Below are 45,922 nucleotides of genomic sequence, written 5' to 3'. Positions count from 1 at the left end.
GCCGTGGGCGGTGGCCGTCGCGGCCCAGCTGTGCGCGGTGCTCTCCGCGGTGCACGCGGTGCCGATCGTCCACCGCGACCTCAAACCGCGCAACGGGTTGGCCGCTATGCGGACATGTCCAGATTCGTAGTGCAGTGTTCAACGGCGTGGATCTTGTCGACACCGCGTCATCAGCGGGCCCGCTGTGAAACTTTCCTCTGGAATATGCCAACACGCCGAAGATCTTGCGGGGTTGACGCCCCGCATACGGCTGCCCGCACGCGGTGAACGTGACCGGATACGGCCATCGGCATTCGGCCAGTGGCCAGAACGCCCCGCGCCTACCAGCCGCCGCCGATGCGTTCGCGATGTGTGCCGGAGTAGGCGGGGCCCGTGTAGCGGTACAGGGTTCTCGTCGCGGCCTCGGTGGCGAGCAGGTCGGTGGTGCCGGCGCCCGGCACAGCGACGAGGTTGGTCATGGTGTGCCAGCCGGATCCGACCCTGCGCCGCTCGGACCCGTAGTAGTGGGGGCCCCGGTAGTGGAAGAGAGTGCCCGACGCGTCGACGGCGAGCAGGTCCGGGCTGCCACTGCCGCGGACGTCACCGATGCCGACGAGAGCGGTCATGACGTTCCAGCCGGTGCCGATCCGGCGGCGCCGTGAGCCGTAGTAGCCGGGCGCGCGGTAGTGGAACAGCCCACCCGCGCCGTCGACGGCGAAGAGATCGCCGGTGCCGTCACCCGTACCGGTGACCAGCGAGATGGTGTGCCAGCCGGTGCCGACCCGGGTGCGTCCGGGGCCGTGGTAGTCCGGGCCGTGGTAGCGGTACAGGTTTCCCGGCCCGTCGACCGCGAGGATGTCACCGTCCGCGTTCCCGGTGGCGACGAGCCGGGTCATACCGCCCCAGCCGCTCCCGGCGCGGACGGTGCGTGATCCGCGGGAGCCGGGTGCGGTGTACCGCCACAGCGTGCCCGACCGGTCCACCGCCAGGACGCTCCCGTCGCCCACGGCCACCACGTTCGCCATCGGTGCCCGCGGCACCTCGTGGTAGCGCGGCCCGGCGTGTTCGGCCAGTACGTCCCCGAGCTGGCCGGCCGTCAGCTGCTGGGGCCGGTCGAGCCCGGCGGCGGTGCGGTACAGGCGGTGAGCGCGGCCCTGCTCATTGTCGAGCCGCTCGATCCGCTGCAGACGCAGGTGCCGGACGGCCCGGTCGTCGGCGGGCCACACGACGAGGTCCCGCCTTCGGCCCGGAGCCTCGACGAGGCCGATCAGCGCCAGATCGTCCCAGCGCACGCGCAGGGAGCGACCCCCGTCGTGCTCGACGACGGTGATCGCCTCGCCGTCCAAGACGACCCGGTCGGAGGTGAGGGACATCCCGTACAGAAATCTCAGCGTGCCGGTGACCAAGGTGCCCGACACCGCGGCGACGAGGGCGCCGCCCGCCAAGTGCAGTGCCATACCTGGATAGTTGGCCTGCTGGAGGTGGTGGTCGAGGGCGAGTCCGGCGGGTGCCCCGGCCGCCGCGAGCACCAGCCCCGAGAGCCGGGCGCCCCGACCCGCTCTGCGCCACATCAGGGCCTGCCGGGTGTGACGGATCTCCACTGGGCGCGCGGGCCGCCGCGAGGGGGAGTCGCCCGGGGGTGGCAGCCGCAGGGTCGGGCCCGGTGTGCGCGGAGCGCCCGCACGGTCGAGGATGTCCGACAGGGCGTCCTTCCCCTCGGCCGCGGAAGGGCGCGCTGCGGGGTCCTTCGCGAGCAACGCCTGTACGAGGGCGTCGAGTTCGGCGGGGACGCCGTCGAGGTGCGGCGGCGCCGCGTCGAAGTGCTGGCACATCCACGACGCGAACGACGGCCCCGGAAAGGGCGGTTGACCCGCGAGCAACGCGTACAGGGTCGCGCCGAAGGAGTACATGTCCGCGGCGGGAGTGACCTGTTCGCCCCGCCACTGCTCGGGCGGCATGTAGGGGGCGGAGCCCAGCACGACGCCGGTCGAGGTCAGACGGGTCGCCTCGGCACAACTGGCGATCCCGAAGTCGAGTATCTTCGCGCCGCCCGAGGCGAGGCGCATCAGGTTGGCGGGTTTGATGTCGCGGTGCACCACGCCCTGGGCGTGCGCATGGTCGAGGGCGTCGGCGACCAGGGCCATCAGGTGCGCCGCGAGCTCCAGGGGCAGCCCCGCGGGGTGCTTCGCGGTCAGGTCCGCGAAGGTCTCACCGGCCAGGCGCTCCATCACCACATAGGGATGGCCGTCGTCCTCACCGATGTCGTGCACCACGGTGATACCGGGGTGCTGGAGCGGCGCGGCCGCCAGGGCCTCCCGGCGCAGCCGCGCGATGGACTCGCCGTCGCCGCCGCGGGCGCCGAGCAGGATCTTCACCGCCACGCCCCGGCGCAGCCGTTCGTCGTGCGCCGCCCAGACCTCGCCCATCCCGCCTGCGCCGAGTCGTTCCTCCAGCAGGTACCGCTGCCCCAGTACCGTTCCCGCGTCCACCCCGCGCCACTCCCGCCCGTGCCACTCCCGCCCGTGCCGGTCGTGCCCGGCACGGCGAAGAGTCAATCACGCGACGAGGTCGTACGCGGGGGAAAACGGGGCCCGGGCTGTGGGCCGGGGAAGCGGGTGCTCACCGGCGCGTGTGGCGCCGGTGAGCTGGTGCGGCCCGCGGGTCAGCTCACCCCGCGCGGCAGCGCGAGCGACTGGACCTGGGGGAGGGCGGTCCAGTCGTTGGAGGCGACGCTGGCGTGGGCGGCGGCGAGCCGGGCCACGCGCGCCTGGGCGTCCGCCGGTGACGGGTTCTTGTCGTCGAGCGCCGGCGCCACGTTCTGGGCGTCGGTCATGACGACGAAGTAGTGGTGGGTGTCGTACCAGGCGGTGTCGATGCTCCCGTTCAGGTACGTCGCCGCGTCACCGTCGAAGACGACGAACCACGGACGGATCGAGGTGTCCGCGTAGCGTGAACGGGGGTCGCCCGCCTGCGCGTTGTGGACCGCGGGAAAGACCTGGGCCTGCGCGACGCGACCGGCCGACGCCAGGTCGCGCAGATAGCCCGCGTACTCGACGTCCGTCCACAGGCTGTCGGTGGGGTTGCCCTCCTCGACGGTGCCGGGGATCACCTCCAGCATGACCTTGCCCGCGAGCTGTTGGCGACTCGGCCAATTGCCCGCGGCCGCTGCCTCGTCGAGGGTGGCGTACTGGCCACCGCCCGGCTTGGCGAGCAGGTCCGCGGGCCGGAAGACGGCCGAGCCGAGGTGGGCGCTGATCGTCTGGTCGAGCTGGGCCGGCCCCAGCCCGAAGGTGGACTGGAACCCCGCCTTCATCTCCAGCTTGATGACGAGCGGGGGGTGCCCGGGGTGGGCGCCCAGCCAGACCCGTACGTCGTCGAGGCAGCTCTCCAGGTCCTTGTTGGCGCCGCCCGAATAGAGCTGGCCGGGGGTGGCGGCGTTGACGCAGTTGTTGCTGTTGCCCAGGGGGTTGGAGTGGCTGACCTTCCACTCCTTGGTGATGAAGTCGTCCCACACATCGAGTTCGATCATCGACGTGCCGGTGTCCAGGGCCTGGGCGAGATAGGGGAAGGCGGCCGGGTCGTAGGTGTTGTGCAGGCCGGAGACGGTGGCCCCGGACAGCGGCAGGCTCTCGGGCCCCGCGGCCTGTGCGCTGCCGCCGGCGCCCGCCGTGGCGAGAGCGAGGCAGGCGCCGAGGGCGCCGAACAGGGCTGTCCGCAGCCGGGGCGTGAAGCGTCTGGGCCGGGGATCCGACACGGTTCCTCCAAGTGGGGGATGGCATTCCTTCGGGACGGTGTCATCGCCGAGTGAAGCGGCGAAGACATGTCAAGTAACACGAGGAGGAATGCAGTTGTCACCCCCTGCGGCCACCCCTATCACCCCTGCGCCCCCCGCCGCCCCCTGCCGCCCTGTGCGGTCAGCCCTGTGCGGTCAGCCCCGAGCGGTCAGCCCTGTGCGGTCAGCCCTGTGCGGGGCACCCCGGCCCGTGGCCGGTGTCCCGGCGGTGGGTCAGAAGTTGAAGACGGCCTCCGAACCGGCGTCCTTCATGCAGGAGTTGCCGTAGGTCTGGACGTGGCTGACGTGCTTGCCGTCCCACACGCCGTCGGCCCGCACGGTGACCGGGTTCCAGAGCTTGGTACACAGCCGCGGCGCGCCGGGTGCGACGAGCGCGGCGAAGTCGCCCTGAGCGCGCCGGAGTTCGGCGCAGGCAGCGGCGGCTGCCGGGTGTGTGCCGGAGGGCTTGGGGGCGCAGTTGAGGGTCACCGCGCGCTGGACGGCGTTCTGCTGGTCGCCGGTGCCCGGCTCGATCGTGAGCACGAGGGCGGACGGCGCGTACAGGCTCATCGGCTGCATGGTGCCGGCCGGAGCCGCGGCCGCGGAGCCGAGGCCGGTGCCGGCCAGTCCATTGGCCAGCAGAGCGACGGCGACGGCACTGACTGCTGTGATCTTCCGCATTGCGAACACTCCTGAGGGTCGGTTTCCGAAGAACGAACAGGAGTCTGTCCCCCCACGGTGAGCTCCGCGCAACACGACGGACACATTCGGTCACGGGAAGTCACCTCGCGAAGCTGCGTTCCCGCAGGGCGCCGCACGCGTGCCCAGGTCGCCGCGTCGGTCAAGGTCGGCCAAAAGAAAGGTGTGTTCCCGGGGGTTGTGTCGATTTCAAGGCAGTCAACGGCTCAATTCTGGGAATCTTAGGCTGAATTGAGGGATGGTCAGGACGCGTCCGGGCGCGACTTCTGCCCGGACCGGGTGGCGTCGATCTTCGCGAGGCCGCGATCCGTATGCGTCGGGCTCACTGCCGGGGCGTGCTGGTCTTCGCGAGGCTGCGATGCATGCGCGTCGGGCTCACTGCGGGGGGCGTCCCGCGCGAGCGCGGGTGGTGCGGCGGCGTACCAGGAGCAGCACCGTCGTACCGGCGGCCAGAGCCGCCGCCGCGGACCCGGCGACCGACCAGGACGACTCCTCCTCGGCCGCCGCATCGGCGGGCTTGACCGCAGCCACCCGCGCGGCACGCACCTGCGTGTGCTGCGCCGTTCTGGTGGGCCGCACGGGTTCCAGGGAGCCGACCGCGTCCACGTGACCCCAGGCCCCGAAGCCCCAGTCGAGCAGGGCGCGGGCCTCCTCGTACACCTCGAATCCGCCGCCGGACTGCGGGTTCATGACGGTCACCAGCAGGGTGCGGTCCCCCTGTTTCGCCGCCGCGATCAGGGTGTTGCCCGCGTTGCTGGTGTAGCCGTTCTTGACGCCGATGATCCCGGGGTAGCGGGCGACCCCGTCGGCGCCGGAGAGGAGACGGTTGGTGTTCATGATCCCGTACGAGCCGCCCCCGCCGGGGAACTGCGCCGACGAGGTCGAGCAGTACTCGGCGAAGTCCGGACGGGCGAGCCCCGCGCGGCCGAACACCGCGAGGTCGAACGCCGACGAGACCTGTCCCGGGGTGTCGTAGCCGTCGGGCGAGACGACCTCGGTGTCCAGGGCGCCGAGCCGCCGGGCCTCGGCCTGCATCTGGGCCGCGGTCTGCTCCCAGCCGCCGTTGAGCGACGCCAGGACGTGCACGGCGTCGTTGCCGGAGCTGAGGAAGACCCCGCGCCACAGGTCGGACACCTGATAGGTGTGACCGGCCTCCACACCCACCAGGCTGCTGCCGGCGCCGATGCCGGCCAGGTCCTGCTCGGAGACGGTGTGCCGGTCCTCGGCGCGCAGATGGGGGAGCGCGGTGACCGCGAACAGCGTCTTGAGCGTGCTGGCCGGCGGCAGCTTGCGATGGGCGTCGCGCGCGGCGAGGACCTTGCCTGTGCGGGCGTCGGCGACCACGAACGAGAGGGCCGACACCTCACCCGGAAGGGCGGGGGCGCCGGGCCGCAGACGGACCTGCTGACCGGCCCCCGGCCCCGGCAGGGGGGTGGAGGCGGAGCTGTCGGGCGTCGGGGTGAGGCAGCACAGACCGATGGCGGCAGTGGCGGTGAGCACCGCCATGGAACGGAATCCGGACCTGATGACCATTCGGCCACCGTAGGAACAGAACGGACATCGCGCAGGTCGGTTTGTGCCGTCCGGCCTACAGGAACGCATCCTGCGGCGGCGAGTCCGGGGCCGGACGGCGGGCATGGCCGGGTGGGGGGCGGGGGCGGGGCGGACCGCGCCGGGCCGGTTCCGTTCGTTCAAGGAATCGCAATGGTCTAGTCCAAGTCGTTGACGTGTTCAGGCCACCGGCCAATTCTGGGAGCCCCTCCCACCCCCAGGAGACCCCGACATGAAGCCACTTCGTGCTCTCCTCTGCGGCGCCGCGAGCGCCGCTCTGGCCGCCACCGGGCTCACCGCCTTCGTGGCCGGCCAGGCTTCCGGCGCGACCGCGGACGCGGCCGGGCTCGGCAGCCGCTGGTACGCGGCCGCCCCGTACCTGATGCCTCTCGACAACGACCCGCCCAACGCCCCCGCCATCATGGACGCCACCGGCCTCAAGGCCTTCCAGCTCGCCTTCGTCCTTGCCCCGAACGGCGGCGGATGCAGCCCCACCTGGGGCGGTACGGCACCCGTCTCCTCCGACACCGCTGTCGCCGGGATCATCTCCTCGATCCGCGCCAAGGGCGGAGACGTCTCGGTCTCCGTCGGCGGCTACGGCGGCACCAAACTCGGCCAGAACTGCTCGGACGCCGCCGCCACCGCCTCCGCGTACCAACAGGTCATCACCAAGTACGGGCTCAAGGCGATCGACTTCGACCTCGAAGAGCCGGAGTACGAGAACACCGCCGCCATCTCCCACGAGATCGGCGCCGCCAAGATCCTCCAGCAGAACAACCCCGGCCTGTACGTGTCGGTGACCACGGCCGGGACCGCCGATGGCACCGGCTGGTTCGGCAAGCAGATGCTGAACGAGGCCAAGACGCAGGGCTTTGTGCCCGACAACTTCTCGATCATGCCGTTCGACGGCGGGTTCAGCGGAGCCGCCGCACAGACCGCCGCGCTGACCAACTTCAACTCCGTACTCCAGTCGACGTTCGGCTGGAACGCCGCGACCGCCTACGCCCACGAGGGCTTCTCCGGGATGAACGGGCGCAGCGACTCCGGCGAGTTCTTCGCCCAGGCGGATTTCCAGACGGTGCTCGACTACGCGACGAGCCACAACATGGCCCGGTTCACCTTCTGGTCTCTCAACCGGGACCGGCAATGCACCCCGCCCGACAACAACGGCAGGACGTCCGGAACGTGCAGCAGCGTTCCGCAGGCCGCCTGGGACTTCGCCAAGTACTCGGTGAAGTTCGCCGGTGCCACCCCGCCCGACTCGCCGCCGCCCTCCTCCCCGCCGCCCTCCTCACCCGGTGGCGGCGGCACCTGCGCGGCAGCCGGCTGGACCTCCGGCGCGGTCTACACCCAGGGCAACGAGGTCTCCCACAACGGCCACACGTGGAAGGCCAAGTGGTGGACGCAGAACGAGGAGCCCGGGACCACGGGGGAGTGGGGGGTCTGGCAGGACGAGGGCGCCTGCTGATCCCGCGCACGGCGGCAGGGCGGGGCGGACCCGGTGCCGGGTGACGCGGGGCGGACGCGGTGCCGGGTTCCGCGGGGCGGACGCGGTGCCGGGTTCCGCGGTGCGGTGCCGGGTGACGCGGGCGGGACGCGGTGGGGCGGGCGTTGAAAGATTTCTTCGGGATGTCGGCAACTCCCGTGCCCGCCGCACGTCGTCAGGGGTGAAGGCGCGATTCCGCGCCGCCCCGCCGACCGTGGAGAAGCACAACGTGACCGTCGCCCAGCACACTCCCGCCACGACCGCGCCCCGCGGCCCGCGCCGCCGCACCGGCGCCGCGGCCGCGGCCGCCCTGCTCCTGGCGCTCGCCGTCCCCGCCCTCGCCGGCACCGCGTACGCCGACGGCCCGAACAGCGCCGCGGCCCCGGCCGCGATGGGCCAGTCGCGTGCCGCCGCCCTCACCTCGCCGGTCAAGCGGGCGGGCGAGAGCAGGCCGGCGGCCGCGCAGCCGGCGACCAAGCCGCCGTCGCAGCCGGGGCCCGCGCGGCCCGCGGCGACCGAACCGCCTTCCGAGCCGGCTCCCGCGCCCGCGGCGACCGAGCCCCCGTCCGCGAGCGGCGGGGCCGAGCCGAGCGCGGCTCCCGCCTCGCCGGGGGCCGCCCCCGCCCCGGCCGGGCCGAAGGAACTCGCCCATACTGGGTCCTCGTCCACGGCCACCGCGGTGATGGGCGTCGGAGCCGGCGCGCTGATCCTCGCGGGCGTCGGCGCCGTGTACGCCGTCCGCCGGCGGCGCCAGAGCTGAGGCACGAGAACCGAGGCACGCCACGGCCCCGTCCCGCAGAACCGAGGCACGCCACCGCCCCGTCCCGCCACGCGCGGGGCGGGGCACTGCCCGCGCACCCGAGGAATCGATGGAGTACACCGCCATACCGCACCCGGCCCCCCTGTTCCCGCGCGTCCGCATGCCCGGGTGGCGCGGGCTGCTGCGCCGGAGCCGTATCGCGCGGGGTGAGACACGCCCAGAGTCGTTCACCCCGGGAGCCGCGAGAACCGGCAGGGGGGTGTCCGGCGCGTCCGGCGTGGTCCGCGATCCCGGGGCCGCACCGCCGACGGTCAGCGAGCTCTATCACGCGCACCGGCTCAAGATGGTGCATCTCGCCGTGATGCTGGTGGACGACCGGGCGAGCGCGGAGGACGTCGTTCAGGACGCCTTCACCGCGCTCTACCGACGCCACGGCGAGCGCATCGAGGAGATCGACAACGCCCTCGCCTATCTGCGCACCGCCGTCGTCAACGCCTCGCGCTCCGTGCTGCGCCGACGCCGCACCGCACGCGGCTACACCCCTCCCCACGTACCGGACGCCCCGTCCGCCGAGGAACGCGTGGTCCTCGCCGAGGAACACCGAGAAGTGCTCGCCGCGCTCGGGCAGTTGACGGCGCGCCGGCGCGAAGTGCTCGTCCTGCGGTACTGGAGCGATCTTACGGAGGCGGAGATCGCGACGACGCTCGGCATCAGCCGGGGCTCGGTGAAGTCCATCGCGAGCCGGGCGCTCGACGCGCTGGAGAAGATACTGGAGGCCCGGGCATGAGCGACCGGTGGAGCGAGCCCGAGACCCCCGGGCGCCCCGTTGAGCGGCGACTGCGCGCGGCGCTCGCCGCCCGCGCGGACACCGTCACCGTCACCGACCTGCGTCCCGCCGAGCCGCCGGGACCCCACCTGCGCCGCACCCCGCTGGCGCGGCTGCGGCTGCGCCGGTTCGCCCTGCCGCTGGCCGGGCTCGCCACGGCCGCCGCCGTGGCCATCGGCTACCTCACCATCACCTCGGGCCCCGACGAGCAGCGCCCGCTGCCCGCGAACTCTCCCGGCCCGGTGCAACCGCCGCCGACGCCCGCGCCGTCCAGAACCCCCGACCCCGAGCCCTCGCCGCCGCCCAGTGCCGCGCCATCGGTCACCCCTTCGACACGCCCCGGCGAGACGCCGCCCGCAGCGCCTGCGATGAAGCCTTCGAAGACCCCGCCGCCGCGGACGTCGGAGCCCTCGCGCGGCGCCGTACCTCAGCGGGCCGGATCACCGTCCCGGCCCGCGGCACGCTGACGGCGCCACAGCACGACGGGCGACGCGCCCGTCAGGGCGAGCGCGCCCGGGGCGACGGCGGCCGCGGTGGCGCCGATGCCGGCCTGTCCGAAGGTGTCCGGCACCGGCAGGGTCGCCCAGCGGGTGACGGGCCAGGCGATCACGAAGGCGCGGCCCACGGCCTCGTCGACCGGGACGAGGCCGTGGTTCTTGTCGGCCTGGTGGTAGCGGGAGTCCTCCGAGTCCTGCCGGTGGTCACCCATCACCCACATCTTCCCCTTGGGCACGGTCACCCTGAACTGGCCGCCGTCCTGGTCGTTGGTGCACGGCGTGTTGCCGGGATAGACGTACGGTTCGACGAGGGCCTTCCCGTTGACCGTCAGGGGACCGGTGCCCTTGCACTCCACGGTGTCGCCCGCCACCCCGATCACCCGTTTGATCAGGTCGTGTTCGTTGGCCGACGGCAGCAGGCCGATGAACGACAGGGCCTTCTGCACGACATTGGGGTTCGAAGTCGGCTCGTTCCGCAGCCAGTTGTCGGGGTCGTGGAAGACGACGACTTCGCCGCGCCCCGGCTCGGAGCCGAACCAGGGCGTCAGCTTGTCGACGAGGACCCGGTCGCCGGGCTGCAACGTGTTCTGCATCGACTCGGACGGAATGGAGAACGCCTGCAGCAGAAACGTCTTGATGAGCAGCGCCAGTACCAGCGCGACGCCGATGAGGATCGGCAGTTCCCTCCAGAACGAGCGGTGGTGCCCGCCACGGCCGGGACCGCTGGGACCGCGGGCGGGGTCGCCGGGACCGCGGGCGGGGTCGCCGGGACCGCGGGCGGGGTCGCCGGGACCGCGGGCGGGGTCGACCGGACCGTTCGGCTCCGCGCCGTCGGACCCCGTGCCGCCGCCCGCGCCGACCGCTGAATCTCCCACGCCTGCTCCTTCGTTCCCCTGCGGTCCGCACTCCGGACGTCCTGGATCCGCGCTCTGCCCGACGAACCGTAGTTCCCGGCCACCCCGATCCCCGGGGGCACCGAGGAGTGTTCGGCCGCATTCCTGCATCCGAAGGACGCGGGCCGGGGCCGGGCGCCGAACCGGTGGCGCTCAGGAGGCGGGGACGGGACCCTGCATGTGCTGGCTGATCCACTGGATCAGCCCCCCGGCGGCCATGTTCGGCACATACGTCTTGGCGTTGTGACCGCCGCCCTGTATGACACTGAGCTTGGTCTTCACCGGGCCCTTGGTGTACTTGGCCACGAACTGCTCGATCTTCGGCTTGGCCTCCGCGTCGGAGCCCACGGTGCCGACCTGGAAGGCCAGATAGACGTCCGGGCTCTTCGCGGCGATCAGCTTCTGCGCGAGGACGTTCGGGTTGTTCTCCGCCTTCTCCTTGTCGTGCCCGGCCCACAGCCGGGAGTCGGGGACGATGTCGGGACCGGAGGCGATGACGGCCTTGAACTGGCCGGGCTTTTGCAGCACGCTCTTGAGCCCCGCGAAGCCGCCCGTGGAAGAGCCCATGAAGGCCCAGCCGTCACGGGAGTTGACGGTACGGAAGTTGGCCTTGACGAGGTCGGGCACGTCCTCCGTCAGCCAGGTGCCCATCTTCGGCTGACCGGGGATGTCACTGGCGTCCCAGTACAGGCCGCCCGTGTCCGGATGCGGGTTGAGGACCGGCATCGCGAGAATGAACGGGAGGCTCTTGCCCTCCTTGGACCACTGGGAGAGGCTCGCCTCCAGCTTGAGGTCCGTGCCCATCCAGTAGTTGGTCGGGTAGCCGGCGCCGCCGGGCAGCGCCACCATCACGGGAAAGCCGCTCTTGGCGTACTTCGGGTCCTTGTACTCCGGCGGTACCCACACCCAGACCTTGCCCTTGAAGCCCGACTTCTTGCCCGTCAGGGTCGTCACGGCGACCTTCGTGCCGTTCTCGGGGACCGTACCGGCCACCGTGAACTTGGCCTCGGGGCCGGTCGGCATCAGGACCTTGGAGTCCGGCTTCCCCGCGTCGCCGCCGCCCGGCTTGTCGCCCCCGGCCCCGCCCGGACCAAAACTGATCGCGTCGCCCTTGTCGGAGAAGACGTCGAAGTAGTTCAGGACGGGCCACGCGATCAGACCGAGCGCGGTGACGGCGACGACGCCGAGTATCCAGTGTTTGGCGCGCTTGGCCCGGCGGTGGCCCCGAGACTGGTAGGCCCCGTTGCGGGGGTGGGTCATTGCGATCGCTCCGGGTGGTTCTGTGGCCCAAGGGCATGGGTGTTCGTTCCACCAGGGCTGATGGGTACCGAGGGGCAAAGGGTTCCGGATTTGTCTTACAAATCTTGGGCAAGTGAGCGATCCGACGCCAACGGCCCCGCGCCGCAGGCCGGTGTCTCGATGACCGGAGTCACCGGCCGGGCGGCCTCTTCACGTTGGTCGTCGCCAGGCCCTGGGAGCCGTCCTTCACCGTCATCTCCATCGGCTTGCTGCGCACGGCGGTCGGCCCGCTGCTCGCCCTGTACTTCGACGCCCGCAGGCGCCTGGTGTGCGCCCTGACCGAGCGCGCCGAACGGGCTGAGCGGGAGCGCCATCTGCTCGCCGAGCAGGCGTGCGCCGAGGAACGCGCGCGCCTCGCCGGCGAGATGCACGACGTGGTGACCCACCGCGTGAGTCTCATGGTGCTTCAGGCCGGCGCGCTGCGCGTGACCGCGTCCGACGACGCGACCCGGCGGGCGGCGGAGGAGCTGCGGGCGGCCGGCTGCCAGGCCCTTGAGGAGCTGCGCGACCTCGTCGGCATTCTGCGCACCGCGCCCGAGGAGGACCGCACCCCGCCACCGGGAGGCCTGGCCGCGCTCGTCGCCGAGTCGACCGCGGCGGGCGTGCCGACGGAGCTGATCGAGCGGGGCGACCGCGCGCTCGCCTCACCGGTGGTGGGCCGCACCGCGTACCGCATCGTGCGCGAGGCGCTGACCAATGTGCACAAGCACGCCTCGGGGGCCCGCGTCACCGTACGGGTGGAGTACGAGGAGAGCCGGGTGCGCGTCGTCGTCCGCAACACCCGGCCGAGCGGGCGGCCCGACAGCGAGCTGGCGCGCACCGGTTCCGGCCTCGGCATAGCCGGGCTGCGCCGGCGCGTCGCACTCGTGCACGGCAGCCTGCGGGCCGAGCCCGAGCCCGACGGCGGCTTCTGCGTGGCGGCCGACCTGCCCGCCTATGTACCGACAGCGGAATCGGTGGTGTGAGGGCAGTGGTGCGTGTGGTGGTGGTGGACGACGAGGCGATGGTGTGCGGGTTCCTGCGGACGATCCTCGGCTCGGCCGACGACATCGAGGTGGTCGCCGAGGCACACGACGGCGCGGCGGGCGTGGCCGCTGTCCGCCAGCACCGGCCCGATGTCGTCCTCATGGATCTGCGGATGCCGGGCATGGACGGGATCACCGCCATCGAACGGCTGGCCCGCGGCGGTGACATGCCGCCGGTCGTGGTGCTCACGACGTTCGACGCCGACCAGTACGTCCTGCGCGCGCTGCGCGCCGGCGCCTCGGGGTTCCTGGTGAAATCGACACCGCCCCAGGACCTCATCGGCCTGGTGCGGGTGGCCGCAGAGGGGCACACCGTCCTTTCACCCGCCGCGGCCCGCCGGCTCGTCGCGGCCTCCACCGACGCCCTGGCGGCCCGTGACCGGGCCCGCGAGCGGGTCGCACGGCTGACCGAGCGGGAGGCCGAGGTTCTCACAGGGCTGGGGGAGGGGCTCTCCAACGCGCGGATCGCGGCCCGGCTGCATCTGTCGGAGGCCACCGTCAAGGGATACGTGTCGCGCATGCTCGACAAACTGGAATGCGCCAATCGCACACAGGCCGGACTGCTCGCCCACGACGCAGGAATCGTGGCCCCGTAGTGATCCGCCCCAACTCGCCATCCCACGGCGCAAGTTGAGGCCAGGGGCCCTCCGGCCTGCGTACGCGTGCGCGGCGCGGTGCGCCGACGAAGGGGCGGCCGGCCGCGGACACGCCGTGGCAATGCGGGGCCCGGCGCCGGGCGCGGCGGATGCTTGCTTCTGCTCGCTCGATAGGAGCCATTGACAACAACGAGCAGCAGTACTGCACTGGCGGGTGCCCTCCGGCAGGCTCGTGCCGGCGGGATCGGCACCTTCCCCTGCCCTCCTACGCATGGCGCCCGGGCCCCGCCGGCCGGGCCAGGAAGGAATCTGTCGTGCCGTCACTTTCCCCCCACCGGACGAGAGCCGCCGCCCTGCTGGCCGCGCTCCTGGCCGTCCCGCTGACCGCGACCGGGGTCTTCGCCTCGCCCGCCTTCGCTTCCGCCTCCGCCCCCTCGTCCGCCCACGTACGGTCCACGGCCGCACGGAGCGCACCGCCGGCCGCCACCCCGCCCATGGGGTGGAACAACTGGGCCCACTACATGTGCGACATCAGCGAACAGACCGTCGTGCACAACGCCGACGCCCTGGTCTCGTCCGGTCTCGCCGCCAAGGGCTACTCCACCGTCACCGTGGACGACTGCTGGATGGCCAAGAGCCGGGACGGCGCGGGCAACCTCGCCGCCGACCCGGTGCGGTTCCCGCACGGCATGGCCTGGCTCGGTTCCTATCTGCACGCCCGCGGTCTGAGGTTCGGCATCTACGAGGACGCGGGCTCGGCCACCTGCGAGGGCTACCCGGGCAGCGGCCGCCCCCAGGGCGGCGGCGAGGACCACTTCGCCCAGGACACCGCCACGTTCGCCTCCTGGGGAGTGGACTACCTCAAGCTCGACGGCTGCAACATGTACGTGGCTCCCGGCCAGACCAAGGAAGAGGCCTACCGCCAGGCGTACGACAGCGAGGCCGCGGCCCTGCGGGAGGCCGGCCGCCCCATCGTCTTCTCCGAGTCCGCCCCCGCCTACTTCCAGCCGAGCACCGAATGGGGCAGCGCCGGCTGGTTCTCCGTGCTCTCGTGGGTCGGCAAGGACGGTCAGCTCTGGCGCGAAGGCACCGACATCGCCGTCTACAACCCGCAGAAGCCGAGCGCGAGCCGCTGGGCGAGCGTGATGTGGAACTACGGGTACAACCGCTGGCTGGGCCGTTACGCGGGGCCCGGCAACTGGAACGACCCCGACTTCCTGCTCGCCGGGGACCCCGGCCTGACCGCCGACGAGGCGCGCAGCCAAGTGGCGCTCTGGTCGATGATGGCCGCCCCGCTGATCCTCTCCTCCGACGTCGCGGCCCTCACCCCGGCCGGGCGCTCCGCCCTCGGCAACGCCGGCCTCATCGCCGTCGACCAGGACCGGCTCGGACGCCAGGCCGCTGTGGTCGCCTCCGACGGCACCACCGAGGTGCTGGCCCGCCCGCTCGCCGGTGGCGACCGCGCCGTGGCCGTGCTGAACCGCTCCGCCTCGGCGCGCACCGTGTCCACGAGCCTCGCCTCGGTCGGCCTGCCCGGCTGCCGGGTGAGCGCCAAGAACCTGTGGAGCGGGGCGAGTTCGACCACGTCGTCGGCGCTCACGTCGACCGTTCCCGCCCACGGCACCGCGATCTGGCGGCTCACCCCGGGCGGCGGCTGCGCCCCGGCCGTGCCCACCGGTCAGCTCACCGGCAACGGCGCCAACTGCGCGGACGTGTCCGGCGGCGGCTCCGGGAACGGCACACCGGTGACCCTCCATCCCTGCACCGGCAACGCTAACCAGCGCTGGACCCTGGCCGACGACGCCACCGTACGCACCCTCGGCAAGTGCCTGACCGCGAGCGGCTCGGTCGGCGGCGCGGCCGTCCTGGCCTCCTGCACGGGTGCCGACGCCCAGCGGTGGACGCCCGACGCGGACGGCGCGCTGGTCAACGCCGGCTCGGGGCTCTGCCTCGATGTGTACGGCGGCGGCACCGCACCCGGCACCAAGCTCGACACCTGGACCTGCGGCGCCCGCCAGGCCAACCAGACCTGGGCGCTGCCCGTGTGAGGCGGGTCAGCCCGTCGGGGCGAGCTCCTGGCGCACGCTGATGGCATCGACGCGCAGGGTGACCGCTGCGGTGTCCTCGGCGCCGAGCGACAGGAGTGCCGCCCGGTCCGCGCCCACGGTCACCTCGACGCGGAAGGCGACCAGATAGAGGTGGCCTGCGGTCTCCTCGTCCTGGAGCGCGAAGAGCAGGTTGTAGAAGTAGCGGGTGCCGTCGGCGCCGTCCCGGAAGGTGAGGTGGGCCGCGCCCTCCTGGTCGCCGAGACCGAGAAAGACCCCGGCGAGCGCGGCGTCCGTACGCTCCCAGAACGCGCTGTTCGCGAACGGCTCGACCAGCGCCTGACGCACGGCTTGCTTCAGGGTGAGCACCATGACCTGGATCGGAGCGGTCTCCTGGAGACCGAAGCCAGGGATGATCTTGACGAGGGTGCTGGCCGGCAGGGCGCGCGCGGCTGTGCGCACGGCTCCGAAGTCGAAGTCCCCGGTCGCCGGGGCGATCGCCTCCTGGAGCGCGGCCTCGGCGGCGCGCACCTGGTCGTGGGCGTCCTGGCCGACTTCGACGACCGTCTTGAACGCGGCCCTTGTGGTGGTGGCCCGGTCAACCATGGCTGCTCCCGAGGAGGTTGGAAGTGATCACTTGCCGACGCGCCAGTATGCCCAAGCGGTCGAGAAGCGGCGGAGTGGTCTCACATTCCGTACGCACTGTGCCGCGCGTGTTCCGTCGCGCTCGCGATGTGGCGGAGTGTGACCGAAAAGGGCCCCTCTGACCTGCATGGACCACGGAAAGTGACACCCGTCACTTCGGGTGATTATTTCGGCATGGTCCCCGCGCGGCCGGGCAGGGGCGCAGGTGGCCCTGGACCAGAACCCATCGGAGGACCCGAACCATGCCCGAGCTTTTCATCGACGGTCAGTGGAGCGCAGCCGTCGACGGGCGGACCCGTGAGATCCGGTGTCCCGCCGACAGCACCCTCGTCGCCACCGTCGACGAGGCGGGACCCAAGGACACCGAGCGCGCCATCGCCGCGGCCCGAGCCGCCTTCGACCACGGACCGTGGCCGAGGACGGCCCCGGCCGAGCGCGGCGCGCTGCTCCTTCGCGTCGCCGACCTGCTCGTACGCGACAAGGAACTCCTCGCGCGCGCCGAGTCCTTGGACACCGGCAAGCGGATCGTCGAGTCCCGCTACGACATGGACGACATCGCGAACTGCTTCCGCTACTTCGCCACGCTCGTCGCCGCCGAGGGCGCGGGCCGGGTCGTCGACACCGGCAACCCGGTCGTCGACAGCCGCGTCGTCCACGAGCCGGTCGGTGTCTGCGGCCTGATCACGCCGTGGAACTACCCGCTGCTGCAGACCGCCTGGAAGGTCGCCCCGGCCATCGGCGCGGGCAACACCTTCGTGCTCAAGCCGAGCGAGCTGACCCCGCACACCGCCATCCACCTCATGAAGCTCCTGACGGAGGCGGGTCTGCCGGCGGGCGTCGCCAACCTGGTGCTCGGCGCCGGCGCCGAAGCGGGCGCACCGCTCGCCGAGCACCCCGACGTCGACCTGGTCTCCTTCACCGGCGGGCTCGTCACCGGGCGGCGCATCATGGCGGCCGCCGCGCCCACCGTGAAGAAGACGGCACTCGAACTGGGCGGCAAGAACCCCAACGTCGTCTTCGCCGACGTCGCGGCCACCGAGGAGAGCTTCGACGCAGCCGTCGACAACGCGCTCACCGCCGTGTTTCTGCACTCCGGGCAGGTCTGCTCGGCCGGCACCCGGCTCCTGGTCGAGGACGCGCTGCACGACCGGTTCGTCGACGAACTGGTGCGCCGCGCCGGGCTGATCCGGCTCGGCGGCCCCTTCGACGAGCGCGCCGAGACCGGCCCGCTGATCTCCGCCGCCCACCGCGACAAGGTGGAGGCGTACGTGGCCGCAGGAATCGCCGAGGGCGCCGTGCTGCGCTGCGGCGGCGAGCGCCCCAACTCCGGTGATCTGGAAGGCGGTTACTACTACCCGCCGACCATCCTGGACGCGTGCCGGGCGGACATGAGCGTAGTGCGGGACGAGTCCTTCGGGCCGGTCCTGACCGTCGAACGCTTCACCGGCGAGGACCAGGCCGTGCGCCTGGCCAACGACACCGTCTACGGCCTGGCCGGCGCGGTGTGGACCACCGACGAGGCCAGGGCCCGTCGCGTGGCGGCCGGGCTCCGGCTCGGCACCGTATGGATCAACGACTTCCACCCGTACGTCCCGCAGGCCGAATGGGGCGGCTACAAGCAGTCCGGGACCGGGCGCGAGCTCGGGCCGGCGGGTCTGGCCGAGTACCAGGAGACCAAGCACATCTGGCGCAACACCGCCCCCGCACCCCAGGGGTGGTTCGAGAGCTGACCCGCTGAACCCCGGCCGGCCGCACCCCCGCGGCCGGCCACCACACCGTGCCCCCCTCCTCCATCCCTGCCTACTTGGAGTCTGGTCATGAGCATGACGAAGGATGACGACGATCTCCGCGAGTTCGGTTACAGACCCGAACTCAAGCGCACCCTCGGCAACTTCCACACCTTCGCCGCGGGCATCAGCTACATCTCGATCCTCACCGGCACCTTCCAGCTGTTCTACTTCGGTTTCGGCTTCGGCGGCCCCGCCTACTGGTGGTCCTGGCCCCTGGTCTTCGTCGGCCAGCTGATGGTCGCCCTCTGCTTCGCCGAACTCGCCGCCAAGTACCCGGTCGCGGGCTCGGTCTACAACTGGGCCAAGAAGCTCGGCGGCCCGCACGTCGGCTGGCTGGCCGGCTGGATGATGCTCATAGCGTCCATCGTGTCGATCGCCGCCGTCGCGCTCGCCTACCAGGCGACCCTGCCGCAGATCTCCAAGGTGTTCCAGTTGGTCGGCGACGGCACCGGCACCTACGACGTCGCCACCAACGCCGTCATCCTCGCCGCGGTCCTGATCCTCTTCACCACTCTGGTCAACGCGTTCGGCGTCAAGCTGATGGCGCGCATCAACACGGCCGGCGTCTTCCTCGAACTCGTCGCCACCGTCGTCCTGATCGTCCTGTTCGCCGTCCACGTGGTACGCGGCCCGAGCGTCGTGCTCGACACCCACGGCCACGGCGGCCACGGCAGCTTCGGTTACATGGGCGCCTTCCTCACCGCCGCCCTCGCCTCCGCCTACGTCATGTACGGCTTCGACACCGCGGCCTCGCTCGGCGAGGAGTCCGTCGACCCGTCCCGCAACGCGCCCCGCGCGATCCTGCGCGCGCTGCTCGCCTCGTTCGTGCTCGGCGGCCTGATCCTCATCCTCGCCCTGATGAGCGTCTCCAGCCTCGACGGCAAGGGCATCACCAGCGACGGTTTGCAGTACGTGGTGCTCGACGTGCTCGGCGACACCGGCGGCAAGTTGATGCTCTGGTGCGTCCTGATCGCGGTCACCGTGTGCGCGCTCGCCGTGCACACCGCGGCCATCCGGCTCGCGTTCGCGATGTCCCGGGACACCAACCTGCCCGCCGCGTCCCTGATGGCGAAGGTCAGCCCGCGTTTCCAGACCCCGGTACTGCCCGCCGTCGTCATCGGCGTACTGGCCCTCGCGATCCTCCTGGTGAACATCCGCCAGCCGCAGATCTTCTCGGTGGTCACCAGCATCGGCATCATCATGATCTACGTCGCCTACCTCCTGGTCACCCTGCCCATGCTGATCGCCCGGCTGCGCGGCAAGTGGACGCCGGCAGGCGACGGCAAGTTCACCCTCGGCCGCTGGGGCCTGCCGGTGAACATCGTCGGTGTGCTGTGGGGTGCCGCGATGACCATCAACCTGGCCTGGCCGCGCGCCGAGGTCTACAACGCCACCGCGCCGTACCACTGGTACCTGCGCTGGGGTGCCTTCCTCTTCGTAGGAGCCGTCCTGCTCGGCGGCTTCGCCTACTACTGGTTCGTCCAGCGCCACAAGACCGGCGTCCTGGCGAGCCACGCCGCATCCGACAACGAAAGCGAGACGCAGCCCGATGCCCACGCAGCCCACACAGCCCTCTGAATCACCTGTCCCCGCCGAGGAGTTCGACTACGTCGTGGTCGGCGGCGGCACGGCGGGCAACGTGGTCGCGGCCCGGCTCAGCGAGGACCCCTCGGTCACCGTGTGCGTCCTGGAGGCCGGACCCTCCGACGTCGGCGACGACAACGTCCTCAAGCTCGACCGCTGGATGGGCCTGCTCGAATCCGGCTATGACTGGGACTACCCGGTCGAGCCGCAGTCCCACGGCAACAGCTTCATGCGCCACGCCCGCGCGAAGGTGCTCGGCGGCTGCTCCTCGCACAACTCGTGCATCGCGTTCTGGGCACCGGCCGAGGACCTCGATGCCTGGGAAGCGGCGGGCTGTTCGGGTTGGGGAGCGGCCGACATCTTCCCGCTGTACCAGCGCCTTGAGACCAACGACGCACCCGGCGACCACCATGGCCGCAGCGGCCCGGTGAAGATCCGCAACGTCAAGTCGGCCGACCCGTGCGGCGCGGCCCTCCTGGAGGCCTGTGCCCAACAGGGCATCCCCACCACGCAGTTCAACGACAACAAGACCGTGGTCCGGGGCGCCAACTGGTTCCAGATCAACTCCGACGAGAACAACACCCGCCAGTCGTCGTCGGTGGCCTACCTCCACCCCGTCATGGACAAGCGCCCCAACCTCGTGGTGCGCACCGGGGTCCGCGCCAAGAAGCTCGTCATCGACGGCAACCGCCGCTGCACCGGCGCCGAATACCTCGACCCGGACCTCATCCACACCCGTACGGTCACCGCGCGGCGCGAGGTCATCGTCTCCTGCGGCTCGATCGACACCCCCAAGCTGCTCATGCTGTCCGGCATCGGCCCCGCCGCCCATCTGCGCGAGGTCGGCGTAGACGTCCTGGTCGACGCCCCGGGCGTCGGCGAGAACCTCCAGGACCACCCCGAGGGTGTCATCATGTGGGAGGCCAAGCAGCCCATGACGACGGCCTCCACCCAGTGGTGGGAGATCGGCATCTTCGCCGACACCCAACCCGGCCTGGAACGTCCCGACTTGATGTTCCACTACGGCCAGGTGCCGTTCGACATGAACACCGCGCGCTACGGCTACCCGACCACCGAGAACGCGTTCTGCCTCACGCCCAATGTGACGCAGGCCAAGTCGCGCGGCACCGTGCGGCTGCGCACCCGCGACTACCGCGACAAGCCGATGGTCGACCCGCGCTACTTCACGCACGAGCACGACGAGCGGGTCATGACGTACGGCCTGAAGCTGGCCCGCGAGATCGCCGCCCAGCCCGCGCTGAGCGGCTGGGCGGGCGCCGAACTGGCCCCGGGTCCGGACGTCCGTACCGACGACGAGCTGCTCGACTACATCCGCAAGACCCACAACACCGTCTACCACCCCGCCTCGACGGTGAAGATGGGCGCCGACGACGACGTCATGGCGCCCGTCGACGCGCGCCTGCGGGTCAAGGGCATCGACGGCCTTCGGGTCTGCGACGGCTCGGTCATGCCGGACCTCGTCACCGTCAACCCGTGCATCACCACGATGGCGATCGGCGAGAAGTGCGCCGACCTGCTGAAGGCCGACGCACGCTGACCCCGTGCCGACCGGTTCCGGGCCGCCCGTAGGGGCCCGGAGCCGGCCCTAGGCCGGCGGAAGCAGCGGGCCGCAGTCCCACTGCTGGAAGATCAGCCGGGTCTCCACCCGCGCCACCTCGGGCCGCGAGGTGAACTCGTCCAGGACGAGCCGCTGAAGGTCGGCGGTGTCGGCGACGGTCACATGCACCAGATAGTCGTCGGGCCCGGTCAGGTGGAACAGCGACCGCGACTCCGGCAGCGCCCTGACCCGCTCCACGAACGGCCCGATCAGATCGCGCCGGTGCGGGCGCACCTGCACGGACAGGAGGGCCTGGAGGCCGCGCCCCAGCTTCGCCGGATCGACGCGCAGCTGATAGCCGAGGATCACACCGGAGCGGCGCAGCCGCGCCACGCGGTCCAGGCAGGTGGAGGGAGCCACCCCCACCTCGGCGGCCAGATCGCGGTAGGTCGTGCGGGCATCGTTCTGCAGGAGGCGCAGAATGTGCAGATCCACCGGGTCCAGTACGACGGATTCGGCCATGGCCCGAACGTAACACGGAGTGCGGCGCCGGGAGCCCGGTCACTGTTCACAGTGGGCCCATGGACGCCGACACCACACCTGTGGACGCCAGAGCCGTGGACACCCTCGCCGTGCACGCAGGCCGCGAAGACCTCGCCGGCCTCGGTCTGCACGCCCCGCCGATCGACCTGTCCACCACCTACCCCTCGTACGACAGCAGGGGTGAGGCAGCCAGGATCGACGCCTTCGCCGCCACCGGCGAGGCCCCCGAGGGGCCGCCGGTCTACGGCAGGCTCGGCAACCCGACCGTCGCCCGCTTCGAGTCGGCGCTCGCCACGCTGGAGGGCACCGAGTCCGCCGTCGCCTTCGCCAGCGGCATGGCCGCGCTCTCCGCGGTCCTGCTCGCGCAGCACGCCACGGGCCGGCGCCACGTCGTGGCCGTACGCCCCCTGTACGGGTGCAGCGACCACCTCCTGACGGCGGGGCTGCTCGGCACCGAGGTCACCTGGGCCGACCCCGAGGGTGTCGCGGACGCGATACGAGCCGACACCGCCCTCGTCATGGTGGAGAGCCCCGCGAACCCCACCCTCGCCGAGGTGGACCTGGAGGCACTCGCCGAGGCCTGCGGGACGGTGCCGCTCCTCGTCGACAACACCTTCGCCACGCCCGTGCTCCAGCGTCCGGTCCTCAGCGGCGCCCGCCTGGTCCTGCACAGCGCGACCAAGTACCTCGGCGGCCACGGCGACGTCCTCGGGGGAGTCGTCGCCTGCGACGAGGCCTTCGCCCGACGGCTGCGCCAGATCCGCTTCGCCACCGGCGGCGTCCTGCACCCGCTCGCCGGCTATCTGCTTCTGCGGGGTCTGTCGACCCTGCCCGTCCGGGTGCGGGCCGCCTCGGCGACCGCCGCCGAACTCGTGGCGCGCCTGACCGCCGATCCCCGGGTGCTGCGCGTCCACTACCCGAAGGTGGGCGGCGCCATGATCGCCTTCGAGACACTCACCGACCCGCACGAGGTGATCGCCGGGGTACGCCTGATCACCCCCGCGGTCAGCCTCGGCAGCGTCGACACCCTCATCCAGCACCCCGCCTCGATCAGCCACCGCATCGTGCCCGAGGACGACCGCACCTCCTCGGGCGTCAGCGAGCGGCTCCTTCGCATGTCGGTGGGGCTCGAAGGCGTCGAGGACCTGTGGCGCGACCTGGACCGGGCGCTCGGCGATTCGCTCGCAACGCCCGTACCCGTCGAGGGCGTTCGAGTCCTGTACCCGACCACGGAGGCGGAACTCGCCGACGCGTGAGGCGGGGCGCCGCACGCGCCCGGGCGAGCTCGGGGGCTTGAGGGGGCGCCTCAGCCGTTCGTCTTGTTCCGGGTGAACTCGTCCTTGCCGAACCCGGTCCAACTGACCTCCAGCTTGGCCCCGTTGAGCCTTGCCGTACCCCGGGTGCGGCTGGTGTTGCCGTCCTTGCAGGTGAGATGCAGCGTCGCCGTACCGGCGGCGCTGCTCGTCGTTCCGCTGCACTGGTGCTCGCCGAGCACGGCCGCGTTCCTGCCCTTGATGACCAGCGCGACGGGCTTGTTCTGGGTCACCGCCACCCAGTTGCCGTCGAGAGCGCCGGCCGCCGGAGCGTTCTTGCCGGGCGTGCCGTTCCCCTTGCTGCCAGGGGGAGTTGAGGCACCCGGGACGGAGGGTGTCGCGGCGGACGGCGTGCCGTTCGTCGCCGGGACCCCGCCCGACACACCGGCCGACGGGCCGCCGGACGGCTTGTCCGACGCCTTGTCCGCGCCGCTGCTGCACCCCCCGGCGAGAAGAGCGGCGGCCAGCCCCACGGAGGCGAGGCCGGTGGTACGCAAGAACCTGTGCACTGCTGATCGTCCCCTTGCTCCGCGTTTTCCGGACGCGTCAAGCTACCAGCCGACGGGGGCGCGCACCGGAACTTCTTCGGTACCCGAACTCTTGACGGGCTCGCCGTGCCCTCCTAACTTCACACCTTGAAGAAAGGCGTGAACAACACGCGTCGCCCAGGACGCCGTCGCGTCTCGCACACCTCGTAACTCCTCCTGTACACCCCCCCACTTACTCCGTGCATGCCGCGGTACTGGAGAGACGTATGAGAATTCCGGGAACCCCCGCAAGGCCCCCGCACCGCAGAGCCCGGTCGGCCCGATCGCCCCGGCCGTCCCGTCCCACCCCGCTCCTCGCCCTGGGCGCGCTCCTCGCCTCCCTGGTCTCGGCGACCGCCCTCGCCCCCACGGCGCAGGCCGCCGCCCCGCCCACCGGCTGGGTCACCGTGGCCGCCGGGAACAGCGGCAAATGCGTCGACGCGGCGGCCGCGGGCACCGCGGACGGCACGGCCGTCCAGCAGTACGCATGCAACGCGAGCGCCGCGCAGCAGTGGCAGTTCCAGGCGACGGGCGACGGATACGTCCGCGTCGGCAACCGCAACGACGCGACCAAGGTGTGGGACGTCAGCGACGTCTCCACCGCCGACTCCGCGCCGGTGCAGCTCTGGACGTACGGCGGCGGAGCCAACCAGCAGTGGCTGCCCGTCCAGGAGGCCGCCGGCACCTACCACTTCGTGAACCGCAACAGCGGCAAGTGCCTGGACGTGCCGAGCGCCTCGACCGCGGACGGCGCCCGCATGCAGCAGTACACCTGCAACGGCAGCGCCGCCCAGTCGTTCGGTCTGGACGCGGCGGGCGGTCCCCAACCACCCGCGGGGACACCGGACTTCGGGCCCAACGTCACGGTCTTCGACCCGTCGATGCCGGCTTCCAGCATCCAGAGCAGACTGAACCAGGTCTTCGCCCAGCAGGAGAAGAACCAGTTCGGCGCGGAGCGCTACGCCCTGCTCTTCAAACCCGGCACCTACAGCGCCGACGCCAACGTCGGCTTCTACACCCAGGTCGCGGGGCTCGGCCTCACCCCGGACGACGTCACGATCAACGGCGCCGTGCACGCCGAGGCCGACTGGTTCCAGGGCAACGCCACCCAGAACTTCTGGCGCTCCGCCGAGAACCTCTCCGTCAACCCCACCGGCGGCAGTGACCGTTGGGCCGTCTCCCAGGCCGCCCCCTACCGGCGTATGCACATACGCGGTGACCTCCAGCTCGACGACGGCGGCTGGTCGAGCGGCGGCTTCATCGCCGACTCGAAGATCGACGGCCAGGTCCGTTCGGGCTCGCAGCAGCAGTGGCTCTCACGCAACACCCAGTGGGGAAGCTGGAGCGGCTCCAACTGGAACATGGTGTTCGTCGGCGACGTCAACGCCCCCGCGGGCACCTTCCCCAACCCGCCGTACACCACGGTCGCGCAGTCACCCGTGACCCGGGAGAAGCCCTTCCTGTACGTGGACGGCGCGGGCGCGTACAAGGCGTTCGTGCCGTCGGTGCGGACCAACACCCAAGGGACGACCTGGTCGGGCGGCAACCAGAGTGGCTCCTCACTCGGGATCGACACCTTCTTCATCGTGAAGCCGGGCGCCACCGCGACCGACATCAACCGAGCGCTCGCCGAGGGCAAGAACCTCCTGTTCACGCCGGGTGTCTACCACCTCGACCAGACCTTGAACGTGAACCGGGCCGACACCGTCGTGCTGGGACTCGGCCTCGCCACGCTCGTCCCCGACCACGGCATCACCGCGATGAACGTGGCCGACGTCGACGGGGTGAACCTGGCAGGCCTGCTCATCGACGCGGGCACCACCAACTCTGAGACCCTGATGCGGATCGGCCAGAGCGGGGCCAGCGCCCGGCACGGCGCCGACCCCACCTCGCTGCACGACGTGTTCTTCCGCATCGGCGGCGCGGGGGTGGGCAAGGCGACCCAGAGCCTCGTCATCAACAGCTCGGACGTCATCGGCGACCACATGTGGCTATGGCGCGCCGACCATGGCAGCGGTGTCGGCTGGACCAGCAACACCGCCGCCAACGGCCTGATCGTCAACGGCAGCGCCGTCACCCTGTACGGCCTCTTCGTCGAGCACTACCAGCAGCACCAGGTCATCTGGAACGGCAACGGCGGCCGCACCTACTTCTTCCAGAACGAGATGCCCTACGACCCGCCGGATCAGGGCTCCTGGATGAACGGCCCGACGCGCGGCTACGACGCCTACAAGGTCGCGGCCGGCGTGACCAGTCACGAAGCGTGGGGCCTCGGCAGCTACTGCTACTTCAGCGCGAATCCCTCCGTGGTGGCCGACCACGCCTTCGAAGCCCCCACCGCGCCCGGGACCCGCTTCCACGACATGGTGACGGTCTCCCTCGGCGGCACCGGAACCATCAGCCATGTCATCAACACCAAGGGCGGGCCCTCCAATTCGGCGAGCAACGTCGCCGATCTCGTCGCAGGGCCGTAGGTCATCTCGTGGAAGTCACCCCCGGTCAGTCATCGAGGGTGATCCGCAGCGCCACGGTGCCGCTGGTGCCGCGCCTCACCCTGCTGCCCAGCAGGGTGAGCCGGCCGAGTACCCCGTACTTGCGGGCGAGCAGCGTCCGGCAGGCGGCCGTGGTGGCGGCGTCGCAGATCACCGCGGTCGCCGGGTGCGGCTCGCCCGTCGGGTTGCCGCGTACGTCGCACGGCCCGACCAGCACCCCGGGCCGGTTGCGTACGCGCTTGACCTTCCAGGAGTCCGTGACCGTCCACACCATCAGGGCGTCACCGTCCCTGACCACCCACACGGGGGTCGGGACACCCGTGCCGTCCTTCTTGTACGTCGTGACGAGCAGGTACGTGCCGGCGCCGAGCCGGTCCAGGACATCGGCACTCATGACGCCGGCCTTCCTTCGGGGTCGCGAAGCGTGAAAGGCCTTTGTAGCAGGTGTGCGGCGGCGGAAAACCAGCGCCGGCGACCGGCCATCCAAGGCACTCTGTGACCGGAAGGCGACTTGACCCCCTCGCGCCCCACTGATTGCCCACCGCAGGGCGCCCCGCGCTGCGACGATGGGAGGGACCCTTACCGTGATGACAGGAGCGGACCCTTGGCGACCAGCTCGAACCGGCCGACCGGCCCCACCGACCAGTTCACGCCCTCCCCGCTGAACCAGTTGCTCTACGGCCACATCCACTCGGCCGCGGTCAGGGCCGTGGCCGAGCACCGCATCGCCGACCAGCTCGCCGACGGGCCCCGTACCGCCGAACGGCTCGCCGCCGACAGCGGGCTGCACGCCGGTACGCTCCGGCGGGTCCTGCGGCTGCTCGCGATGCACGGGCTGTTCACCCAGGACGAGCAGGGCGCCTTCGGGCTCACCGAGGCGGGCCAGGCGCTGCGCACCGACGTACGCGGCTCGCAGCGCACGGCGGCGCTGCTGCTCACGGACGAGATGTTCCGCCGGGCCGCCGATGGGATCCCGGACGCCGTGCGGACCGGCAAGACGTCCTTCGAAGCCGCCTACCAGGTCTCGTTCTTCGATCACCTGGCCGTCTCGCCCGAGCAGCGCGACCTCTTCGACTCGGGGATGGCCTCGATGTCGGGCCGCACCGACGACCTCATCGTGGAGAGCTATCCCTTTCCCGCCGCCGGCACCGTGGTCGACGTCGGCGGTGGCCGCGGCGGCTTCCTGCACACCGTCCTGCGCCGTCAACCGGCCCTGACGGGAATCTTGTTCGACCTGCCCGACACCGTGTCCGACCACCTCCTGGACACCGAGGAGGTGAAGGGGCGCTGGAGCGTGCACGGCGGCGACTTCTTCTCCGCCGTGCCCCAGGGCGGCGACCTCTATCTGCTCAAGCGCATCCTGCACGACTGGAGCGACGAGGAATGTCTGCGGATCCTGGCGGCGATCCGCGGAGCGGTGACGCCGGGCACGCGGCTCCTCGTGGTCGACTCCGTACTGCCGGACAACGGGGAGCCGCACCCGGCGGTGGAGCTGGACATCGTCATGATGATGCTGGTGACCGGAAGGGAGCGTACGGCCAAGGAGTTCGAGGAGCTGTTCTCCCGGTCCGGGTTCCGCCTGAACCGCGTCCTGCCCACGCCGTCCCTGCCCTCGATCCTGGAGGCGGAAGCCGTGTGACAGGCCCCGGCCGTGCCGTCGTGCTCAGAGGCTCGCGACGAGATTGCGCAGGAACAGGGCGACGAGCGAGGCGACGGCGAGGATGACGATCCAGGAGACGAAGCCGGTGTGCCGGTTCGTGCGCGCGGCCTGCCCGGAGCGCCGGGCCGTCCGTGTCCGCTGCGTCCCGTCCGGGTTCTTCGCCTTCCTCGCACGGCCGGATCGCGGCTGTCTCGGGGGCCGGCCGCCCGCGTGGGGGGCCGTTCCCGCGGCGGTGTCGGCGAGCAACCTGCGGCACACCAGGGCCAGTTCGCCCATGCCGAGGGTGAGACTGGCCACCGCTTCTGAGCGGGCCGGCGCCGTGGTGCCGCCGTCGAGGATGCGGCCCGCACGGATCAGCACCTGATCCTTGCCGCCGGTGGGGGAGAGGCTGATCCAGCGCTCCACATGGGCCCCGCGGATGACCACACTGCCCGACCGCTCGCGGTACACGGTGTGCTCCCGCCACAGCAGACCGGCCAACTCGCTTGCGGTGTCCCGCAGTTGCGTGCTCACGATTCCCCCCACATCCCCATGTGTTCGAACAAGCATCGCACTCTAGCGGGAGCGGTGGGTGGTGCGCGAACCGGTCTCACGCACCTCTCACTCACCCGGCGGGCTCGACTTCGAGGTAGTGATGGCGGCGCGGCCCCCGGTACTCAAGTGCCACCCATCCGAGGGGCCGCAGTGCGCCGGCGCACCGCCTGAGCGATGCGTTCGCGGCGTACTCGGCGCCGCTGCCGGGCGGACCGAGCCACTCCACGCGGACGCTGCCCGGACTTTCGGCGGCGCTGACGCGGTAGCCGGTGGCGCTGCGGCCGCCCGCGCCGTCGACGGCTGAGGGCTCGATCCCGGCGGCCTCCAGCGCGATGGCGATCGCCCGCACCGGCTGGAGCCGCTCCCACGGTGCCGGGGCCGAGGGGGAGGGCCCGTTCAGCATCCGGCGGATGAGCAGCAGCCCGTCGAACGCGGCCCGTGCGGCGGCCTCCCGGCCGGCGCCGCGCAGGGCGGGGCCGTCGCCCGTGGCCGGTTCGAACGGCCCCGTCGTATCACCCTCGGCCATCGCCCACCTCCTGACAGCTCAGCATGCTCGGCGCCCCCGCACCCCGTCGAGCGCGAGAGCGGGCGTTCACCGGCCGCCGGAGACGCGCAGGATCGCGCCGGTGGTGTACGAGGAGTCCGGTGAGAGCAGCCAGGCGACGGCGGCGGCGATCTCGGGGGCCTCGCCCGCGCGGCCCAGCGGGATGCCGGCGGCGGCCCGCGCCGGACGCTCCGGGTCGCCCATCGTGGCATGCATGTCGGTGTCGATGATGCCCGGCGCCACCGCGTTGACGCGGATGCCGTCCGGGCCGAGCTCCTTGGACAGGCCGATCGTCAGGGTGTCGGTCGCCGCCTTCGACGCGGCGTAGTGCACATAGTCGCCGGGGCTGCCCAGGGTGGCCGCGGCGGAGGAGATGTTGACGATGGCGCCGCCACCGAGCGCGGCCATGTCACGTGCGGCCCGCCGGCAGGACAGGAGATAGCCGAGGACGTTGACGTCCAGCACCCGGCGCAGATCCTCGGTGCGGGCATCGGCGAGCCGGCCGAGCGGACCGGTGACACCGGCGTTGTTGACAAGGCCGCTCACCGCGCCGAGGTCCGCGGCCGCGGTGTCGAACAGCCGCTCCACGTCGGCCTCTTGAGAGGTGTCGCACCGCACGGTCACACAGCGGGCCCCGGTCTCGCGCACCGAATCGGCGACCGCGTGCGCGGCGTCGTCGTTGCTGAGATACCCGAGGGCGATGTCGTGCCCGTCGGCCGCGAGCCGGAGGCAGGACGCCGCCCCGATGCCCCTGCTGCCCCCTGTGACGATGGTGACCGGACGTGCCACGTGCTGCCTCCCGCGCTTCCCGATATCGATGATCTTGCGACCTCAAGTCCTACCGCACGGACGGCGGAACGCGGCGGGTGCCCCCGCGCGTGATCACTCCCCGGCGCAGACCGCGCCGCCGCCGCCGTCGCCGCCGGACGCCGACGGCGTCTGTGCGGCGTCGAGGCCCTCGGTCAGGGTGGCCAGAAGGGTGCGCAGGGTGTGGAAGTCCTCGGGGGGGAGCTTGACGGCGTCCGCGATGTGGTGCGGCACTGCACGGGCGCGTTCGCGCAGCGCCGTGCCCCGGGCGGTGAGGCGGGTGGTGACGGAGCGCTCGTCCGTCCGGCTGCGCTGCCGTTCGACGTAGCCCGCCGATTCGAGGCGCTTGAGCAGCGGCGACAGGGTGCCCGAGTCGAGCCGCAGCTTCTCGCCGATGCTCTTGACGGGCAGCTCGCCGTGTTCCCAGAGCGTCAGCATCACCAAGTACTGCGGATAGGTCAGACCCAGGTCCTTCAGCAGCGTGCGGTAGACGCCGTTGAAGGCGCGTGATGCCGCGTGCAGCGAGAAGCAGAGCTGGAGGTCGAGCCGCAAATAGTCCTCGTCGTCGTGCGGGCGGGCGGAGGGCGTGGTCACCATGCACCCAGGCTAACACCGCGCGATTTAGTTGTGTGCAACTTAATTGCGTGCAATAGTTGTTTCCGGGCAGCCGAGGCTTCCTCGTACGGAGCTATACCGACTCCGTACGGCCGGACACGAGAGGAACCGATTCCCATGGACGCGCTCTACACCGCAGTGGCGACCGCCAACGGCCGCGAGGGCCGTACCGTCAGCTCCGACGGCCGGCTCGACCTGCCGCTCGCCTTCCCGCCGGCTCTCGGCGGCAACGGCGAGGGCACCAATCCCGAGCAGCTCTTCGCCGCCGGATACGCGGCCTGCTTCGCCAGCGCCATGGGCTCCGTCGCCCGCCAGCTGAAGCTCGACGTCAAGGACGTCTCGGTGACCGCCGAGGTCGGCATCGGCAAGGACCCCGCCGACGGCGGCTTCGGCATCGGCGTCGTCATGCGCGTCGAGCTCCCCGCCCACCTGGAGGGCGACAGCGGCGCCAAGCTGGTCGAGCTGACCCACGCGGCCTGCCCGTACTCGAAGGCGACCCGTGGCAACATCCCGTTCGAGATCGTCATCGAGTAGCGGCCCGGCCGCCCGGTTCAGACACGCTCGGCCGCCAGGCCTCGGTACCACGCGAGGGTGGCGTCGAGGGTGTCACCCATCGCGACGGGCTCGACGCCGAAGGCCGCCTCGAACGCGCCCGAGTGCATGATCTGCGGCTCGGTGTGCTGATAGAACATCTCGGCGTACGCGTCCACGAAGACCTGGTCGAACGGGCCGAAGGCGCGCAGCTCGGCGAGGGTGACGACCTTCAGCGCGCCGCCGATCCGGTCCTCGATCATCCCGAGCACCTCACGCGTGGTGAGGGTCGGCGCGGTGGGCAGGTGCCAGACGCGCCCGTCGCCCCGGGGGCTCTCACCGAGCGTGGCGAGCCCCGCGGCCACCGCGCGGATGTCGGTGTAGCTGTGGGGCAGGTCGATGTCGCCGAGGGTCAGCACTTCGCCGCCGGCCAGCGCCGCGGGGAAGACGGCACCGCCGAGGGTGGAGTTGAGGACGCCGGGCCCGACGAAGTCGGCGGAGCGGCCGAGCGCCACACGGGCGCGGCCCTCGCGGTGTGCGGCCAGGTACTTCTCGTCGAGCTCCGCACGCATCCTGCCCTTGAGGGTGGTGGCGCGCCACGGGGTGTCCTCGGTCATGACGTCGCCGTGGGTCTCGCCGTACGGGTAGAGCGTGTCCAGGACGACCAGGCGGGCCCCCTGCGCCTCCACGGCGCTCAGTACGGCCTCCTGGATCCGGGGCATCACCTCGACCTGGAGGTGATAGGCGACGTTCACGCAGTGGTGGACGACCCCCGCCCCCGCCACGGCCGCCGCGGCGCCCTCGGGGGTGCCGACATCGCCCCTCACCCGGTCGACGCCCGGTATGGCGGCGCCCGTTCCCGACCGGTCGACGAGGCGGACCGGGTGGCCGCGGTGGGCCAGTTCGGTGGCGAGCGCCGTGCCGGCCGGGCCCGCGCCGAGGACCACGTGCAGGGTGCTGTCGTTGTGCGTCATGTCGCTGCCCTTCATCGACCGGGGCGCCCTCGCGCCCGGCGCTGTTATGTGCCATGCCGTTAGTTAGAGACTGTAACGCTAGCGAACATCTCCCGCAAGGGTTGTCGGCTCTGTTGTCGTTACGCGGCGACGGGCGGCGAGTTGATGCCTGTGAGGCGAAGGGTTGCCGGCCCCTGCCCGCCGGCCCAGCACGACGAAGGGCGGCGAGCCCCTGCCCGCCGGCCCAGCACGACGAAGGGCGGCGAGCCCATGCCCACCGCCCAACTCGCTCTGTCCGCCGTCCACTTCGCGGGAAGTGGACGGCCCGTCTCACCCCGCGGGTGTGGCCGGCGGGGTCGTGGCATCGGCCTTGCCGGCCGACCGCGACGAGAGCGGGGCCGCGATGTCCTCCAGGGACTTGCCCTCCGCGTCGACCGCGAGGAACGCGGCCACCACACCGGCCGCCGTCATGAGTGCGGCACCGATGCTGAAGGCGAGGACGGCGTCGCCGACCACTCCGCTGGACGTCAGAGCCGAGAAGACCAGCGGCCCCGAAATGCCGCCCGCCGCCGTTCCGATGGCGTAGAAGAAGGCGATCGCCATCGCCCGCGTCTCCATCGGGAAGATCTCGCTCACCGTCAGATACGCCGAACTGGCACCCGCAGACGCGAAGAACAGCACCACACACCAGCACACCGTCATGGTGGTCGCGCTGAGCCACCCCTGCCCGAAGAGCCACGCGGTGACGAAGAGCAGCAGACCCGAGAGCACATAGGTCCCGGCGATCATCCTGCGGCGCCCGACGGTGTCGAAGAGCTTGCCGAGGAAGAGCGGGCCCAGGAAGTTGCCGAAGGCGATCACGGCGAAGAAGTAGCCGGTGGTTCCGCTCGACACGTCGAAGAACTTCACCAGGATCGAGCTGAACCCGAACGTGATCGCGTTGTAGAGGAACGCCTGACCGATGAAGAGGGAGAAGCCGAGCACCGCCCGTTTCGGGTACGCGCTGAACAGGGTCCGGGCGATCTCCAGGAAGCCCACACTGGTGCGCTGCTCGATGGTGATCGAACTCCCCGGCTCCGGCAGCCGTTCGCCCTTCTCCTCCTCCACCGTGTGCTCGACGTCGTCCAGCAGTTGTTCCGCCCCTTCCTCGCGGCCGTGGATGAACATCCACCGCGGGCTCTCCGGAACGTGCCGGCGCACCAGAAGGATGACGAGGCCGAGGACCACTCCCAGGGCGAAGGTGAGCCGCCAGCCGATGTTCTTCGGCAGGATGTCGGTGTTGAGGGCGAGGACGGAGAGCAGTGCGCCACCCATCGCACCCAGCCAGTAGCTTCCGTTGATGATGAGGTCCACCCGGCCGCGGTACTTGCTCGGGATCAGCTCGTCGATGGCGGAGTTGATGGCCGCGTACTCACCGCCGATGCCGAAGCCGGTGAGGAAGCGGAAGAGGAAGAACCACCACGCGGTGAAGGACAGCGCCGTCATGGCGGTCGCGGCGAGATAGACCGCGAGGGTGACGAGGAACAGCTTCTTGCGGCCGAACCGGTCGGTCAGCCAGCCGAAGAACAGCGCCCCGCAGCATGCGCCCGCCACATACAGCGCGGCGCCCAGGCCGGTGACCTGGGCGTCGGTGATGGAGAGGCCACTGCCGTCCTCGGAGAGCCGGCTCGCGATGTTCCCGACGACGGTGACTTCGAGGCCGTCCAGGATCCACACGGTGCCCAGGCCGATCACGATCATCCAGTGCCAGCGCGACCAGGGAAGCCGGTCCAGCCTGGCCGGCACGGAGGTCGTGATGGTTCGCCCCGGCCCGGGACCCTGCACCGTACCGCTCATGAACTGCCTCCTGCCGCCGCGATCCGAACCGCATCTGCCGGACGCGAGTACCCGGCGCGCGCCCCTCGTACTCCCCGCAGTCACCGGCCTCCGGCGGCCGTGCGCCTACGGGACCTCGCGCAGATACAGCGCGCCGCACGTGTGGCAGAACGGGTGGGCGCGTTCCGTCCCCCACGCCTCGTCGGGCAGTTCCTCCGCGCCCTCGGCCACCTCGCGTCCGCACATGGACTGTTGCTCCCCGCCGCGGACCATGTGCCATTCCTTGACCACGCCGTCGGGGAGCGGTTCGGCAACGATGTAGTGGCGCACGGCTGACTCTCCTCATCCGTCCCGGCCCGCGGCCACCTGCCAGGCCGCGGACGCCGGGCATGCCCCGGCTCCTCGACCCTGTCACCGCTGCCCCGCCCACGCATGCCGAACGCTCGCCGAAGGGGTCGGGACGCGGTACGGAAAGAGGGGGCCGCCGGCCCCCGGCGGGGAGGCCGGTGCTTACCTGCCGAAGGACAGGGCCGCGTGCTCCCTGTGGTCGGGCCGTGAGTTCTGTACCCGCTTGTTGAGCATGAACAGGCGTCCCCGCGCCCAGGCCAGTCGTGGTGCGAAGAAGGCGCGCTGGGCGTCGGCGGCCGCCACGGGGCTCTGCAGGAACACCTGCGGTGCGCCGCCGGCCGGGGCCAGGGTCGCGACCGCCGCCGGCAACCCGCGCCCCGCGTCGAGGTGGACCATCACCTTGCCGTCCTCGACGGCGAGCGGCCGTACATTACGGGCCTGCGCCGGGCTCGCGCGCCACTTCTCCTTGCCGGTGCCCAGGTCGACGGCGACGACCTGGGTGCCCTCGGCGTCCTTGGTCACGTCCGTCGCGGTGCCGTCGGCCGCGACGTACAGGGTCCCGGCGTCCGCCACCGCGCCGTAGCAGCTCTGAAGCTGGTCGACGCTCTGCCCGAATCCACTGCACACACTGAGGGTCTGGAACGCCGGCACGGTCTGGGAGCGGAGCTTGCCGTCGGCGGTGAAGGCGAAGATCTTCCAGGACTTGCCCTGGTTGGGAAGTGCGGTGACGACCAGGGGGTCCACCGAGAGGACCTGCCCGATGCGCCAGTCGTTCTCGTACTGGTAGCTCCACCGGGGCTTGCCCGTCGCCGGGTCGAGTTCTTGCAGCAGGTCTCCCGGGTGGTTGTCGGGGTTGCTTCCGTCGAAACAGAAGCTCGCGCTGATCAGCCGGGTTCCGCCCGCGAACGCCTGGGCGCTGCAACCACCGCTGCCCGTCAGGTCGTAGAGCTTGTGGCCGTCCGCGACGGAGTAGCCGCTCGCACCGCCGGATCCGGCGAGCGCGAGGGTGTCGCCGGAGATGGCCAGGTTGAGGGCGAGCGGCGAGCCGCCCGGGGGCGTTCCGTTCCTGACGACTTTCCAGCCCGCCTTGCCGGTGGCGAGGTCGATCTGTTGGAGGACCGTGCAGTGGGCCAGCTTGTTGTTGTTCTCCAACAGGGCGACGACCAGCTTGTTCTGCGCCGACGGGGCGTGCGGCACACCGCACAGGGGGGTGTCGAAGGTGACCTTCCACCGTTCCTTGCCGTCGGCCGCTCCGTACCCCGCGACCTCCTTGTACATCGCCCTCGCCACCACCTCGCCGACCGGCCATGGTCCGAACTGCTCGGCGCCCTGCTGCGTCAGTGACGTCTCGTTCTCGCGCAGCCAGACCGGAGCCTCACCCGCCGCGATGCCCGCGTTGGGGTCGTAGGCGCCACCGCCCGCACCCGTGCCCTTGCCGTCGCCCTGGTCGACGGAGGGGGAACCGGACGGCGCGGGGGACGCGGGGCCGTGCGCGAGCGGCTTCCCGTTCCCCGCGCCCCCGGTGAACGCGAACAGCACCCCGCCGCCGACCAGGACGAGCCCCGTCGCCAACGCGGCCAGGACGAGACCCGTCGTGCCCCTGAACCCGGCGCGCCGGCCGGGCGTTCCCGTGGCCGGGGGCCAGTGGGGGTCGGCCGGTCCGAAGGACCCCATGTCCCGCTCGGGACCGGGCAGTTCACGGGGATCGCGTGCGCTCATGTGATCAGTGTGGCGGCCGGGGCGCATACTGTGGAGTCCCTTTTCGGAAGCTGTGTCGGCCGAGACCCTGCCGGTCACCCGGGGGTGGACCCACGCCTGGCGGCCGGGGGTGCGCCTGCGCGGGGGGAGGCCGGGGTGCGCGCCCGCGCGGGGGAGGCCGGGGAGATCGCGCCGCTGCCGGCCCCCGGGCATGGCACTGCCGCCCCACGGTGCGCGGGGCGGCAGCGACGGGGTGGATCAGTGGCCGGCGGGGGCGTTCGCCGGGGTCACGTTGACGGCGGCCCAGGCCTTGTCGACCGTCTTGTACTCGGTGCTGGTCGCGCCGTACAGGTCGGCGGCGGCGCTGAGCGTCGCGGTGCGGGCGTCGTGGAAGTCGGTCGTGGAGACCATGTACCGGGTGAGTGCCCGGTAGAAGATCTGCGTGGCCTTGTCCCGGCCGATGCCGGTCACCGTCGAACCGTCGTACGTCGGTGAGTCGTAGGCCACGCCGTTGATGGTCTTCTGGCCGCTGCCCTCGGCCAGCAGGTAGTAGGCGTGCGAGGAGACGCCGGAACCGGCGTGGACCTCGGTGTCGTAGGACGCCTTCGACCAGTAGTCGATGGTGCCTTCGAGCTTGTCGAGGGACGGCTTGTCCAGGCGCCGCAGGAACTTCTGCTGGAGCCCGAGCTTCTCACCCATCAGGTAGTTGGGCGGGTTGTTGGGGTTGTTGGTGGCGAACTCGACGTTGCTGCCGAATATGTCGGCCAGCGACTCGTTGAGCGCGCCGGGCTCGCCGAACTGGTTGTCGTCGGCGTCGACGCGGGTCGGCTGGAGGTTCGCCGTCGCGTCCACCACGCCGTGGGTGAGCTCGTGGCCGGTGACGTCGAGGACGACCAGGGGCTGGGCGAAGGTCTGCCCGTCACCGTCGCCGTAGAGCATGCAGCCGCAGTCGGAGGACCAGAACGCGTTGCCGACCTTGTTGCCGAAGTGCACCAGGGCGTGGGCGCCTGCGCCGTCGTTCTTGATGCCGTTGCGGCCCAGGGTCCTCTTGTAGAAGTCGAGGGTGCTGGTGATCCCGTACTGCGCGTCGACGGCGACGGTGGCGCGGTTGCTGGTCTTGCCGGTGCCCCAGCGGTTGGTGGTGCTGGTGAACGCCTTGCCGCCGGAGAACTGGTCGAGTTCCTTGCCGCCGGCGTCCCGGGTCTCGGTCTGGCCGCGGTTCGGGTCCTGGAGGGTGAAGGCGCTCGGCGCGGTCTGGGTCGTGGTCAGCGGCACACTGCCGACGAAGAGGGACGCCCCGGTGCCGATGGCCGAGGCGGGGAAGCGGGACGCCGCGGGGCCGGTGGTGAGAGCGGGGGAGGGGAAGGTCAGCGACGGGCTGAGCTTCTGGCCGCTCTTGCGGAGCTTGTCCTGGACGGTGGGCGAGATGAAGGAGTCGCCGACCGGGGTGTTGCTGAGGACGGCGCCGGTGGCCGCGTCGAGGACCACGGTGCGGGCGCCCGACTCGGCGGTGGAGCTGTTGGTCACCTCGATCTGGTAGGCGAGCGCGGCGTGTCCGGCGCGGGCGTCCACCACGAGCCGGGCGGAGCCGGCGGTGCCCTTGGCGGTGGCGGCGGCCTTCGCCTGTGCCTGCGCGGCTGTCACCTTGGCGCTGGTGGTGGCCACGGCGACCGCCCCGCGCAGGGCGCGCGTCACGCCCGTGTAGGCGGATCTCTTGTCGAGGTGGATGACCAGGTCACCGCCGAGGACGGGGAGTCCGCGGTGCGCCCGGACGAAGCGGACGTGCTGCTTGCCGTCCGGGTCGACCAGGACGTCGGTGGCCTGAAGTGTGTCGTCCTTGCCGACCCCGGTGGCCGAGGCGTGGGCGACGGCGGCGGCGCGAGCCGCGTCGATCACCGGCTGGAAACGGGCGGTCGCGGCGGGGGCGGTGGCCCCCTGGGCGGTGGGAGCGGCGAAGGCCGTGGCCCCGCCTCCCGCCGTGATGGTGATGGCCGTGGTGACGGCCAGGGATATCGCCAGGCTGCGTATGTGGGGTGTACGCACGGTGGGGGGTCCTTAGAGGTGCGGGGGCGGTCGGCTCAACAACCACCCGTATCCACCGGTGCTGTTGTGCACCGTGGGGACCATGAGGTCCCGGCCGGAACCCTGCTATGCCTGGCATGAGCATGTAAAGGGGGATGATCGACTTTCTGTACTTCCGGAACCCAGAATTAACAATTGGTCCGGACTTCGATGGCCGGAAGGTGTCCAAACTCCCCATCCGTCGGCACAGATGAGCGATCGAACAGAAAGGTTGCTTCGCCGGCCCGGCTTTCTCGCGGAGTCCGGTGTACGGGCTCGCCCGGCCGAACGGATCGTGCCCGTACGTCCATTGCCGGCCGGAACCGGACGGAGTTCGCCCTTTTCAGGCGTACGCCCCGTCCGTCACGGAAAGGTAGGACCCGTGCCAACGGACGACGAAACGGCCGGGGGATTCGCAGCGGAGCTGCGGCGCCTGCGAGCCCTGCGCAAGGTGTCCCTCACGGGACTCGCCCGCTCGATCCACTACAGCAAGGGGTACCTCAGCAAGATCGAGAACGGCGGCAAACCACCCACCCTCGACGTCGCGCGCCGCTGCGACGACGTACTCGAAGCGCGGGGCGCGCTCGTGCGGCTGCTGCCCGAACCGGCGCCGGCGACCGTTCCCGCGGCCCGCACCGCACCGCACGGCCCCGCCGACACGGGTCTGTGCCCCTACCGCGGACTCGCCGCCTACGGGCCGCGGGACGCGGAGTGGTTCTACGGCCGTGAGAGTGCGACCGCGGAACTGACCGGCCGGCTCGCCGAACGCATGGGCCGCGGACCGCTCGCCGTGGTTGCCCCCTCGGGAGCCGGGAAGTCCTCGCTGCTCCAGGCCGGGCTGCTGCCCGCGCTGCGGCGCGGCGCGCTGCCCGTGCCGGGCTCGGACCAGTGGCCGGTCGTCGTGTGCACCCCGACCGCCCACCCACTCAAGGAACTCCTGCGCTGTGCCGCGGACGTACTCGGCGCCGGCGGCGCGGGGATCACCCCCGAGGCGCTCGTCGAACGCCCTGGCGTGCTGCTCGACGCCTCGGCGGCGCACGGCCGGGGCCGCGGACTCGTCCTGGTCGTCGACCAGTTCGAGGAGGTCTTCACCCTGTGCGAGAGCGACCGCGAGCGCCGCGAATTCGTCGCCGTCCTCCACGCCCTGGCCACCGCGCGGGACCCCGAGGGCTGCACGCCTCGGAATACCGGTGGTTCGGCGGCCGGGGGAGCTGAGGGCTGGGCCTCTCGCGCCGGCGAAGGCTTCCCGCCGCCTCGGGTCACCGACGGCCCCACCACTCGCCACACCGACAGCTCCACCGCCCACCACACCGACAGCTCCACCGCCCACCACACCGACAGCTCCACCGCCCGCGCCGCGGTCGTGATCGGTCTGCGCGCCGACTTCTGCGGCGGCTGCCTCGACCATCCCCGCCTCGTGGACGTCTTCACCCACGGCCTGTTCGCGCTCGGCCCCATGTCCGGTGCCCAGTTGCGTCAAGCCATCACAGGACCCGCCGAGCGAGCCGGCCTCACGCTCGAACCCGGCCTGGTGGAACTGCTGTTGAGGGACCTCGGCAACGACTCCGCCGCCTCCGCCGGCTCGCTGCCCCTGCTCGCCCACGCCCTGCTCGTCACCTGGCAGCAGCGCATCGGCCGGACCCTGACGGTGGCCGGGTACGAGACGACCGGAGGTATTCACGGAGCGGTCGCCCGCACCGCCGAGTCGGTGTACGGACGCCTCGACCCCGCCGAGCAGCTGACGGTGCGTCAACTCTTGGTCCGTCTCGTCCATGTCGCCGACGACACCGCTCAGACCCGCAGGCCCGTCGAACGCGAGGTGCTGCTGGGGCAGTTGACCGACCCCGACTCCGGCGCCCGTACCCTCGACGCGTTCGTGCGGGCCCGGCTCGTCACCGCGGACAGCGAAACGGTGGAGATCACCCACGAGGCGCTTCTGCACGCCTGGCCGCGGTTGCGCGGCTGGATCGACGCCGACCGCGCGGGCCTCGTCCTGCGCCAGCAGGTGTGCGACGCCGCGGACCAGTGGGCGCGGGCCGGCCGCGACCCGAGCCTGCTCTACCGCGGCACCCGCCTCGCAGCGGTACGCGAACGCGCGCACCGGGCCATTGGACGCGATCAACTCGGCCCATCCGAAAGGGAGTTCCTCGACGCCTGCGCGGCGGAGGAAGCGCGGGGCGTCCGCCAGGCACGGCGGCAGACCCGGATCCGCCGTGCTCTGCTCGCCACCCTCGTCGGCCTCCTCGCTCTCGCGGTGACGGCCGGTTCCCTCGCCTTCCAGCAGCGCCGGCGCGCCCTCGACCAGAGCCGCACCGCCCAGTCACAGGCCCTCGCCGTGCAGTCCGGCTCCCTCGCCGCCGGACAGCCCGAAGCATCCATGCTGCTCGCCGCCGACGCCTACCGCACCGACCACACCCCGCAGGCACGCGGCGCCCTGCTCAGCACGCAGGCGCAGTACTTCGACGGGCGGCTGCGCGGCCACGCAGGCCCCGTCAACTCCGTGGCGTTCAGCCCCGACGGGCACACCCTCGCATCCGCGAGCTCGGACGCCACCGTACGGCTCTGGAACACCACGGACCACCAGGTGACCGCCGTCCTGAGCGGCCACACCGGAGCCGTCACCGCGGTCGCCTACTCCGCCGACGGCAGCCGCCTCGCGACGGCCGGCGCCGACGGCACCGTACGCCTCTGGGACGCGGCCACCCACCGGACGACCGCGATCCTGCGAGGGCACCAAGGAGCCGTGCGTTCGGTGGCGTTCAGCCCCGACGGCCACACCCTCGCATCCGGCGGAACCGACCACACCGTACGCCTGTGGAACGTGCCCGACGGCACCGCACGCACCGTCCTCACCGGCCACGGCGACGCGGTGATGGCCGTCGCCTACAGTCCCGACGGGCGCAGCGTCGCCTCGGCGTCGATGGACCGGACCGTACGCCTCTGGGACGTGACGGGCGCCCGGCCGCCCCAGGTCCTCACCGGCCACAGCGACCAGGTGCTCGGCGTGGCGTTCAGCCCCGACGGCCACACCCTGGCATCCGGCGGCGCCGACCGCACCGTACGGCTGTGGGACCTGCCCGACGGCACGCCCCACGGTGTGCTGACCGGCCACAGCGACGACGTGAACGCCGTGGCCTTCACCCACGGAGGTGACACCGTCCTCAGCGCCAGCGGCGACGGCACCGTCAAACTGTGGGACGCCGTCAACCACCGTGTGGTCGCCACCCTGTCCGGCCACACCGACTATGTCCTCGCCATCGCCGCGGGACCCGGCGAACGCCTCGCCACCGGCGGGTTCGACCAGTCCGTCGTGATGTGGGACCCGGGCCGCTCGGCGCTCACCGCCCGGCCGTTCACCGAGGCGTGGCAGTCGGCGTTCTCCCCGGACGGCGCCCTGCTCGCCTCGGCGCAGGCGGACCGCACCGTACGGCTGTGGGACGTGGCCCGTCACCGGCTGCGCGCCACTCTCACCGGCCACGACGGCTCGGTGTTCGCCGTGGCCTTCTCGCCGGACGGCCACCTCATCGCCTCGGCGGGCGCCGATCGCACCGTGCGGCTCTGGGACGCCGCGACCGGCCGCCTCGAAGCGACCCTGACCGGCCATGACGGCTCGGTGTTCGCCGTGGCCTTCTCACCCGACGGGCGGCTCCTCGCCTCCGCGAGCGCCGACCGCACCGCCACCCTGTGGGACGTCGCGACCCGCCGCCCCTACGCCACGCTCGACGGCCACGAGGACTTCGTCAACACCGTCGCGTTCAGCCCCGACGGCCGCATCCTGGCCACCGGAAGCGACGACCTGACGGTCCGGCTGTGGGACGTACGCGATCCCGCCCGCGGGCCGCGCACGGTGCTGCGCGGCCACACGGGTTCAGTGCGCTCCGTGGCCTTCGCCCCCGACGGCCGCACCCTGGCCAGTGGCGCCAACGACGGCACCGTACGCCTGTGGGACCTCACGCACCGCGCCGCCGCCCGGACGCTCGCGGGCCACAGCGGCTCGGTGCGCGCGGTCGCCTTCAGCCCCGACGGCAGGACGCTCGCCTCCAGCGGCAGCGACCAGACGGTCCGGCTCTGGGACCCCGCACGCGCCGCGCACCTCGCCACGCTCAGCGGACACACCGGGGCCGTCTGGGGCGTCACCTTTGATCCCCGGCTGCCCGGCACGCTGGCGAGCAGCAGCAACGACGGCACCGTCCGGCTGTGGAACACCGATGTGCCGCGCCAACAGGCGCAGGTGTGCCGCCTGTTGGGCGACACGGGGCCGCAACGCTGGGCACGCCTGCTGCCCGACCTGCCCTTCCGACCCCTCTGCCCCGCCTCTGCCTAGGCGGCGCGGGCGGGGTGTTTCCCAGGTGTTTCCCGTTTCCCGTCGGCACAGGAGACGGTCACCTCCTCGACAGCGCCCCCCGGAACGGCACAGTCTCGAACCACCGCCGCAGACGCTCCCGTTCGGCACGGGAGCGCCCACTCGCGGCCCGCCGGGCGGCAGCCCGGCGCACGTACGGCACATCCTGCCGGGCGGCAGCCCGGCACACGTACGACGAACGGGGAAACCACATGCACCTCACCCTTGCCAGAGCCCGCCGCACGCTCGCCGCCGCCGGTCTCCTGGCGGCCTGCGCGGTCGTGCCGGCCGCGCACCTCTCGGCAGCCGCGCCGCACAGCACGGCGGTGGCGAGCCGCGCCGCGGCCGGCGGCTGCGACGTCCTCGCACCCGGCGCCTCCGCCGCCGCCGAGGCGGCCGTCCGGGCCGCCTGTTCACAGCTCGGCATCTGGTACACCTGGGGCGGCGGCCACGGGCCCCAACCCGGCGCCACCTACGGGCAGGTGGACCCCACCGACCCGGCAAGCGACCACGATCCGGAGCGCCGCGGATTCGACTGCTCGGGCCTGGTGCGGTACGCCTACGCCCAGGCCACCGGTCAGGACATCCTCGCCGGCACCGCCAACAGTCAGTACCACTCCTCGCACGTCACGGCCCGCTTCGGCGCCGGCCAGGGCACCGGACCGCTGCTGCCCGGCGATCTGATGGCGTGGGGCGGCGCCGATTCCATCCACCACATCGCCGTCTACCTGGGCGCGGGCAAGATGGTCGAGGCCCGCCAGTCCGGCACCCATGTCATGGTCAGCGACGTGCGCCTCGGCGGCGACTACAACGGTGCGGTACGCATCGGCGGATCCCCGGCGCAGGACGGGAACTTCTCCACCTGGGGCACCGACGTGTGGACGCACACCCAGCCGTCCACGACGAGCGCCCGTGTCAACAAGTTCGCCGGGCCGACCCGCGTGAAGATCGCCTGCCAGAAGCACGCCCAGCTCGTCGAGGCCGACGGCTACCGCAACGACGCCTGGTCCTATCTGCCCGACTACCAGGCATGGATCACCAACATCTACATCCAGGGGCCCGCCTGGCTCGACTCCGTCCCCACCTGCGCCTGAACCGTTCACCCCACACCGGTGTGGCCGGGCACGCCGCGCCGCACCGGAGAGCCCGGCACACCACCCCGCACCACACACACGAGGAGTTCGCAGTGAACGCACGTAAGAAGATCGCCCTGTTCCTCTCCGCCACCGCGCTGACGGCCGGCCTCACCGCGACGGGTCTGCCCGCCGCGGTCGCCGCGCCCGCCACGGCGGCACGGCCCGCCGCTGAGTGCGGGGTCCGCTCGGACGGCCGTCTGTACTGCGGCAACGCGGTCGGCGCGAAGGGCTATGCCGACCGCTCCTACCGCTCGGCCACCCGCGGCACCCTGACCACCGGGTTCAACTGGTTCGTGTGCTGGGGCCACGGCGACCCGCACCAGGGGGGCAACGACATCTGGTACTGGACGCAGCTCGACAACGGCGCCTGGGGCAACGTCCCGGCCGTCAGCGTGAAGACCGGCCAGGACCCGGCCCCGGGCCTGCGTCAGTGCTGATCGTTCCGTCACTTTGAGACCCCGGGCCGCCCGTCGAATCCCCCGACGGGTGGCTCGGTCATGTAGTCAACCGGCCCGCTGAAGAGGGTAGTTGGTCGGAACCGGTGGTGGATGTACTCCCCGAGGGAGCTTCCTCCCAAGGGACCTTCCCATCCCCAGGGAGCCATCCGTCGCGTCACGGCATGAGGAGGGAGCCCTACGGGCCGATCCCCTGCGCCGTGGCGAACAGGGAGGCGAGCCCCGCGTCGAAGCGTGCCGTGTACGAGACGTCGGCGAGAAAGCCGCCGCCCCGCTCGGCGCCGCCCAGCACCCCGACCACGATGCCCTCGCCCTCCCGCGCCGCGATCACCCACGGGCTGCCCGACACGCCGCTGGAGAACCCCGCACAGCGCGCCTGCCGGAAGCCGCCGTAGGCGGGCCCGGAATCCACCGTGCAGAGGCGCTGGCCCGGCCGGTTGTGCGGGTAGCCGACCAGGGTGACCCGGCCGAGGTCGGACGGCAGCCGCTCCGGGTGCGGCGGCACATGGAACGCCGAGCCCACCGCCTCCTGGACGCTCCGTCCGCCGACTCGCGCCACCCGCACGAACGCCCAGTCGTACGGCCAGTTCCCGGTGCCCCCGCGGGCCCCGGTGAAGCGAGGGTCCGGCAGCGCGGCGAGGACGGGCCAGCGGCCGTACGGAGCGAGGCCGTCGTGGTAGCCGGGTGCGAACGACGTGCCGTCGAGCGGCAGGCAGTGGGCCGCCGTGACCAGCAGATCCCCGTGCCGACTGTCCACCACGGCCCCCGTGCACGTCTTGTGGCCGCCGGGCCGCAGAAAGACCCCCACCACCGGATACGAACAGTCCGGGCGCACATCGTGCGGCTCGGGGCGGCGACGCTCAGCGGTACAACCCGCGGGCAGTTCCGGCCGCGACCTGCGGTACTCCGCACTGCCGGCCCCGGCGGGCGGCCCGCCGCGGGGACTCGCCGGACCCGCCGCCGGCGTCGGGGTGGCCGAGGGGCGGGCACGCACGGCCGGGGCCTCGTGCTCCGAGGCGGCGGGGGAGGACGGCGAGACCATCAGCGGGCCGGTCACCAGCAGGAGCACCGCGGCGCCGAGCAGCGCGCCGCGCACCCTCCCCGGCCGGCCTCCAGTACGTACATCTCTTCGCACCACCACCCTGGCGAGGCTAGGACCCCGTCGCCGGTGGCGGCCGTCCCGACACGGGAGCCGAGGGGGCGCACGACGGGTACGAACGGCGCACTCGTCCCGCGCGGCTGCGGACGGCCCGGCCCTGCGAGAAGCTGGGAGGACCGTCCCGACGAGGGAGGGTACCGAAGCCGTGACCCGGACGGACGGCGGCCGGTCCGCACGGAGGCCGGCCCCTCCGCACAGGAGGTGTGTGCATGGATCCCGTGTCGGCCCTGAAACGGATCGCCTTCCTGCTCGAACGCGGGCAGGAGGCCACGTACCGCGTCCGTGCCTTCCGTACCGCGGCCGACGCGATCGGGGAGATGCCCGCGGACGAACTCGCATCGCGCGCGGCGGTCGCCGGACAGCTGGAGGCGGTGAAGGGGATCGGACCGAAGACCGCACGGGTGGTGCGCGAGGCGATGGCCGGCGAGGTGCCGGCCTATCTTCAGCGGCTGGAGGCCGACCTCGAAGCCGCGGCGCCGCTGGTCGACGGCGGCGACCGGATGCGCGCCGCGCTGCGCGGCGACTGCCATCTGCACTCCGACTGGTCGGACGGTGGCAGCCCCATCGACGACATGGGCCGCGCGGCGGCGGAACTCGGGCACGAATGGGCTGTGCTCACCGACCACTCGCCCCGGCTGACCATCGCGAACGGCCTCACCGCCGAACGGCTGCGCAGCCAGCTGGACGTGGTGGCCGCACTCAACGAGCAGTGGGCTCCGTTCCGGCTGCTCACCGGCATCGAATGCGACATCCTCGACGACGGCTCCCTCGACCAGGAGGACGAGCTGCTCGAACGGCTCGACATCGTCGTGGTGTCCGTGCACTCCAAACTGCGTATGGACGCGGACGCCATGACCCGGCGCATGGTCGCGGCCGTGAGCAACCCGCACGCGGACATCCTCGGGCACTGCACCGGACGCCTGGTCACCGGGCGTGGACGGCCCGAGTCCCAGTTCGACGCCGACGCGGTCTTCGCCGCCTGCGCCGACGCGGGGACGGCCGTCGAGATCAACAGCCGCCCGGAACGGCTCGACCCGCCGCGCCGGCTGCTGACCCGGGCCGTCGAGGCGGGAGTCCTGTTCTCCATCGACACCGACGCTCACGCCCCCGGGCAGCTCGACTGGCAGATCTACGGCTGTGCCCGGGCCGAGGAGTGCGGCGTCCCGCCGGAGCGCGTCGTCACGACCTGGCCGCTCGACGACCTGCTGTCCTGGGCCCGCACCCGCGAACTCCCGGCGAAGGTGTGAGCAGCCGGGGTTGCTCACACGGCCGGAAGCCGGGGGACTCACACGGCCGGAAGCCGGGGTGCTCACCCCGCGTCGGGGGTGCGCCCCGGCGTACGGGGGGTGGCGGGCCGCCCGCGGGAGGGGGTGGGGGTCCCCGC

Annotated in this window: 38 protein-coding genes; 18 read left to right on the top strand and 20 right to left on the bottom strand. The window is 71.9% G+C overall.

Annotated elements, in window-relative coordinates; translation table 11 throughout:
• Nucleotides 1-320: 320 nt before the first annotated feature.
• The 4 genes from AB0D31_RS27810 to AB0D31_RS27795 form a co-directional block, all read right to left on the bottom strand.
• Entirely contained in the window at nucleotides 321-2,468 is a 2,148-nt protein-coding gene (locus tag AB0D31_RS27810; RefSeq protein WP_362728130.1) for a protein kinase, read from the bottom strand.
• Nucleotides 2,469-2,641: 173 nt separating this feature from the next.
• On the bottom strand, nucleotides 2,642-3,733 hold the full coding sequence (locus tag AB0D31_RS27805) for a phosphatidylinositol-specific phospholipase C domain-containing protein (RefSeq protein WP_362728128.1): 1,092 nt from the start codon (nucleotides 3,731-3,733) through the stop codon (nucleotides 2,642-2,644).
• A gap of 252 nt (nucleotides 3,734-3,985) precedes the next feature.
• Nucleotides 3,986-4,432 carry an SSI family serine proteinase inhibitor gene (locus tag AB0D31_RS27800; RefSeq protein WP_362728126.1) on the bottom strand — a complete coding sequence of 149 codons (447 nt, stop codon included), beginning with the start codon at nucleotides 4,430-4,432 and terminating at the stop codon, nucleotides 3,986-3,988.
• A gap of 393 nt (nucleotides 4,433-4,825) precedes the next feature.
• Nucleotides 4,826-5,983, bottom strand: coding sequence for a serine hydrolase (locus AB0D31_RS27795; RefSeq protein WP_362728124.1), 1,158 nt, complete (start codon nucleotides 5,981-5,983; stop codon nucleotides 4,826-4,828).
• A gap of 250 nt (nucleotides 5,984-6,233) precedes the next feature.
• Here AB0D31_RS27795 and AB0D31_RS27790 point away from each other — a divergent pair, with 250 nt between their 5' ends.
• The 4 genes from AB0D31_RS27790 (at nucleotide 6,234) to AB0D31_RS27775 (ending at nucleotide 9,540) form a co-directional block, all read left to right on the top strand.
• Complete coding sequence (locus tag AB0D31_RS27790; RefSeq protein ID WP_362728122.1) at nucleotides 6,234-7,469, top strand: carbohydrate-binding protein; 1,236 nt, start codon at nucleotides 6,234-6,236, stop codon at nucleotides 7,467-7,469.
• Between the two features lie 199 nt (nucleotides 7,470-7,668).
• Nucleotides 7,669-8,247, top strand: a complete 579-nt coding sequence (locus tag AB0D31_RS27785) for an LPXTG cell wall anchor domain-containing protein (RefSeq protein WP_362728120.1) — start codon at nucleotides 7,669-7,671, stop codon at nucleotides 8,245-8,247.
• A 109-nt stretch (nucleotides 8,248-8,356) separates the two neighbouring features.
• Nucleotides 8,357-9,034: a SigE family RNA polymerase sigma factor gene (locus tag AB0D31_RS27780; RefSeq protein ID WP_362728119.1), complete on the top strand. Its 678-nt coding sequence runs from the start codon at nucleotides 8,357-8,359 to the stop codon at nucleotides 9,032-9,034.
• Nucleotides 9,031-9,540 (top strand): hypothetical protein, encoded by a 510-nt coding sequence (locus AB0D31_RS27775; protein ID WP_362728117.1) that lies wholly within the window; start codon nucleotides 9,031-9,033, stop codon nucleotides 9,538-9,540. The genes AB0D31_RS27780 and AB0D31_RS27775 overlap by 4 nt, the downstream gene beginning before the upstream one ends.
• Here the strand turns inward: AB0D31_RS27775 and lepB are convergent.
• Nucleotides 9,501-10,445 (bottom strand): signal peptidase I, encoded by a 945-nt coding sequence (lepB, locus tag AB0D31_RS27770; RefSeq protein WP_362728115.1) that lies wholly within the window; start codon nucleotides 10,443-10,445, stop codon nucleotides 9,501-9,503. The genes AB0D31_RS27775 and lepB overlap by 40 nt on opposite strands.
• A gap of 171 nt (nucleotides 10,446-10,616) precedes the next feature.
• Nucleotides 10,617-11,723 (bottom strand): alpha/beta hydrolase-fold protein, encoded by a 1,107-nt coding sequence (locus tag AB0D31_RS27765; protein ID WP_362728113.1) that lies wholly within the window; start codon nucleotides 11,721-11,723, stop codon nucleotides 10,617-10,619.
• Nucleotides 11,724-11,917: 194 nt separating this feature from the next.
• On the opposite strand from AB0D31_RS27765, the gene AB0D31_RS27760 reads away from it, so the two are divergent.
• The 3 genes from AB0D31_RS27760 (at nucleotide 11,918) to AB0D31_RS27750 (ending at nucleotide 15,431) form a co-directional block, all read left to right on the top strand.
• Nucleotides 11,918-12,727 carry a histidine kinase gene (locus AB0D31_RS27760; RefSeq protein WP_362728111.1) on the top strand — a complete coding sequence of 270 codons (810 nt, stop codon included), beginning with the start codon at nucleotides 11,918-11,920 and terminating at the stop codon, nucleotides 12,725-12,727.
• Between the two features lie 5 nt (nucleotides 12,728-12,732).
• The gene (locus AB0D31_RS27755; protein ID WP_362728109.1) at nucleotides 12,733-13,383 is read left to right on the top strand and encodes a response regulator transcription factor; all 651 of its coding nucleotides are present in this window, start codon (nucleotides 12,733-12,735) and stop codon (nucleotides 13,381-13,383) included.
• A 314-nt stretch (nucleotides 13,384-13,697) separates the two neighbouring features.
• Nucleotides 13,698-15,431, top strand: a complete 1,734-nt coding sequence (locus AB0D31_RS27750) for a ricin-type beta-trefoil lectin domain protein (protein WP_362728107.1) — start codon at nucleotides 13,698-13,700, stop codon at nucleotides 15,429-15,431.
• A 6-nt stretch (nucleotides 15,432-15,437) separates the two neighbouring features.
• Here AB0D31_RS27750 and AB0D31_RS27745 read toward each other — a convergent pair whose 3' ends face one another.
• Nucleotides 15,438-16,034, bottom strand: a complete 597-nt coding sequence (locus tag AB0D31_RS27745; RefSeq protein ID WP_362728105.1) for a Type-2Aa cytolytic delta-endotoxin — start codon at nucleotides 16,032-16,034, stop codon at nucleotides 15,438-15,440.
• Nucleotides 16,035-16,315: 281 nt separating this feature from the next.
• On the opposite strand from AB0D31_RS27745, the gene AB0D31_RS27740 reads away from it, so the two are divergent.
• The 3 genes from AB0D31_RS27740 (at nucleotide 16,316) to AB0D31_RS27730 (ending at nucleotide 21,005) form a co-directional block, all read left to right on the top strand.
• Nucleotides 16,316-17,803: an aldehyde dehydrogenase family protein gene (locus AB0D31_RS27740; RefSeq protein WP_362728103.1), complete on the top strand. Its 1,488-nt coding sequence runs from the start codon at nucleotides 16,316-16,318 to the stop codon at nucleotides 17,801-17,803.
• Between the two features lie 87 nt (nucleotides 17,804-17,890).
• Nucleotides 17,891-19,441 (top strand): APC family permease, encoded by a 1,551-nt coding sequence (locus AB0D31_RS27735; protein ID WP_362728101.1) that lies wholly within the window; start codon nucleotides 17,891-17,893, stop codon nucleotides 19,439-19,441.
• Nucleotides 19,413-21,005 carry a GMC family oxidoreductase N-terminal domain-containing protein gene (locus AB0D31_RS27730; RefSeq protein WP_362728099.1) on the top strand — a complete coding sequence of 531 codons (1,593 nt, stop codon included), beginning with the start codon at nucleotides 19,413-19,415 and terminating at the stop codon, nucleotides 21,003-21,005. The genes AB0D31_RS27735 and AB0D31_RS27730 overlap by 29 nt, the downstream gene beginning before the upstream one ends.
• A 48-nt stretch (nucleotides 21,006-21,053) precedes the next feature.
• Here AB0D31_RS27730 and AB0D31_RS27725 read toward each other — a convergent pair whose 3' ends face one another.
• Entirely contained in the window at nucleotides 21,054-21,527 is a 474-nt protein-coding gene (locus AB0D31_RS27725) for an Lrp/AsnC family transcriptional regulator (protein ID WP_362728097.1), read from the bottom strand.
• Between the two features lie 59 nt (nucleotides 21,528-21,586).
• Here AB0D31_RS27725 and AB0D31_RS27720 point away from each other — a divergent pair, with 59 nt between their 5' ends.
• Nucleotides 21,587-22,804, top strand: a complete 1,218-nt coding sequence (locus AB0D31_RS27720) for an aminotransferase class I/II-fold pyridoxal phosphate-dependent enzyme (RefSeq protein WP_362728095.1) — start codon at nucleotides 21,587-21,589, stop codon at nucleotides 22,802-22,804.
• Between the two features lie 50 nt (nucleotides 22,805-22,854).
• Here the strand turns inward: AB0D31_RS27720 and AB0D31_RS27715 are convergent, their stop codons facing one another.
• Nucleotides 22,855-23,370, bottom strand: coding sequence for a hypothetical protein (locus AB0D31_RS27715; protein ID WP_362728093.1), 516 nt, complete (start codon nucleotides 23,368-23,370; stop codon nucleotides 22,855-22,857).
• A 245-nt stretch (nucleotides 23,371-23,615) separates the two neighbouring features.
• Between AB0D31_RS27715 and AB0D31_RS27710 the strand changes: the two genes are divergently transcribed.
• Nucleotides 23,616-25,862 carry an RICIN domain-containing protein gene (locus AB0D31_RS27710; RefSeq protein ID WP_362728091.1) on the top strand — a complete coding sequence of 749 codons (2,247 nt, stop codon included), beginning with the start codon at nucleotides 23,616-23,618 and terminating at the stop codon, nucleotides 25,860-25,862.
• Nucleotides 25,863-25,887: 25 nt separating this feature from the next.
• Here AB0D31_RS27710 and AB0D31_RS27705 read toward each other — a convergent pair whose 3' ends face one another.
• The gene (locus tag AB0D31_RS27705; RefSeq protein ID WP_362728089.1) at nucleotides 25,888-26,274 is read right to left on the bottom strand and encodes a PPOX class F420-dependent oxidoreductase; all 387 of its coding nucleotides are present in this window, start codon (nucleotides 26,272-26,274) and stop codon (nucleotides 25,888-25,890) included.
• A gap of 210 nt (nucleotides 26,275-26,484) precedes the next feature.
• Between AB0D31_RS27705 and AB0D31_RS27700 the strand changes: the two genes are divergently transcribed.
• Nucleotides 26,485-27,519: a methyltransferase gene (locus tag AB0D31_RS27700; RefSeq protein WP_362728087.1), complete on the top strand. Its 1,035-nt coding sequence runs from the start codon at nucleotides 26,485-26,487 to the stop codon at nucleotides 27,517-27,519.
• 24 nt (nucleotides 27,520-27,543) lie between these two features.
• On the opposite strand, the gene AB0D31_RS27695 is transcribed toward AB0D31_RS27700, so the two are convergent.
• From AB0D31_RS27695 to AB0D31_RS27680, 4 genes are all read right to left on the bottom strand, one after another.
• A complete protein-coding gene (locus tag AB0D31_RS27695) occupies nucleotides 27,544-28,053 on the bottom strand; it encodes a hypothetical protein (protein ID WP_362728085.1) in 510 nt (169 codons plus the stop codon).
• A gap of 91 nt (nucleotides 28,054-28,144) precedes the next feature.
• Nucleotides 28,145-28,600, bottom strand: coding sequence for a hypothetical protein (locus AB0D31_RS27690; protein ID WP_362728083.1), 456 nt, complete (start codon nucleotides 28,598-28,600; stop codon nucleotides 28,145-28,147).
• Between the two features lie 66 nt (nucleotides 28,601-28,666).
• A complete protein-coding gene (locus AB0D31_RS27685) occupies nucleotides 28,667-29,407 on the bottom strand; it encodes an SDR family oxidoreductase (RefSeq protein WP_362728081.1) in 741 nt (246 codons plus the stop codon).
• A 93-nt stretch (nucleotides 29,408-29,500) separates the two neighbouring features.
• Nucleotides 29,501-30,022, bottom strand: coding sequence for a MarR family transcriptional regulator (locus tag AB0D31_RS27680; RefSeq protein WP_362728079.1), 522 nt, complete (start codon nucleotides 30,020-30,022; stop codon nucleotides 29,501-29,503).
• A gap of 135 nt (nucleotides 30,023-30,157) precedes the next feature.
• Between AB0D31_RS27680 and AB0D31_RS27675 the strand changes: the two genes are divergently transcribed.
• Nucleotides 30,158-30,574, top strand: a complete 417-nt coding sequence (locus AB0D31_RS27675; protein ID WP_362728077.1) for an organic hydroperoxide resistance protein — start codon at nucleotides 30,158-30,160, stop codon at nucleotides 30,572-30,574.
• 17 nt (nucleotides 30,575-30,591) lie between these two features.
• Here the strand turns inward: AB0D31_RS27675 and AB0D31_RS27670 are convergent, their stop codons facing one another.
• The 5 genes from AB0D31_RS27670 to AB0D31_RS27650 form a co-directional block, all read right to left on the bottom strand.
• Entirely contained in the window at nucleotides 30,592-31,545 is a 954-nt protein-coding gene (locus AB0D31_RS27670) for an NAD-dependent epimerase/dehydratase family protein (RefSeq protein WP_362728075.1), read from the bottom strand.
• A gap of 309 nt (nucleotides 31,546-31,854) precedes the next feature.
• A complete protein-coding gene (locus AB0D31_RS27665; RefSeq protein ID WP_362728073.1) occupies nucleotides 31,855-33,360 on the bottom strand; it encodes an MFS transporter in 1,506 nt (501 codons plus the stop codon).
• Nucleotides 33,361-33,465: 105 nt separating this feature from the next.
• Nucleotides 33,466-33,669, bottom strand: coding sequence for a hypothetical protein (locus tag AB0D31_RS27660; protein ID WP_362728071.1), 204 nt, complete (start codon nucleotides 33,667-33,669; stop codon nucleotides 33,466-33,468).
• Between the two features lie 180 nt (nucleotides 33,670-33,849).
• Nucleotides 33,850-35,406 (bottom strand): PQQ-binding-like beta-propeller repeat protein, encoded by a 1,557-nt coding sequence (locus tag AB0D31_RS27655; RefSeq protein ID WP_362728069.1) that lies wholly within the window; start codon nucleotides 35,404-35,406, stop codon nucleotides 33,850-33,852.
• A gap of 237 nt (nucleotides 35,407-35,643) precedes the next feature.
• A complete protein-coding gene (locus AB0D31_RS27650) occupies nucleotides 35,644-37,428 on the bottom strand; it encodes a M4 family metallopeptidase (protein WP_362728067.1) in 1,785 nt (594 codons plus the stop codon).
• A 400-nt stretch (nucleotides 37,429-37,828) separates the two neighbouring features.
• On the opposite strand from AB0D31_RS27650, the gene AB0D31_RS27645 reads away from it, so the two are divergent.
• From AB0D31_RS27645 to AB0D31_RS27635, 3 genes are all read left to right on the top strand, one after another.
• On the top strand, nucleotides 37,829-41,770 hold the full coding sequence (locus AB0D31_RS27645; RefSeq protein WP_362728065.1) for a helix-turn-helix domain-containing protein: 3,942 nt from the start codon (nucleotides 37,829-37,831) through the stop codon (nucleotides 41,768-41,770).
• 230 nt (nucleotides 41,771-42,000) lie between these two features.
• On the top strand, nucleotides 42,001-42,882 hold the full coding sequence (locus AB0D31_RS27640) for an NlpC/P60 family protein (protein ID WP_362728063.1): 882 nt from the start codon (nucleotides 42,001-42,003) through the stop codon (nucleotides 42,880-42,882).
• 92 nt (nucleotides 42,883-42,974) lie between these two features.
• The gene (locus AB0D31_RS27635; protein WP_362728061.1) at nucleotides 42,975-43,361 is read left to right on the top strand and encodes a hypothetical protein; all 387 of its coding nucleotides are present in this window, start codon (nucleotides 42,975-42,977) and stop codon (nucleotides 43,359-43,361) included.
• A 196-nt stretch (nucleotides 43,362-43,557) separates the two neighbouring features.
• Here the strand turns inward: AB0D31_RS27635 and AB0D31_RS27630 are convergent, their stop codons facing one another.
• Nucleotides 43,558-44,520 (bottom strand): trypsin-like peptidase domain-containing protein, encoded by a 963-nt coding sequence (locus AB0D31_RS27630; protein WP_362728060.1) that lies wholly within the window; start codon nucleotides 44,518-44,520, stop codon nucleotides 43,558-43,560.
• Nucleotides 44,521-44,747: 227 nt separating this feature from the next.
• Between AB0D31_RS27630 and AB0D31_RS27625 the strand changes: the two genes are divergently transcribed.
• Nucleotides 44,748-45,785, top strand: coding sequence for a PHP domain-containing protein (locus tag AB0D31_RS27625; RefSeq protein ID WP_362728058.1), 1,038 nt, complete (start codon nucleotides 44,748-44,750; stop codon nucleotides 45,783-45,785).
• The last annotated feature ends 137 nt before the right edge of the window (nucleotides 45,786-45,922 follow it).

The organism is Streptomyces sp. NPDC048361, from assembly GCF_040651795.1.
Taxonomy (GTDB): domain Bacteria; phylum Actinomycetota; class Actinomycetes; order Streptomycetales; family Streptomycetaceae; genus Streptomyces.
Note: the sequence above shows the minus strand (reverse complement) of the source record. Positions and strands in the feature narration are given on the sequence as shown.

Excerpts from the sequence above, each read along its gene's own strand:
- AB0D31_RS27690 (WP_362728083.1), bottom strand. The coding sequence starts at position 28,600 with ATGGCCGAGGGTGATACGACGGGGCCGTTCGAACCGGCCACGGGCGAC.
- AB0D31_RS27735 (WP_362728101.1), top strand. The coding sequence starts at position 17,891 with ATGAGCATGACGAAGGATGACGACGATCTCCGCGAGTTCGGTTACAGA.
- AB0D31_RS27765 (WP_362728113.1), bottom strand. The coding sequence starts at position 11,723 with ATGACCCACCCCCGCAACGGGGCCTACCAGTCTCGGGGCCACCGCCGG.
- AB0D31_RS27655 (WP_362728069.1), bottom strand. The coding sequence starts at position 35,406 with ATGAGCGCACGCGATCCCCGTGAACTGCCCGGTCCCGAGCGGGACATG.
- AB0D31_RS27710 (WP_362728091.1), top strand. The coding sequence starts at position 23,616 with ATGAGAATTCCGGGAACCCCCGCAAGGCCCCCGCACCGCAGAGCCCGG.
- AB0D31_RS27740 (WP_362728103.1), top strand. The coding sequence starts at position 16,316 with ATGCCCGAGCTTTTCATCGACGGTCAGTGGAGCGCAGCCGTCGACGGG.
- AB0D31_RS27625 (WP_362728058.1), top strand. The coding sequence starts at position 44,748 with ATGGATCCCGTGTCGGCCCTGAAACGGATCGCCTTCCTGCTCGAACGC.
- AB0D31_RS27640 (WP_362728063.1), top strand. The coding sequence starts at position 42,001 with ATGCACCTCACCCTTGCCAGAGCCCGCCGCACGCTCGCCGCCGCCGGT.
- AB0D31_RS27795 (WP_362728124.1), bottom strand. The coding sequence starts at position 5,983 with ATGGTCATCAGGTCCGGATTCCGTTCCATGGCGGTGCTCACCGCCACT.
- AB0D31_RS27720 (WP_362728095.1), top strand. The coding sequence starts at position 21,587 with ATGGACGCCGACACCACACCTGTGGACGCCAGAGCCGTGGACACCCTC.
- AB0D31_RS27665 (WP_362728073.1), bottom strand. The coding sequence starts at position 33,360 with ATGAGCGGTACGGTGCAGGGTCCCGGGCCGGGGCGAACCATCACGACC.
- AB0D31_RS27670 (WP_362728075.1), bottom strand. The coding sequence starts at position 31,545 with ATGACGCACAACGACAGCACCCTGCACGTGGTCCTCGGCGCGGGCCCG.
- AB0D31_RS27745 (WP_362728105.1), bottom strand. The coding sequence starts at position 16,034 with ATGGTTGACCGGGCCACCACCACAAGGGCCGCGTTCAAGACGGTCGTC.
- AB0D31_RS27680 (WP_362728079.1), bottom strand. The coding sequence starts at position 30,022 with ATGGTGACCACGCCCTCCGCCCGCCCGCACGACGACGAGGACTATTTG.
- AB0D31_RS27775 (WP_362728117.1), top strand. The coding sequence starts at position 9,031 with ATGAGCGACCGGTGGAGCGAGCCCGAGACCCCCGGGCGCCCCGTTGAG.
- AB0D31_RS27725 (WP_362728097.1), bottom strand. The coding sequence starts at position 21,527 with ATGGCCGAATCCGTCGTACTGGACCCGGTGGATCTGCACATTCTGCGC.
- AB0D31_RS27800 (WP_362728126.1), bottom strand. The coding sequence starts at position 4,432 with ATGCGGAAGATCACAGCAGTCAGTGCCGTCGCCGTCGCTCTGCTGGCC.
- AB0D31_RS27780 (WP_362728119.1), top strand. The coding sequence starts at position 8,357 with ATGGAGTACACCGCCATACCGCACCCGGCCCCCCTGTTCCCGCGCGTC.
- AB0D31_RS27675 (WP_362728077.1), top strand. The coding sequence starts at position 30,158 with ATGGACGCGCTCTACACCGCAGTGGCGACCGCCAACGGCCGCGAGGGC.
- AB0D31_RS27730 (WP_362728099.1), top strand. The coding sequence starts at position 19,413 with ATGCCCACGCAGCCCACACAGCCCTCTGAATCACCTGTCCCCGCCGAG.
- AB0D31_RS27790 (WP_362728122.1), top strand. The coding sequence starts at position 6,234 with ATGAAGCCACTTCGTGCTCTCCTCTGCGGCGCCGCGAGCGCCGCTCTG.
- AB0D31_RS27705 (WP_362728089.1), bottom strand. The coding sequence starts at position 26,274 with ATGAGTGCCGATGTCCTGGACCGGCTCGGCGCCGGCACGTACCTGCTC.